The 55964-nt window shown below is 37.7% G+C and carries 51 protein-coding genes and 1 pseudogene (1 of these 52 running past the window's edge); 34 read left to right on the forward strand and 18 right to left on the reverse strand.

The genetic code is table 11. The features are described from left to right. The 6 genes from IC610_RS10330 to IC610_RS10355 all read left to right on the forward strand — a co-directional run. Positions 1 to 264 carry the 3' portion of an alpha/beta fold hydrolase gene (locus IC610_RS10330; protein WP_191736775.1) on the forward strand. The gene continues 624 nt to the left of window position 1, outside the view, so only the last 264 of its 888 coding nucleotides appear in the window; the start codon falls outside the window, past its left edge; its stop codon occupies positions 262 to 264. A 20-nt stretch (positions 265 to 284) separates the two neighbouring features. Next, a complete protein-coding gene (locus tag IC610_RS10335) occupies positions 285 to 632 on the forward strand; it encodes a nuclear transport factor 2 family protein (RefSeq protein WP_191736776.1) in 348 nt (115 codons plus the stop codon). Positions 633 to 680: 48 nt separating this feature from the next. After that, positions 681 to 1244 (forward strand): PPC domain-containing DNA-binding protein, encoded by a 564-nt coding sequence (locus IC610_RS10340; RefSeq protein WP_191736777.1) that lies wholly within the window; start codon positions 681 to 683, stop codon positions 1242 to 1244. A 5-nt stretch (positions 1245 to 1249) separates the two neighbouring features. Then, positions 1250 to 1744, forward strand: coding sequence for a PPC domain-containing DNA-binding protein (locus IC610_RS10345; protein WP_191736778.1), 495 nt, complete (start codon positions 1250 to 1252; stop codon positions 1742 to 1744). A gap of 27 nt (positions 1745 to 1771) precedes the next feature. Then, complete coding sequence (locus tag IC610_RS10350; protein WP_191736779.1) at positions 1772 to 2884, forward strand: NAD(P)-dependent alcohol dehydrogenase; 1113 nt, start codon at positions 1772 to 1774, stop codon at positions 2882 to 2884. Between the two features lie 109 nt (positions 2885 to 2993). Then, positions 2994 to 4016, forward strand: coding sequence for a Gfo/Idh/MocA family oxidoreductase (locus IC610_RS10355; RefSeq protein ID WP_191736780.1), 1023 nt, complete (start codon positions 2994 to 2996; stop codon positions 4014 to 4016). Between the two features lie 5 nt (positions 4017 to 4021). Here IC610_RS10355 and IC610_RS10360 read toward each other — a convergent pair whose 3' ends face one another. After that, complete coding sequence (locus IC610_RS10360) at positions 4022 to 4936, reverse strand: helix-turn-helix domain-containing protein (RefSeq protein ID WP_191736781.1); 915 nt, start codon at positions 4934 to 4936, stop codon at positions 4022 to 4024. Positions 4937 to 5095: 159 nt separating this feature from the next. On the opposite strand from IC610_RS10360, the gene panB reads away from it, so the two are divergent. The 8 genes from panB (at position 5096) to IC610_RS10400 (ending at position 12169) form a co-directional block, all read left to right on the forward strand. Further along, positions 5096 to 5941, forward strand: coding sequence for a 3-methyl-2-oxobutanoate hydroxymethyltransferase (gene panB, locus IC610_RS10365; RefSeq protein ID WP_191736782.1), 846 nt, complete (start codon positions 5096 to 5098; stop codon positions 5939 to 5941). Between the two features lie 109 nt (positions 5942 to 6050). Continuing rightward, positions 6051 to 6722, forward strand: coding sequence for a YceI family protein (locus IC610_RS10370; RefSeq protein WP_191736783.1), 672 nt, complete (start codon positions 6051 to 6053; stop codon positions 6720 to 6722). Positions 6723 to 6854: 132 nt separating this feature from the next. After that, on the forward strand, positions 6855 to 7649 hold the full coding sequence (locus tag IC610_RS10375) for an SDR family NAD(P)-dependent oxidoreductase (protein ID WP_191736784.1): 795 nt from the start codon (positions 6855 to 6857) through the stop codon (positions 7647 to 7649). Positions 7650 to 7783: 134 nt separating this feature from the next. Further along, a complete protein-coding gene (locus tag IC610_RS10380; protein ID WP_228462902.1) occupies positions 7784 to 8392 on the forward strand; it encodes a Crp/Fnr family transcriptional regulator in 609 nt (202 codons plus the stop codon). Positions 8393 to 8425: 33 nt separating this feature from the next. After that, positions 8426 to 9298 (forward strand): helix-turn-helix domain-containing protein, encoded by an 873-nt coding sequence (locus IC610_RS10385; protein ID WP_194698912.1) that lies wholly within the window; start codon positions 8426 to 8428, stop codon positions 9296 to 9298. Between the two features lie 76 nt (positions 9299 to 9374). Next, entirely contained in the window at positions 9375 to 10550 is a 1176-nt protein-coding gene (locus IC610_RS10390) for an iron-containing alcohol dehydrogenase (protein WP_191736785.1), read from the forward strand. Positions 10551 to 10675: 125 nt separating this feature from the next. After that, the gene (locus IC610_RS10395; RefSeq protein ID WP_191736786.1) at positions 10676 to 11353 is read left to right on the forward strand and encodes a LamG domain-containing protein; all 678 of its coding nucleotides are present in this window, start codon (positions 10676 to 10678) and stop codon (positions 11351 to 11353) included. A 36-nt stretch (positions 11354 to 11389) separates the two neighbouring features. Next, a complete protein-coding gene (locus IC610_RS10400) occupies positions 11390 to 12169 on the forward strand; it encodes an alpha/beta fold hydrolase (protein WP_191736787.1) in 780 nt (259 codons plus the stop codon). 54 nt (positions 12170 to 12223) lie between these two features. Here the strand turns inward: IC610_RS10400 and IC610_RS10405 are convergent, their stop codons facing one another. From IC610_RS10405 to IC610_RS10420, 4 genes are all read right to left on the reverse strand, one after another. Then, on the reverse strand, positions 12224 to 12880 hold the full coding sequence (locus tag IC610_RS10405; protein ID WP_191736788.1) for an alpha/beta hydrolase: 657 nt from the start codon (positions 12878 to 12880) through the stop codon (positions 12224 to 12226). A 68-nt stretch (positions 12881 to 12948) separates the two neighbouring features. Further along, positions 12949 to 13782 carry a 4,5-DOPA-extradiol-dioxygenase gene (gene ygiD / locus IC610_RS10410; RefSeq protein ID WP_449506093.1) on the reverse strand — a complete coding sequence of 278 codons (834 nt, stop codon included), beginning with the start codon at positions 13780 to 13782 and terminating at the stop codon, positions 12949 to 12951. A gap of 79 nt (positions 13783 to 13861) precedes the next feature. Further along, positions 13862 to 14428, reverse strand: coding sequence for an ester cyclase (locus IC610_RS10415; RefSeq protein WP_228462904.1), 567 nt, complete (start codon positions 14426 to 14428; stop codon positions 13862 to 13864). Between the two features lie 85 nt (positions 14429 to 14513). Then, positions 14514 to 15344: an AraC family transcriptional regulator gene (locus tag IC610_RS10420; RefSeq protein ID WP_191736790.1), complete on the reverse strand. Its 831-nt coding sequence runs from the start codon at positions 15342 to 15344 to the stop codon at positions 14514 to 14516. A gap of 173 nt (positions 15345 to 15517) precedes the next feature. Here IC610_RS10420 and IC610_RS10425 point away from each other — a divergent pair, with 173 nt between their 5' ends. Further along, positions 15518 to 16306: an SDR family oxidoreductase gene (locus IC610_RS10425; protein ID WP_191736791.1), complete on the forward strand. Its 789-nt coding sequence runs from the start codon at positions 15518 to 15520 to the stop codon at positions 16304 to 16306. A gap of 24 nt (positions 16307 to 16330) precedes the next feature. Here the strand turns inward: IC610_RS10425 and IC610_RS10430 are convergent, their stop codons facing one another. Beyond that, entirely contained in the window at positions 16331 to 17146 is an 816-nt protein-coding gene (locus IC610_RS10430) for an AraC family transcriptional regulator (RefSeq protein ID WP_191736792.1), read from the reverse strand. A 98-nt stretch (positions 17147 to 17244) separates the two neighbouring features. Continuing rightward, positions 17245 to 18279, reverse strand: a complete 1035-nt coding sequence (locus IC610_RS10435; RefSeq protein WP_191736793.1) for an SDR family NAD(P)-dependent oxidoreductase — start codon at positions 18277 to 18279, stop codon at positions 17245 to 17247. Between the two features lie 222 nt (positions 18280 to 18501). Here IC610_RS10435 and IC610_RS10440 point away from each other — a divergent pair, with 222 nt between their 5' ends. Continuing rightward, positions 18502 to 18885, forward strand: a complete 384-nt coding sequence (locus tag IC610_RS10440) for a nuclear transport factor 2 family protein (protein WP_191736794.1) — start codon at positions 18502 to 18504, stop codon at positions 18883 to 18885. An 89-nt stretch (positions 18886 to 18974) separates the two neighbouring features. Here IC610_RS10440 and IC610_RS10445 read toward each other — a convergent pair whose 3' ends face one another. Then, entirely contained in the window at positions 18975 to 19940 is a 966-nt protein-coding gene (locus tag IC610_RS10445; protein WP_191736795.1) for a helix-turn-helix domain-containing protein, read from the reverse strand. Positions 19941 to 20102: 162 nt separating this feature from the next. On the opposite strand from IC610_RS10445, the gene IC610_RS10450 reads away from it, so the two are divergent. Then, on the forward strand, positions 20103 to 21182 hold the full coding sequence (locus tag IC610_RS10450; RefSeq protein ID WP_191736796.1) for a Gfo/Idh/MocA family protein: 1080 nt from the start codon (positions 20103 to 20105) through the stop codon (positions 21180 to 21182). A gap of 82 nt (positions 21183 to 21264) precedes the next feature. Here the strand turns inward: IC610_RS10450 and IC610_RS10455 are convergent, their stop codons facing one another. Then, on the reverse strand, positions 21265 to 23730 hold the full coding sequence (locus tag IC610_RS10455) for a glycoside hydrolase family 95 protein (protein WP_191736797.1): 2466 nt from the start codon (positions 23728 to 23730) through the stop codon (positions 21265 to 21267). A 332-nt stretch (positions 23731 to 24062) separates the two neighbouring features. Here IC610_RS10455 and IC610_RS10460 point away from each other — a divergent pair, with 332 nt between their 5' ends. The 8 genes from IC610_RS10460 (at position 24063) to IC610_RS10495 (ending at position 35308) form a co-directional block, all read left to right on the forward strand. Further along, a complete protein-coding gene (locus tag IC610_RS10460) occupies positions 24063 to 24422 on the forward strand; it encodes a DUF6660 family protein (RefSeq protein WP_228462905.1) in 360 nt (119 codons plus the stop codon). 136 nt (positions 24423 to 24558) lie between these two features. Beyond that, entirely contained in the window at positions 24559 to 28923 is a 4365-nt protein-coding gene (locus IC610_RS10465) for a CusA/CzcA family heavy metal efflux RND transporter (protein WP_191736798.1), read from the forward strand. Between the two features lies 1 nt (position 28924). After that, positions 28925 to 30178 (forward strand): efflux RND transporter periplasmic adaptor subunit, encoded by a 1254-nt coding sequence (locus tag IC610_RS10470; RefSeq protein ID WP_191736799.1) that lies wholly within the window; start codon positions 28925 to 28927, stop codon positions 30176 to 30178. 13 nt (positions 30179 to 30191) lie between these two features. Continuing rightward, positions 30192 to 30791, forward strand: coding sequence for a methyltransferase family protein (locus IC610_RS10475; RefSeq protein ID WP_194698913.1), 600 nt, complete (start codon positions 30192 to 30194; stop codon positions 30789 to 30791). Continuing rightward, complete coding sequence (locus IC610_RS10480; RefSeq protein ID WP_191736800.1) at positions 30791 to 32815, forward strand: heavy metal translocating P-type ATPase; 2025 nt, start codon at positions 30791 to 30793, stop codon at positions 32813 to 32815. The genes IC610_RS10475 and IC610_RS10480 overlap by 1 nt, the downstream gene beginning before the upstream one ends. Positions 32816 to 32931: 116 nt before the next feature. Further along, entirely contained in the window at positions 32932 to 33813 is an 882-nt protein-coding gene (locus IC610_RS10485; protein ID WP_191736801.1) for an AraC family transcriptional regulator, read from the forward strand. A gap of 61 nt (positions 33814 to 33874) precedes the next feature. Continuing rightward, positions 33875 to 34681, forward strand: a complete 807-nt coding sequence (locus IC610_RS10490) for an inositol monophosphatase family protein (protein ID WP_191736802.1) — start codon at positions 33875 to 33877, stop codon at positions 34679 to 34681. Continuing rightward, positions 34682 to 35308 carry an NAD(P)-dependent oxidoreductase gene (locus tag IC610_RS10495; RefSeq protein ID WP_191736803.1) on the forward strand — a complete coding sequence of 209 codons (627 nt, stop codon included), beginning with the start codon at positions 34682 to 34684 and terminating at the stop codon, positions 35306 to 35308. A gap of 162 nt (positions 35309 to 35470) precedes the next feature. On the opposite strand, the pseudogene IC610_RS10500 reads toward IC610_RS10495, so the two are convergent. Continuing rightward, a pseudogene (locus IC610_RS10500) lies at positions 35471 to 36357 on the reverse strand (aldo/keto reductase). Positions 36358 to 36652: 295 nt separating this feature from the next. Here IC610_RS10500 and IC610_RS10505 point away from each other — a divergent pair. Both IC610_RS10505 and IC610_RS10510 read left to right on the forward strand, forming a co-directional pair. Next, positions 36653 to 37828: a PQQ-dependent sugar dehydrogenase gene (locus IC610_RS10505; RefSeq protein ID WP_191736804.1), complete on the forward strand. Its 1176-nt coding sequence runs from the start codon at positions 36653 to 36655 to the stop codon at positions 37826 to 37828. Positions 37829 to 37833: 5 nt separating this feature from the next. After that, entirely contained in the window at positions 37834 to 38799 is a 966-nt protein-coding gene (locus tag IC610_RS10510; protein ID WP_191736805.1) for a gluconolaconase, read from the forward strand. Between the two features lie 141 nt (positions 38800 to 38940). Here IC610_RS10510 and IC610_RS10515 read toward each other — a convergent pair whose 3' ends face one another. Further along, the gene (locus tag IC610_RS10515; protein WP_191736806.1) at positions 38941 to 39537 is read right to left on the reverse strand and encodes a Crp/Fnr family transcriptional regulator; all 597 of its coding nucleotides are present in this window, start codon (positions 39535 to 39537) and stop codon (positions 38941 to 38943) included. Between the two features lie 722 nt (positions 39538 to 40259). On the opposite strand from IC610_RS10515, the gene IC610_RS10520 reads away from it, so the two are divergent. Beyond that, entirely contained in the window at positions 40260 to 41099 is an 840-nt protein-coding gene (locus IC610_RS10520) for a cyanophycinase (RefSeq protein ID WP_191736807.1), read from the forward strand. A 65-nt stretch (positions 41100 to 41164) separates the two neighbouring features. After that, positions 41165 to 41332: a hypothetical protein gene (locus tag IC610_RS10525; RefSeq protein WP_191736808.1), complete on the forward strand. Its 168-nt coding sequence runs from the start codon at positions 41165 to 41167 to the stop codon at positions 41330 to 41332. Positions 41333 to 41431: 99 nt separating this feature from the next. Here IC610_RS10525 and IC610_RS10530 read toward each other — a convergent pair whose 3' ends face one another. Next, positions 41432 to 41665, reverse strand: coding sequence for a glutathione synthase (locus IC610_RS10530; protein ID WP_191736809.1), 234 nt, complete (start codon positions 41663 to 41665; stop codon positions 41432 to 41434). 728 nt (positions 41666 to 42393) lie between these two features. Between IC610_RS10530 and IC610_RS10535 the strand changes: the two genes are divergently transcribed. Beyond that, on the forward strand, positions 42394 to 42990 hold the full coding sequence (locus tag IC610_RS10535; protein ID WP_191736810.1) for a Crp/Fnr family transcriptional regulator: 597 nt from the start codon (positions 42394 to 42396) through the stop codon (positions 42988 to 42990). 129 nt (positions 42991 to 43119) lie between these two features. Here IC610_RS10535 and IC610_RS10540 read toward each other — a convergent pair whose 3' ends face one another. Continuing rightward, a complete protein-coding gene (locus IC610_RS10540; RefSeq protein WP_191736811.1) occupies positions 43120 to 43716 on the reverse strand; it encodes a Crp/Fnr family transcriptional regulator in 597 nt (198 codons plus the stop codon). A 369-nt stretch (positions 43717 to 44085) separates the two neighbouring features. Here IC610_RS10540 and IC610_RS10545 point away from each other — a divergent pair, with 369 nt between their 5' ends. Next, a complete protein-coding gene (locus tag IC610_RS10545) occupies positions 44086 to 45420 on the forward strand; it encodes a Gfo/Idh/MocA family protein (RefSeq protein ID WP_191736812.1) in 1335 nt (444 codons plus the stop codon). Between the two features lie 290 nt (positions 45421 to 45710). Here IC610_RS10545 and IC610_RS10550 read toward each other — a convergent pair whose 3' ends face one another. From IC610_RS10550 to dinB, 3 genes are read right to left on the reverse strand one after another with little or no spacing between them, the layout of a single operon-like run. Beyond that, a complete protein-coding gene (locus IC610_RS10550; protein ID WP_191736813.1) occupies positions 45711 to 45986 on the reverse strand; it encodes a hypothetical protein in 276 nt (91 codons plus the stop codon). 35 nt (positions 45987 to 46021) lie between these two features. Next, positions 46022 to 49075 (reverse strand): DNA polymerase III subunit alpha, encoded by a 3054-nt coding sequence (locus IC610_RS10555; protein WP_191736814.1) that lies wholly within the window; start codon positions 49073 to 49075, stop codon positions 46022 to 46024. Positions 49076 to 49087: 12 nt separating this feature from the next. Then, positions 49088 to 50230 carry a DNA polymerase IV gene (gene dinB, locus IC610_RS10560; RefSeq protein ID WP_191736815.1) on the reverse strand — a complete coding sequence of 381 codons (1143 nt, stop codon included), beginning with the start codon at positions 50228 to 50230 and terminating at the stop codon, positions 49088 to 49090. 61 nt (positions 50231 to 50291) lie between these two features. Here dinB and IC610_RS10565 point away from each other — a divergent pair, with 61 nt between their 5' ends. The 3 genes from IC610_RS10565 to IC610_RS10575 all read left to right on the forward strand — a co-directional run bounded on the left by IC610_RS10565 (position 50292) and on the right by IC610_RS10575 (position 53105). Continuing rightward, entirely contained in the window at positions 50292 to 51068 is a 777-nt protein-coding gene (locus IC610_RS10565) for an XRE family transcriptional regulator (RefSeq protein WP_191736816.1), read from the forward strand. Between the two features lie 64 nt (positions 51069 to 51132). Then, positions 51133 to 51747: an alpha-ketoglutarate-dependent dioxygenase AlkB family protein gene (locus tag IC610_RS10570; protein ID WP_191736817.1), complete on the forward strand. Its 615-nt coding sequence runs from the start codon at positions 51133 to 51135 to the stop codon at positions 51745 to 51747. 11 nt (positions 51748 to 51758) lie between these two features. Continuing rightward, entirely contained in the window at positions 51759 to 53105 is a 1347-nt protein-coding gene (locus tag IC610_RS10575; protein WP_191736818.1) for an exodeoxyribonuclease VII large subunit, read from the forward strand. 629 nt (positions 53106 to 53734) lie between these two features. On the opposite strand, the gene IC610_RS10580 is transcribed toward IC610_RS10575, so the two are convergent. Together IC610_RS10580 and IC610_RS10585 are read right to left on the reverse strand one after the other, a co-directional pair. After that, positions 53735 to 54058 carry a helix-turn-helix domain-containing protein gene (locus IC610_RS10580; protein WP_191736819.1) on the reverse strand — a complete coding sequence of 108 codons (324 nt, stop codon included), beginning with the start codon at positions 54056 to 54058 and terminating at the stop codon, positions 53735 to 53737. A 7-nt stretch (positions 54059 to 54065) separates the two neighbouring features. Then, positions 54066 to 54485 (reverse strand): transposase, encoded by a 420-nt coding sequence (locus tag IC610_RS10585; RefSeq protein WP_191736820.1) that lies wholly within the window; start codon positions 54483 to 54485, stop codon positions 54066 to 54068. Between the last annotated feature and the right edge of the window lie 1479 nt (positions 54486 to 55964).

Here is a 55964-nt window from a genome sequence, read left to right on the forward strand (position 1 = left end):
GTCGACGAATGGTTCAGTACTCTAAGCAATTATTACAGCAATCTGAATATCGATAAATACATTTTGGGACAGATCAAATGTCCGGTCTTGGTAATGGCTGGTGAAAAAGATCAGAATGCACCTTTCGAGACCGTAATTGCAGCTTACAAAATGATTCCCAATGCACAATTAGCAATTATTCCGAATGCACCACATCCTGCATTCTTAGTCAATTTCGCAGCAGTTTGGGCGGATATGAAACCTTTTTTAGATCAGAACAATTAATTTTAAATATATAAATCAAAATGGAAAACAACGTAGAACAGATCCTCGTACACCACTTAACAGCTTTCGGAAACAATGACTTGGACGCGATCTTAGAAGATTATACAGAAACTTCTGTACTTTTTACACCGAAAGGAATTGTAACAGGTTTGGATAATATCCGTCAGTTTTTTGTGGGATTTTTTGCCGTGATCCCAACAGGTTCAGCTTTCGGGATGGATCAGAAACTGATCGAGGGAAATGTCGCGTACATCCTTTGGAACAGTGATTCAGACCTAGCTCAAATTCCTGTGGGAACAGACACTTTCGTGTTTGAAGGTGATAAAATCAAATACCACACTGTAGCAGATCATAGGATTGCAAAATAAATTTAAGACCTGATGATTCGGGTCTTTTTTGTTTCTAAATAATACATTATGAAAAACGTAGTAAAGATTGCTCTGTGCATTTCGACAACAATGGTTTTGTTCAATACCAAAACGTATGCTCAGGAATATGCCGACACGACCAAGACATTAGAAGAAGGTAAAGCACCAGGCTTGAAGGTGAAATTGTTAAGCACTGTTGGCCAGACAAAAACCTATCTCCTCATTTTTGCAAAAGGTGACGAGATTGTAGCCGGACTGACGGAGTTTGTCAAGAAAAACAAGATCAAAAGTGGTCACTACACAGGTTTGGGTGATGCATTGTCTGCAAAAGCAGGTTGGTTTGATTACGATAAAAAGAAATTTAAGGTCATCCCAATCGGAGTTTCAGAGGTTTCTTCTTTTACAGGGGATATTGCCTGGTTTAATGGGAATCCGATCGCTCATACGCACTTTAGTGCTGCGATAGAAGATGGCTCGGTGAAAGGCGGGCATCTGTTGGAATTATTCTGCGGGCCGACAATGGAAATTATTTTGGTTGAGGAGCCCGTTGCACTATACAAAAAATTAGACCCTGAATTTAACGCTGCATTGATCGACCCGGATTTAAAATAAACAATATGGAATCACAATACAAATCTATCGAAACAGAAATAGAATCTGGAAAAGCACCCGGACTGAAAGTGAAACTTCTAAGTGAAGTTGGCGGTGTGAAAACCTATATGCTTGTTTTCTCGAAAGACGATGAAGTAGTTTCCGGACTTTCAGATTTTGCGAAGGAATACGACATTAAAAGTGCCCATTATCAAGGCATCGGAAGTGCATTTGAAACCGAATTGGGTTGGTTTGATTTTGACCGTCAGGAATATCTGGTGAACACTGTCGGTGTTGCTGAAGTGACCTCTATCATTGGAAATATTACCTGGTACGAAGGAAAACCGGTAGCACATACCCACACGACTGTTTCTTTAAAAAATGGAAGCGTCAAAGGTGGACATTTACTCAAAATGATTGTCGGGCCAACCATAGAAATTGTTCTGACCGCAGAACCGTCTTATCTCTATAAAAAATTAAACCCCGAGTTCAATGCAGCAGCCATCGATCCGGAATTATAAATAATAAACAAAATAAAAATCAACAATATGGAAATTACAGCAGCTATCGTAAAATCACAAGGTAGCGAATTCGAATTGGAGAAAGTAACGTTGGACGAGCCGGGTGCTGAGGAAGTGCTTGTAAAGATAGTTGCAACAGGGATCTGTCATACCGATATGGTTGCCCGAGACTTTATTATGGGTTCGCCTAATTTTCCTGTGATATTGGGTCACGAGGGAGCAGGTGTCATTGAAAAAGTTGGGAGTGATGTTCATCACCTGAAAGTTGGTGATCACGTGGTCTTAACTTATGGATTCTGTGGAGAATGTGAGATTTGCAGAACCGGAAATCCGGCGTATTGCTATGAGTTTTTCGACCGTAACTTCTCAGGAGCGGACATCGAAGGACATCACCACCACCACGATCACGAAGGAAAAGACATCAATGATAATTTCTTTTCTCAGTCTTCTTTTGCAACCTATTCTATCGCTCACAAAAACAATGTGATCCCTGTTCCGAAGGATGCGCCATTGGAAATTTTAGGACCACTGGGTTGCGGGATCCAAACTGGTGCTGGTGCTGTGATCAATACACTGAAGATTAAAGTGGGAAGTTCTATCGTGATCTCTGGAACTGGTGCTGTAGGTCTTTCTGCTGTTATGGCGGCAAAAGCGTCTTCTGCAACTGTGATTATTGCTGTAGATATCAATGATGATAGATTGGCTTTTGCAAAAGAATTGGGGGCAACGCACACGATCAATTCATTGAACGAAAATGTAAGAGAAAAAATCCGTGAGATCCTTCCAAATGGTGTGCAGTTTGCGGTGGACACAACCGGCAGAAGTGAGGTGATCAACAATTCATTGAACAGTTTGGCTCCTGTTGGGGAAATGGCGATCATCGGTGTTGCGACCAAACCATTGGAATTGGAAACGAACATTTTCCTTACTAAAGGTTACAAGATCAAATTTGTAAACCAAGGAGATAGCGTATCGGAAGAATTCATTCCTAAATTGATTAAAATGTATCTTCACGGACAGTTTCCGTTTGATAAATTAATTAAAACTTATTCTTTTGAAGACATCAATCAGGCAGTTGAAGATTCCGAAAAAGGTAGAACCATCAAAGCGGTTTTGAAGATCGGAGAATACAGCAAATAAATATAACAATTGAAAAAGCCTTACAACCCAGTAAGGTTTTTCTGTTTGTGATGAATTGTTTGAAGAGATTTCAAAATTTAAATTAGTAGTCATTTTAAATCAAAAAAATATGGATAAAGGTATTATCAAAACAGGAATTCTAACTTTTGGAAAATCAGGAAGTGCTTTTCACGCTCCGTTTTTGGAGGCTCATTCTGGCTTTGAATTAAAGGCAATCGTTGAGCGTACAAACAAAAAAGCAGAAGAAAAATATCCGGAGATCATCAGTTACGATTCTGTCGATGAATTATTCAAAGATGAATCAATCGATATGGTGGTAGTAAATTCCCCAGACCATCTGCATTTTGATCACGCAAGGTCTGCTATTCTTACAGGTAAACACGTCTTGTTGGAAAAACCTGCGACCATCTTAAGTTCAGAGATCAGAGAGCTTTATGATCTTGCTGATGCAAACTCCCGGCATCTGATGCTGTACCAGAACAGAAGATACGATACCGATTTTTTAACAGTGAAAAATGTCTTGGAAAGTGGAAGGTTGGGAACACTGAAGGAAGCTCATTTTCGATATGATTTCAATTTAACTGCCGATCAGATAGGAAAAATGCCAACGCCCGACAAAAAAGGTGGAGATATCGTTTACGGTCTCGGACCACACATTCTCGACCAGATCATCAGTCTTTTTGGCATTCCAGAGTCTAGTTACAAAACAACTTCAAAAGTAAGAAATTCGGATATCATCGATTTTTTCAGTTATATTTTTAAATTTCCAAATGAGCTAACGGTCTTTGCAAGTTCAAATCTCTCAACAGCAGATCAGGAACCAGCATTTAAATTAAGAGGAGCCAATGGAAGTTTTATTAAAAAAAGAAGCGACATTCAGGAGCAACAGCTGATCGAGGGTCTCAGTCCTCTGGATGCGAGCTATGGGGTAGAAAATAAAAGTCAGGGCATCATCGTAACATTGGATGATCAGGGAAATCACAATGAAGAATTTGTTACTACTTCAAAAAGTACATATATGAAGCTTTTTGATGATGTCTATGATCAGATTATGTATTCAAAAAATTATCCTGTAAAAAAGGAAGAGGTGATTTATCAGATCGAACTTTTGGAAAGGGAAAATGATTTTTAAGTTTATTAAACTTCCATATCAAACACTTGCTTGCGATAATTGCTGGGAGACATTCCCGAGTATTGCTTGAAGAACCGGCTGAAATGGAATTGATTTTCAAAATTGAGATGGTCAGAGATATACTTTACCGGCAAAGATCTATTATCCAGCAAAACTTTGGCTTCCAGAACAACCATCTCTGTGATAAATTGCCGAGCCGTTTTCCCTGTCTTTTTCTTAAGCAATTGTGAAAGATATTTTTCGTTAATAGAAAGCTTTTCTGAATAAAAGGTCACTTCTCTGTTGCTGAGATAAAACTCAGATAATAATTTGATAAACCTATAGATGATCGTGTTGGAGTAATCCGGGTCTGTCTCCATCTCATCGTAATAAGGTTTTACTTTTATCAGGATGGATTTGAAGATGTTTTTGATCATTTCGAAATGCAGGTCCTTATCATCGGTCCTTACCTGAAGTTTAGCTATAATCTCTATCAGGTCGAGCAGTAAGACCTGATCTTCCTCATTTATTTTTCTATGAGTAGAAAGGCCTTGCCTCAGGAAGTTGGCAACATTGAAATATTTACCCAAAATCCCAGAGCTTTTCAGAAATTCTGGTGTAAAAAGTAGAGAAATAAATTTGGTATCTTCAAAATCCCAGGTCAGTTGGCGAATGGACGATGGAGGAATGATGATGACACTATTCGCATCCAGAGCATAATCAAGTAAATTGACCTTCAAACTCAAGGTGCCATTGATTAAGAAAACCATCGAGAAATGCTCCGAACGAAATGCTCTATTCCAAAATGCCTCTGAGCTGTCTTTTGATGAATCGTAAATGATAAGATCAGAAGGTGTTGCCTGCAATCCAATGTTTTCACCGATCTCAGAAAGTTCCAGATCTTTCACTTCCAGATCCAGATTTGATTTGCGCGTCGCCAATGTTTAGTTTTTAACAAATATATAGATCTTCATCTTACTTATAGATATATTTTGCTGTCTTTTTTCTATTTGATTGGCAGTGTCGCAAGACGAACTTTGTGAATTCACATTATTCAGAAAAGATGAATAGTTAATAAAAAATAATCATTAAAAGAGAAAATGTCAGTAAATAAAACAGCCGATAAAAATAAGGTGACCGTTCAGATTTTCAGAAAAATGAAGGAAAAAGGACAGAAGATAAGTATGTTGACCGCTTACGATTATACTATGGCAAAATTGGTCGACCAGGCTGGTATTGATGCCATCCTTGTTGGAGATTCTGCTGGTAATGTGATGGCTGGTTATGAAACTACTTTGAGTGTAACACTTGATGAAATTATTTATCACGCCAAGTCTGTAAAAAGAGCGGTGAAAAATTCACTTATTGTTGTCGATATGCCATTTGGAACGTGTTCCGGCGATCCAATAGATTCCCTGCACAACGCCATCAGAATTATGAGAGAAACGGGAGCAGAAGCCCTGAAAATAGAAGGTGGAGAGGAATTGCTGCCTGACATCAGAAAAATCATTTCCGCTGGAATTCCTGTGATGGGACATCTCGGGCTGATGCCTCAGTCGGTGCATCGATATGGCGGATTCGGATTGCGTGCAAAATCTGAAATGGAAGCGCAAAAACTTAAAAATGATGCTGCACTTTTAGAGGAAGCAGGATGTTTTGCGATCACCTTGGAAAAAGTTCCGGCAGCTTTGGCAGAAGAAATCGCTTTGTCCTTAAAGATTCCGGTTATCGGGATTGGTGCAGGTCCGCAGGTTGACGGTCAGGTCTTGGTGGTTCACGATATGCTGGGATTGAATCAGGAATTCTTACCAAAGTTCGTACGCAAATATGCAGAATTGGGAGATACCGTCAAGAAAGCGGTAAATGATTATATTCTTGATGTCAAAAACAGCGATTTTCCTTCTGTCAGTGAGTCCTATGAAAATCCGACCAAAGAAGTTGTCTGATTTTAAGCAGGCCATTACTCAAAATCACAATCATTCTTCCGATAAGTGTAATTTTTGGGATGCCGTTTTTTGGAAATTTGCAGTATAATTAATTTAAAATAATTTCAAAATGAAAAAAATAAGCATTATCGCATTGGCTGGACTAGGTTTACTTCTTGCTTCTTGTAACAAAAATTCTACCCAGACGCCTTCTCAGGAACAGCAGGTTGCTGAAAAACAAGGAGATGTTTTTGCTGTTGATACAACCTCCTCTGTTGTGAACTGGAAAGCATTTCATAAAGGCGGATTTGCGCCAAGATGGGGAACACTTTCTTTATCATCAGGAGAATTGTCTTTAGCTGACGGACAGTTGAGCGCTGGAGAATTTGTCATCGATATGAAATCATTGAAAGTTGACCCGGCGTCTGTGACCGAAAAAGATAAAAACTATGCTGAATTGGAAGGGCATTTGAAAAGTGCAGACTTCTTTGATGTGGAAAAGAATGCGACTGCGGAATTTAAAGTGACCAAAGTTGAAGACTTGGCTGCGGCTACAACCGATGCCGTCGCAGGTGCTAACAAGACCATCAGTGGAAACCTGACTTTGCAAGGCAAAACCTTAAATGTATCTTTTCCTGCCAATGTACAGGTTGCTGACAAAACAGTTTCTGTGAAAGGAAAATTGACGGTGAACCGTACTGACTGGGGAATTAAATTCGGGACAAGTGAAGCAGATCCGGCAGAATGGATGATCAGCAAAGATATTGAGATCGGAGTTGATGTGAAAGCAACGAAACCTTAAAAGAATATTATCAATCTTACACTAGTTTAAGAAAAATTCTTTAACTAGTTTATTCGTACATCTTCTGTTTTTAGTGGAACTTTGAAAATTACACTTCATACAGAACATGTACGCTTTAATAATAAAAATAAAATGGATTTAAAGTTAAAAGGAAAAAAAGCTCTGGTCACAGGATCTACAGGCGGAATAGGTTTTGGGATTGCCCTGGGACTTCTTCGTGAAGGAGCCAGGGTTTATATCAATGGAAGGACAGATGAGAAAATAAATGAAGCGATTGCCAGACTGAAGAAGGAAGTTCCGGATGCAATTGTAAAAGGAATTGCTGCAGATTTCTCCAAGGTGTCTGAAGTTAATGATTTGATCGAAGCTTTGCCTGAAATTGATATTCTGGTCAACAACGTTGGTGTTTACGGCGATCAGCCTTTTGAAACAACGGAGGACGCAGAATGGCTTAACGATTTTGAAGTTAATGTCCTTAGCGGCGTAAGGTTATCACGTCATTATGCTCCTCTAATGAAAGCAAAAAATTGGGGGAGAATTATTTTTATTTCCAGTGAATCTGCCATCAATATTCCTGAAGATATGATTCTTTACGGAGTAACGAAGACGGCTTATTTAGCGTTAAGCAGAGGTCTGGCGAAATTGATGAAAGGTACCAATGTAACAGTTAATGCTATATTACCAGGTCCGACATTAGCAGAAGGAACAGAGAAAATGTTTGAAAAAATTGCCGCAGATAAAGGGATATCTGTTGAAAAGGCTCAGATAGATTTCATCAGAGAAAAAAGACCATCGTCTGTTATTGAGCGTTGGGCTACAACAGAGGAAGTTGCAAATCTTGTCGTTTATGTAGCAAGTCCGTTATCTTCAGCAACATCTGGTTCAGCATTACGCGTGGATGGTGGAGTGGTTGATAGCGCGTTTTAAATTTGGATCAATTTTTTAATTAACGTTTTTATATTTTTAAAAGACATCTGATTTTAGATGTCTTTTGATTTTTCTACTTTCAAATTTGAGTTGATTTTAAAATAATATCTTTACATATATTTAAAATTAACATTTTGGACAGAGACCTTAATTCAGAAAACCCATTGGATATATTGATCAGAAGTTTCAACGATTCATTTCCTTTAAATGAGGTAGAAGAGGCAGAGGTTAGGAGGTTTTTTAAAAAGAAAACAGTTAAAAGAAAAGGTTCTCTCCTGCAGGAAGGTGATGTATGCAGACATATTTCGTTTGTGGTTTCCGGGTGTTTCAAAATGTATGCGGTAGATTCCAGTTTTAAAGAGCACAATCTGCAATTTGCAATCGAAAATGAATGGATCGCAGATATTCAGAGTTTTTATGACGAAAAACCAAGCAGATTAACCATCGAAGCAGTTGAACCATCGGTCGTGCTTCAGATCACTCATGAAGACCTGCTTTATTTGTACGTGAATTACCATAAGTTTGACCGGAATTTCAGGATCATCAACGAAAGAAAGTTTATCAATTTTCAGGACAGGATATTGCAAAGCATCAGTTCTACGGCCGAAGAAAGATATCTCAATTTTCAAAAAGATTTTCCTGAATTAGTCAAAAGATTGCCAAATACACAAATTGCATCTTATCTGGGTATCACCTCAGAGTTTCTCAGTAAAGTGAGAAAAAATATCGTCAAGAAGAAATAAATATTCACAAATATTCATCAGTAAAATTACATCTTGGATCGTTTAGAAATTAAAAAGAATATTCAGAAACCGGAAGATCAGAATTTGTCTTTCCGTGCATTTGACCTTACAGAACACAATCTGAAAGATCATCTCCAGCCAAATAAGAAAGATCACTTTTGTATTTTGTTGGTGGAGTCTGGAGAGATCGGGCTTCAAATCGAGGATCAGAAATTTAAACTCAGTACTGGGAAAATCTCAATCATCTTTCCTGAGCAGATTTCTTTCATTACCTCGGTCTCGTCAAATATATCAGGTAAAATTATCTTGTTTGAGGAAATCCTTTTCTGTTCTGATATTCTGAAAAATGAATTGCTTTCGTATAATGTCGATCTGGCGACTCATCTCAATTGTGTCTTCCTGTCTCCTTCAGAATTTGAACAGTCAAAGAAACTGGTCAATGATATTGAAAGTATTTACCTTGACCCGAGTCTTGTCCGAAAAGAGCAGGCGCGTTTTTATATCAAGATCTTCCTGTTGGGTCTAATTGAATTAGTCCACGGCCAGCATCCTGTGTTACAACACGAAACAGATAAGACGCTTTACATTCGTTTCAAAAAAATGCTGAACGAGCGATACAAAAGTGAGCGGACCGTGCAGTACTACGCATCAAAATTAGCAATCACTACCAAGAAGCTGAACAATCTTACCAAGAAGCATTGTGATGAGACTGCAATTAACGCTATTCATAACCGTATTCTTCAGGAAATCAAAAGATTATTGTTGTTTTCCGATCTTTCTCATAAGCAGATCTCATTGGAACTAGGATTCAGTTCACCTTCGGCACTGAATAAATTCGTAAAAACCAAATTAAAAGAAACGCCGACGGAACTTCAGGAGGAACTGGCTCAAATTTATAACAGATAGACCCAATTATATAACACCTCGCTTTCTACCTGACCTACCTTTGTAATATAATTTTAACGTAAAATATAATACAAAAATGAGTAAGTTATTTATAGCAGGAGAAGTGTTCCACGGAGCAGGAAGTCTTGAAGAATTAAAAAACATCAAAGGTAAAAAAGCCGTTTTGGTAACCGGAGGAAGCTCAATGAAGAAAAGCGGAACTCTGGATAAAGCCATCGCTTATCTGAACGAAGCAGGAATCGAAACCAAAATCTATGAGGGTGTGGAAGAAGACCCATCATCAGAAACCTGTTTCAAAGGAGCAGAATTGATGAAAGAATTCCAGCCGGATTGGATCGTAGGAATTGGTGGTTGTTCAGCCATCGACGCAGCAAAAATGATGTGGGTGTTCTACGAATATCCCGATGCAGATTTCGAAGCGATGATCAAACCGTTTAGTGTTCCTACTTTACGAAATAAGGCAAAATTCATTGCGATCCCATCTACAAGCGGAACAGGAACTGAAACGACAGGTCTTGCCGTGATCACAGACCGTGAAAAAGGCGTAAAATATCCGATCGTTTCTTATGAATTGACTCCTGATGTGGCAATTATCGACGGTGAGATTTGCGCATCGATGCCAGCTCACGTTACCTCAAATACTGGATTGGATGCGTTGACGCATTGTGTGGAAGCCTATGTTTCAAACATCGATAATAATTTTGCAGATGCTTTATCTAAAGGTGGTTTGAAGATCGTTTTTGACAATCTGAAAGAAGCGGTACAAAATCCAGACAACATCACAGCCCGTCAGAATATGCACGATGCTTCTTTTATGGGAGGTTTAGCATTTAATAATGCCTGGTTAGGAATTGTACATTCATTATCTCACCAGGTTGGTGCTTTGTTTGGCGTTCCGCACGGTGCCTGTAACGCAATTTTTTTACCGAATGTCATCCGTTTCAACTCAAAAGAAAGCAGCCGTTTTCCTGATTTAGCAAAAGTGATTGGTAAAGAAACCACTGAAGAATTAGCACAGGCCATCGAAAATCTAAGAGCTGAAGTTAACAACCAATCGGCAGTCAAAGAATTCGGAATATCTCGTGAAGACTGGGATAAAAACCTGGATTTTATGGCAAAAAACGCATTCTTAGACCCTTGCACTGGTTTCAATCCAAGAAAACCAACCGTTGAAGAGTTGAAAGATATTTATAACGCTTGTTATGAAGGTCTTGTTTATTCTGAAGAAAAAGTCGTGAATGCAGCTTTGTAATTTAAGATAATATTTAAATTAATAAAACCCTTAAACTAGTTTAAGGGTTTTTCTTGTGCTAGTTTATGTCAATCCGAAAAATATTAAAACTAATTTTGTAATACTGAATTTTAGATATGATTTTTATGAAATTAAGATTTTTAGTATTAGTAGTTTCTATGATAATGACCACTTCCATTGTTTCCGCTCAAAAAATAAAACTTGAAGAATCAAATTTTAAAGCGGTGCAAACTTCGGTTTCAGTAGAAAAAATTGACGGGAAGAAAGCGGTAAAGGTCATTAAATCAAAATCGGTTGTGAAAGATGATGAAGCGACTTACGCCAGAATCAGCGATTTGAAATTCAAAGATGGAGTAATCGAGGTGGAAGTTCTTTCAAGATTGCTTCCGGATGCGCCCGAGCACGCCAGAGGATTTATCGGTCTGGCTTTCAGGATCAATGATGACAACTCGAAATTCGAGAGCATCTACATCCGACCGACCAACGGAATGGCGGATGACCAACTGAGAAGAAACAGAAGTATCCAATATTTTTCTCACCCGGATTTTAAGTTTACCGATTCCAGAAAGTCAGCGCCGGGCGTTTACGAGACCTATGCTGATATGGCTTTGAACCGCTGGATAAAGCTAAAGATAGAGGTAAAGGGAGAAAAGGCAAAGTTGTACATCGATAATGCGAAACAACCGAACCTCATTGTAAATGACCTTAAAATGGGTGCCGGCCGATCTGGTTATGTCGGTCTTTTCGTAGATATAGGAACCGAAGGATATTTTAGAAACTTAAAAATAACTCCGACAAATTGAACAAGAAAATTATAGTTTGTAAAAACAATTGTCCAGATGGCAGAAAGTTTTGAGAAAAAGATAGATGTGAACGGAAAAATGCTTTACGTAGAATTCTTTCACCAATATAAAAACCGACCAACAATAGTTTTTTTACACGATAGTTTAGGATGTGTTCAGCTTTGGAGAGATTTTCCCGTTAAGCTTTCTCTTGCCACAGAATGTAACATTTTGATCTACGATCGGCTAGGTTATGGTAAGTCTGACCCTATGCTTTCATCTAAGAGAACCCTATATTATTTGGAAGAAGAAGCAGAGATATTGAATGACTTGCTCTCGATTCTAGATATAAGAGAAGCCATACTTTTCGGCCATAGTGACGGAGGCTCAATTGCTTTATTGACGGCTGCGAAATATCCCGATAACATTAAGGCGCTCATATGTGAGGCTGCTCATATATTTGTCGAAGAGGTAACCTTAAAGGGAATTTACGATGCTTTGGATGCCTATGATAATACTGATCTTCCGCAACGTTTAGAGAAATACCACGGTGAAAAGGTCGACACGATTTTCAAAGCCTGGGTGGAAACCTGGATGAGCGATGATTTCAGAAAATGGAATATTGAATCGTATTTGTCAGATATCATTTCCCCGCTGCTTTTCATACAAGGCGAAGCAGATGAGTACGGAACTTTGGCTCAGGTGGATAGAACGGTCTCTCAGGTAGGCGGGATTGCCGAAAAAATAATTCTTCCTGATGTAGGACATACACCTCATAAACAATTATCGGAGAAGACAATCAAGATATCAGCTGATTTCTTGAAAAGCATATTATAAAAAAAGAAGGGATCAATTTCAATGTTGATCCTTTCTTTTTTTATATTATTTTGACTAATTAGAAAGCCACTTTACCACGTCGCTCAACATCTGCTGATTGATGTTATGGTCTGCCGGGTACTGATGAAACTCCGGCTTTAAACCTTTGCTGTGAAGATAGTCTACAGCATCTGTTGCATATCCGAACTTCAAAACCGAATCTTGAGTTCCGTGGGAAATAAAGATGTTCAGTTTTTTCAGTCTTTCGTCTGATACAATCAATGGTTTTACCTCCGAAAGCAATCTTCCGCTCATCACGGCAATTCCTTTTATCTTTTCAGGTTCCGTCAGAGCAACGCTGTAACTCATAATACCACCCTGACTGAAACCCATCAGATAAACCTGCTCTTCATCAAAGTTCTCCACATTTTTTAGATCATCGATGAACTTTATGATCTCCTTTCTTGAATTTTCTGCCTGCTCTTCATTGATGATGGAGCGATCAGGCATAATTTCAGCTTGAAACCACGCATAGCTGTTGGGTCTCAAAGTCAGAGGTCCTCTTGCGGAAACTACTAAAAAGTTGTCTGGAAGTGCATCGGCAAAAGAGAACAAATTTTCCTCGTTGCTTCCAACACCATGCATTAAAATGACCAATGGTGTTTTCTCCGTTTTTATTTTGGGTTGTCTTACCAAATAATGTAAGCCCGGTTTTTTTTCTGTTGTTATCATTTTAAAACTTAAACTGATTAAAATTACGGACGCTAAAAAAGCAAACGCCCAGAGATATTTTGTTTTTATCACGCTTTATCTATTTTTACCGACATCATATTCAGTGAACCTGCCACCAGACCGTCATTGAAGATGGTCGCCTTTTCATCTTTTTCCTGCAAGCCCAAGGTGTAAAGTAGCGGCAAATAATGCTCAGGCGTTGGGATAGACATTTGAACTTCTTTTCCCAGCTGGTCATATCTGATCAAGGATCTGTGGTCGCCGTCTGTGATTAGGTTTTTCAGTTTTTCATTTGCTGTCGTTGCCCAGTCAAAAGCATATCCGGGAACCATCATTTTGTCCCACGCGGCCATTCTCAGATTGTGAACGGTATTTCCGCTTCCGATAATTAAAACGCCTTTTCTTCTCAATGCAGAAAGTTCTTTTCCTAAAGCATAATGATATTCAGGGCCTTTGGTATAATCCATACTCATCTCGATAACAGGGATATCGGCATTGGGATAAAGAAACTTTACAACCGTCCAACATCCGTGGTCTAGTCCCCAGTCTTCATTCAGACCAACTTGTGTCGAAGTAATGAGTTTCTGTGTTTCCAAAGCCAAATCCGGACTTCCCGGCGCCGGATATTGCACATCAAATAATGCCTGAGGAAATCCGCCAAAATCGTGAATAGTCTGTGGCTGCTGCATTGCAGTCACAAATGTTCCTTTGGTTTCCCAGTGTGCAGAGATGCAAAGAATTGCTCTCGGTTTCGGCAATGTTTTTGCGACAGCCTGGAAACCCTGTGTAAAGATGTTGTCATCAATTGCATTCATCGGGTTTCCGTGTCCCAAAAAAAGTACCGGCATTCGTTCTGTGGGAGCCAGATTGTCTGTTAAACTGTGCAATGTATTGAGTTTCATCGCAGCGGCTCCAAGTGGTAAAAGTGCCATAGCTTTTAAAAAATCTTTTCTATTCATAAAAAACCTGTATCCAGATTTGTTATTTGCTCATAATTTGATCCATATAAGACTTGTTGTCCCAGAACAGATACTCTTCGCTCATTGTTCCGTCTGTGTTCCAGATACCAATCGTTGCCATCGGGAGTTTGAATTTTTTTCCTGTTGGCTGGATGAATGTTCCGTCTCCAAGCGGCATCGGTTTGGTGAAAGTTCCTTCCATATATCCCATCACGGCAGTCATATTTCCGCTTCCTAATTTCAACGGGTGCTCTTTGATTCTTGTGTCTGGTGCATACACGAACATTGCATCCAGTGTTTTGATGTGTTGCTCTATTCCTTTTTCAGTGTGCCCGTCTGGGAAATGTACCAGGATATCTTTTGCGTGGCTTTCGTGAAGTCTTGTCCAGTCTCTGTTGCTGAATACGGTGTAATCCAAAGTGTCAAAAGTGGCTAAGTTTTTAGCAATAATTTCGTTGGAAGCAGCCAATTCTTTAATTTGTTTTAAAGCTTTATCAGATTCAGCAGATCTTTTAGTTTGTGCGTTGGCTGAGAACATTGTTACGAATGCTGCAGCGATTAGTCCTTTTGTTAAGAATGATGTTTTCATTTTTTGTTTGTTTAAAAATTATGGTACAAATTTCCGAAACAAACAAGATGAAGAGATAACACAAATCGGCAGAATAGTTGTGATTTTAGGAAATGATTTTTACCATTTCTTTTCGGTATTCCGAAGGCGTGAAGCCTGATTTCTTTTTGAAAGCGTGGGTAAAATAGGTCTTCTCGTTAAAGCCAAGCTCATAACCGATCTCCGCGATCGTTTTGTCAGTCGTAATTAACAAATTTTTGGCTTCGGTCAGTTTTCTGGTTTCAATAATTTCTGAAACGCTCTGGTGCAAAATATCCTGACAGATGAGATTCAAGTTTCTCGTGCTCATAAATAGCTTTTCTGCATAGAAATTGACATCTTTGGCTTCCATGAAATGCTCATCCAGAAGCTTCAGAAAATTCTTAAAAGTATTGCTCTGGATCTTTTTGGATTCATCATTATTCAGGTTGAGCTTTTTGCGTTCCGATTCTATAATGGTGAACAAGCTGCTAAGCAATTGACGGATCACGGACAAATCGGGATTGAGTTGATTGTACTCCTGGAAGATGATCTCACAGATGGTATTCAGACGGTCAAAACATTCATCCGTTTTTAGACAAATGTTCGCCTTGTCGTGATAAGTGGAGTAGAGCTGAAAAACAGTGTCTGCAATGAATTCACTTTTAAAACGGATAGCCCAGATGTCGCATTTACCATCTTTTGCCAGAGGTCTCACGCGATGAACTTTTCCCTGCGCAATGAAGCTGACGAACGGGGCTTCCATCACCTGAGACTTGAAATCAATAAAATGTTCCAACTGACCGGACTTTCCAATTAAGAGTTCTTCAAAATCGTGGTTGTGCGGTTCGTTGTCCAATTGACTGATTCTTTGAGATTCAGCTAAATCAATTTTGAACATTTTAAAAATGTCATTCATTCCGTCAAATTAAACAATAAAAATAGTGAAAATTGGTTTAAACCAATCATTATTTTGAACTGTAGCTATATATAAATTATTGGGTGAGATTGGTCTTTTTAAAATTATCTTTTGGTAACTTTATGTCTTAATACCGTTCGATTAAATCAGTAAAAATTTAAAAATAATCATTTATGAATATTGACCTCAAAAATAAAAATGCGCTCATTGGTGCAGCAACTCAGGGGATAGGAGCCGGAATCGCAACTGAACTGGCAAAATGTGGCGCCAATGTCACTTTAATGGCTAGAAATGAAGAGAAACTTAAAAATTCCGTTGCTGAACTTCCTGTCATTAATGAAAATCAAAAACACCAATACCTCGTTGCTGATTTCTCTGATTTTGTAAGTTTTAAAACAATTATTTCAGATTATTTTAAAAATAATTCTGTAGATATTCTGGTCAACAATACGAATGGTCCGGAACCAGGAATGGCTCGGGAAAAAAATGTGGAAGATTTCCAGACAGCTTTTGACCTGCTCTTTAAAACGGTTTGTGAGACGACTACTTTGGCGTTGCCACATATGACTGAGCAGAAAAACGGACGTATCATCAACGTTTCCTCATTATCAGTTAAAGAGCCTATCAACAATTTGGTACTTTCAAATTCTATCCGTTCTGCGGTTGCAGCCTGGTCGAAATCTTTGTCTAATGAAGTGGCGCAGTACAATATAACAATTAATAACGTTCTTACCGGTTATTTTGATACGGAAAGAATTCAGAAAATCATTAAAGTTGAATCTGACCAAAGTGGAAAATCAATTGAAGAAATTAAAAAGGCAAGAGAAAACAAAATCCCGATGAAGCGTTTGGGCAAGCCTGAAGAATATGGTCATCTGGTTGCATTTTTAGCATCAGATTATGCAGCTTATATTACAGGGACGAGTATCCCATTGGATGGTGGATTGGCGAATGTTTATTAAATTAATGGATAGGTCGTCCACGGTTTAGAGTCTTTGTTCGGAAAGCTTTGTAGGTGCGTAACCAAAATGTTTTTTGAAAGCGTACGAAAAATGCGACAGATTTTCGAATCCTGTTTCATAGTATACATCTACAGGCTTTCTTTTTTTCTCGCTCAGCTCATAATATGCCAGCTCCAAACGTTTTTGCGTCAGCCATTTTTGTGGTGTGGTTTTAAAAGTGATCTTAAAATCCTTTTTAAAGGTCGTCAGGCTTCTTCCGGTGAGATAAGCAAATTTTTCAATCGCCATATTGAACATAAAATTCTTCTCCATAAAATCTGCAATACTGATCTTCCCAGGTTCAGAGAAATCAGACAGAATACCGTCTATATTTTGATCGATGCTGCGAAGGATGGTCAGTATTTCTTCTATTTTTAAGACAGTTATTTTTTCAGGCAGTTCACTTTCCAATTCGAAATATGGTATTATTGAGGAAAAAAAACTATCCAACAAAGGATGTTTTTCAAAGGTGAGGATCTTCTGCTGATGCTGTTCTGATGTTCTGATGGGATTTTTAGTAAAAAAAGTCTTCAGCCTCTCGGTGGTCAGAGTCATAACCACAGATTTGTAGTTTCTGCCGTCCTTTGGATATTTGATCAGCGTACATAATTGGTTTCTGGGAAATAGCAGCATATCTCCGGCTCCAAACGTATGTGTTTTGTCTGCAAGAATGATCTTCATCTCACCTGAGATGATCTTTACAAAAGAATGGTGCTCAAGAACAATTTCATCCTTGAAATATTTTTCCTCTATGCAGGCAAGAACGATCTCAGCATAGTTGTTTTGTTTTTTTTCTGCCATAAACATTAGATTTATCAAATTTACAAAAAACATATCAGAGCATTTTTTTGCCCTGATACGATTTAGTTTCAACTTTTGATTTACGTTTTTAGAATCTATTAGATTATGAATTTTACGCCGGTCAAATCTTCGCTTAATAACCACAGATCCTTTGCCGATGCTTCATCCAGGGCATAATCCAGAACACCTGATAATTTTTTAATATCCGTCATTCTGTCTGCAAAATTTTCTGGGCTCTCATCTATAGTGTGGTCAACATCAGCGATATTATTATTTTCGCAGTACACACCGCCTATTTCATTCAAATCCGGGCTGGTGGACACCCATACGGTTGTAGAAGCACCTTGAGAAATTGTTTTTAATCCTTTCAACGCATCTCTTATCACATCACCGTTTTCATCATAAACACCTAAACCGGAAAGTTGTTCGTCTGTAAGATGTCTTTTTAGGTCAGTTTCTACAATGGCTCCGGGATGTAATGAATAAGCTCTTACACCATAATCTTTACCTCTGTTATCTAATTCTACTGAGAATAAGATATTGGCAGTTTTGGACTGACCATAGCCCAGCAAGCTTTCATATTCACGTTTTTCGAAGTTTGGATCTTCAAAATTGAACTTTGAATAATGGTGTCCCCAGGAAGAAACATTGATCACTCTTGCGCCCTCTGCTTTAACCAAAGCTTTCCATAGTCGGGAAGTCAATTGGAAATGGCCGAGATGATTTGTCGATAGTTGGGATTCATAACCACGACTGTCCCTTTGCAAAGGTACCCACATAATGCCGGCGTTGTTGATCAGAAGATGCAATGGTCTTTCAGATGACATAAATTTTTCTGCAAATGAATCTATTGAGACAGGATCCATCAGATCCATTGTTTCCAACTCGACATTGGAAATGCCTTCTAAATTTTTCTTAGCTTTTTCTACATCTCTTGCAGGAACTATTACTGTTGCTCCGGCAGATGTCAATGCTTTAACGGTTTCTAGTCCTATCCCTGCGTAACCACCAGTGACGATAGCGATTTTCCCGGTAAGATCAATTCCTTTGATAACTTCCATTGAAGTTGAAGATCCATTAAACCCTGAGTTGATTGGTTGCTGTAATGCACCCTGATAATTGCTGTTTGACATATAAATCTTTTTTTGTTAGTACAAATTTAGAGTCATCTGGAAAGATTCACTTTGTTTATAAGTCGTGTTTTGCTTTGTTTATAAGTCGCTATTATTTTGATGATGAACGCATGGTGAACGTTGTAGATCGGAAGTTGATACCAAATTTCTCCATTTTGGAATCGATATAATTGAAGTTGCAATATGTTTTTCTTAACTTTATATACAGATAAAGAAGCTTCTATGGACAACGAAAATAATAATAAGAAAAACGTGGTGGCCTTCTATGACCTGATGTTTAACCAGTGTAAACCTGAAGAGGCAATCGCTGCCTATGCCGGGGAAACTTACATACAGCACAATCCACACGTTGGTGATGGTAAGCAAGCATTCATCGACTATTTCAAAAGGATGGCTACAGAATATCCGGGGAAGAGTGTCATTTTCCAAAAGGTCATTGCCGAAGATGATCTTGTCGTGCTACACTGCCATCAGATCTGGCCAGGAGATCACGAGTATGCAGGCATGGATATTTTCCGTCTTGATGATCAAGGCAAAATAGTGGAACATTGGGATGTTTTGCAGGTAATTCCGGATATTTCTGCGAATGATAATTCAATGTTCTAGAATATTCTTACAAAAAAATCCTGATATTGATATCAGGATTTTTTTGTAAGAATATTTTTAAATTGTATACTAATGAAATTGCTCCTTAATCAATCAAAACTCACAGAATATTTTTTCGGTTTCATCCCAATATATTGTTTAAAAACCCTTGAAAAGTGACTCAGATTGGAAAATCCGAGTTGATAACCGACTTCAGAAACAGTCAGTCTTTCATCTCTTAGTAAGCGTGCGGCTTCCTGCATCCGGTTGTACTGGAAAAAATCAAAAACACCTTGGCCAAAAGTCTGCTTGAACAATTTTCTCATTTTGGGCTCGCTCATTCCGATCTTTTTAGAGAGCAAACCAATATTGGGAGGTTCATTCAGATTATTTTGCAATTGGAATTTGAGCGAGTAAATAGATTTTATATCATTAATATTCAACTTCTTGGAACGAATAGCATCTCTCTGTACAAGCAGACTGAAAATATTACAAAGAAGTTCCTGCCATTTTAATTTACAGTAATAGATTTCTATACTCTCAGGGACAGAAGGATGCATCATTTCACTGGCAGTTTTTATCATTTCGGCATTGACAGCTGTTTCATATGCAAAATTATCTTTGGCGCTGAGAATGTCTTTGACCAATGGATGGCTGATATTTCCGAATAACTGCTGCAGATATTGCCTGGATACTGCCATCACAATACTGCGGTAGGACGTATTGGAAGGTATTTCCAGAATCGAAGTTAGAGATTGTTTACAGATTGTGACGCTCGATCGTTCGGATAGCAGTTTTTTTTCGCTATTATTAAGTTCGGGGAATATACCATTTAAAATAAAAATAATGTCATCCGTTCCTTCAACAAATTGATTGTTCCCGTCCATGACCATTTCTTCGTGCAGATGATAATTTCTCAACATCACTCGCAACTGGTTATGTTCCCAAGTAAATCCTTTGATAAATCCTCCACCTTTGGTTTTAGGAATGTACAGAAAACGCCCGTCAACGTTTGTTGTAAGTTCTTTAGATTTCACATCGGTCCCAGCATCTTGCTTACTTGCTAAAATTTTCATTTAAGACTTTTTTAATATTATAAATGACTATTTTATCCACAAAAGTATACATAATTTTGTGATACAGAATCAAAATAAATTCTAGAGGTAAAACTGATTTAATTGATACTGAAATAATTGGTCACAAAGGGTGACCTTAGATTAGATACTTAAAATTAAGCGATGAAAGAAAAAATACGAATAGGCTTTATCGGCCTTAATCCGGAAGGACATTGGGCAGCTAACGCTCATCTGCCTGCCTTAGCATATTTAAAAGAAGACTTTGAAGTGACAGGTGTCGCTAACACGACCTATGAAAGTGCCAAAAGATCAGCAGAAGCATTTGGAATTCCTTATGCGTTCGAAAATGCAGAGGCATTGATCCTATCCGAGCATATAGACCTTGTTGTAGTCACCGTAAAAGTTCCTTACCACTTTGCATTGGTTAAAGCAGCTCTCGAAGCGGGAAAACACGTATACTGTGAGCACCCATTGGGAAATGGTCTTGACGAATCTACTCAATTGGCAGAATTGGCAGAGCGCAAGGGAGTTGTTGCGGTAACCGGTTTACAGATGACAGTTTCTCCTGAGGTTCGACATTTAAAACAACTTATCAATGATGGATACGTTGGTGATGTTCTTTCAACGACTTTAATCGGCTCTGGCGGCAATTGGCGTAATGAAACGATTGCAGAAAATTATTATCTTAATGATAAAAGCAATGGTGCCACAATGTTGACGATCCCTTTAGCACATACGTTGGCAGGTGTTATAAAAGTATTGGGAGGCTTTAGGGAATTTTCTTCCCATCTTGTTAATCATTTTAAAAAAGTGACCGTTACAGATTCAGGTGATGTTAAGGAAAAAACTGCGGAAGATCAGATTATGATCATTGGAACTTTAGAAAATGACGTTGCCATTTCTGTTCATTACAGAGGTGGAATGTCAAGAGGAACTAATTTGCTTTGGGAAATTAACGGTACAAATGGCGATCTGCAAATTACGGGAGCGATAGGACACGGGCAATTGACTGAGTTGACGATTAAAGGTGCTACAGGTAGCGAAAATGAACTTGTAACTCTCACTCCTGCTGCAGAATTATATGATGATCTGCCATCAGATGCTGTGAGCGGCAATGTAGCGAGAATGTATAAATTGCTAGCAGCAGACATTAGAAACAATAGGAGAACTGCACCAACATTTGAAGATGGTGCAGAGCTCTATAGATTATTGGACTCTATTGACACATCTGCTAAAAGATAATTTTATTTTTTTTACATTTATGATATTAAAAAACTCCTGATAATTATTTTTATCAGGAGTTTTTTATCGATTTAGAACAAAATTATTTCATGTCAAAAACATAAGTTTTTCCTTTCTGTGTAGCAAAGTCAAAAAGTTGAGTTTCTTTAACAGCGAACCCTTTTATTTCAGCCTTATCAGATTTTAAAGGTGTTTTAATAGCATTAACCTGATAAAATTCGTTTTGGTTGTCACCTTTTGCAGGACTAAAATCCGTTTTTGATTTTAACTGAATATCTTTTGCCAGTCTGATCCGTGCATTCCCACCTAAGGTAGATTTTATGGTCAGTTTGGTCAGCTTCGAATTTTTCCAGTCCATATCGATCTCAAAACCACCTCTGGCTTTCAACCCTTTTACAGAACCGTCTGGTAAAGCATCGGGAAGTGCAGGCAACAGATAAATATAGCCGTCATAACTTTGCAACAACATTTCAGCAATCCCTGATGTACAGCCAAAATTTCCATCGATTTGAAACGGCGGATGCGCATCCAGAAGATTAGGATAAGTTCCTCCGGATTGTCCTTTGGTTTCCATCGGCGCAGGCGTCAACTGGTCTGAGATCAATTTAAAAGCACGGTTCCCATCCAGTAATCTTGCCCACCAGTTCACTTTCCAGCCCATCGACCAACCTGTAGATTTGTCGCCACGGTAGCCCATCGAATTTTTTGCTGCTTCAGCCAACTCCGCATTTCTGAAGGGCGAAATCTGACCTGAAGGAAAAAGTCCGTACAGGTGAGAAATATGTCTGTGTTTATCATCAGTTCTGTCCATATCGGTAAGCCATTCCTGCAACTGGGCGTGCTGTCCAATCTGCATTGGTGGAAGTTTGCTTAACGCCGATTTTATCTCATCCGAAAGACCTTTGTCCTGATTTAAGGCTTTAGAAGCATTGATGAAATTATTAAACACATCAAACACCAACTGATTGTCCATCGTAGTTCCCGCGGTAATACTTACATTTTTAAAGTACTTGTTTTCGGGAGACATTGATGGCGATACCACGAGATATTTTTTCGACGGGTCTTGTTGAAGAACGTCCAAATAGAATAAAGCACAGCCTTTCAAAGCTTCGTAGTTTTTCTTCAGAAATTCTTTGTCACCGGTGTAGAGATAATGATTCCAGACGTGTTGGATCAGCCACGCGCCACCCATCGGCCACATTCCGTAGAAACCGCCGTCCACAACGCCTGTGATTCTCCAAAGATCCGTGTTGTGGTGCATATTCCAGCCTCTTGCGTGATACATGTCCCTGGCAGATTCCTGTCCGGTAATGGATAAATCCTGAATCATATCGAACAAAGGCTCGTGCATTTCGGAAAGGTTGGTATTTTCCGCAGGCCAGTAGTTCATTTCCGTGTTGATGTTCACAGTATATTTGCTGTCCCAGGCCGGATTCAACTGATAATTCCAGATTCCCTGAAGGTTGGCAGGCTGTGTTCCGGGTCGTGAAGACGAGATCAAAAGATATCTTCCAAACTGAAAATACAAAGCCACCAAATCCGGGTCATTAGAATTTCCAAACTCTTTGATTCGGACGTCGGTTGTCTTTTTAGCCTGTTCACTTGTTCCCAGATCTAGACTTACCCGTCTGAAATATTTTTGATATTTATCAATGTGAGCCTTGAGTTCAGCATCGTATTTTTTACTTAATGCTGATTTTAAATACTCTGAAACCCTCGCATCAGGATTTCCGCTCAGGTCATTATACTTTTTAAAATTAGTAGCAATGGAAACATAGATCACCACTTCGTCTGCAGCTGAAATAGTGAGTTGCTCACTTGTGGAACTTAATTTCCCCCCTTTTACAACAGGAAGGGCTACGGTTTTAAAATTAACTTTTCCTGTTTTATTGTCTACAGAGCCACTTGTTCCATTAATCACCAATTGGTTTTTCTCTGTGAAAATTGATTTTGTAAGATGTGAAGTAGAAGCATTGATATTGAAATTCAGACTTCCTTTTTTGCTGGAAGTTAATTTAATCATAATGACATTATCTGCAAATGACGAGAAGATTTCACGTTTGAAAGTCACGCCTTTAACGTCGTAGGAGACCGTGCTGATGGCTTTTTCAATATCTAAAGTCCGGTTGTAATTTTTAAAATTTTCGTGTCCCTTAAAATCCAAAAACAAATCGCCCATTGTTTGATAGGGCATTCCGTAATTTAAATCTTTCGGAGCAGTTCTTGGGTAAGTATTGTTGGTCAGATCCTGGGCTTTTTCGAACTGCCCTTCGTTGATCAGTTTTCTTACTTTCTGAATGCTGTCAAAGGTATTTTTAGGAACATTATTTCCCGGCTCGCCTGCCCAAATGGTCTCTTCATTCAACTGCAGATGTTCCTGCACAGCGCCGCCAAAAACCATTGCGCCCAATCTTCCGTTTCCGATGGGCAAAGCCTCGTTCCAGTTTTCTGCCGGCTTGTTATAATTTAATTTTAAATTTTGCTGTGCCTGAACGGATATTGTCAGCACTGTTCCGACGATAAAATATGCTATTTTACTTCTGACCATTTTTTATAGATTAAAGTTTCAGTCTGTCGCTTTTTGAAGTAACAGGATATGATTTTAAAACTAATGATTTTAGACGATATCAGCACATATCCTTAATTATATGATAAGCTTATAATTTTAATTAATTTATATATTGATTATCAGGTTGTTATATTTGTTTTATGCGATTTTAATATTGATTGTTTTTAATGATTTGACCTTTTTTTAAATTCATTATAGTGACCAAAAACCCTAAGTATTTCCTTAAAAGTAATCGATTACGCAAATTTTGTAGTTCTGCGGCAAAGAAGATCATAGCAGTAAGTTATTTAATTTGAATTAGAAGACGTAGAATGTATGCAAACTATTTTTTATACATTTGTGAAGTGAAACATTTAAGACTCATATTAACCATTTACTTCTTTGCATTATCAGTGATGCCTTGCAGTGATGTTAGTGCACAGTCTTTTGCAGGTGATCAGTCACAAACATCAATGAGCGCAGAGCGTTCTCACTCAGATGAGACGGATGATTCATGTTCTCCATTCTGTTTCTGCAGCTGCTGTCAGATTACCGTCACAGCATTTAAGATTGAGCCTTTATTACAGGTTCCGTCGCAGGTTTCATTCTATTTTAGCCAAAAGATTCTTTTTCACAAGAATAATATTGCCTTTCAGGTTTACGACCATATCTGGCAACCTCCCAAAATTTAATTTTGTATCGATTTTTTGAAGACTTTGCAGTTGATGCACTGTCTCGAACATTATGTTGCTGTATTCTGATCGATGATTCGGACTTGTTCTAGTCATTATTCATTAGCAATTTCTATAAAAAATTAAATAAAATTCTGTGTTAGATAATATTATAAAATTTAGTATCAGGAACAAGATCGTCATTGGCGTGATGACCTTGTTCCTGATTATTTGGGGCGTCTGGAGCGCCACCAGGTTACCGATAGATGCTGTTCCTGATATTACCAACAATCAGGTTCAGATCATTACCGTTTGTCCCACTTTGGCCGGACAGGAAGTTGAACAGTTGGTCACTTTCCCCATTGAACAAAGCATTGCCAATATTCCAGATATTGAAGAGACAAGAAGCATCTCAAGATTTGGATTATCTGTAATTACTGTTGTTTTTAAAGAAAAGGTGGACGTTTATTTTGCACGTCAGCTGATTTCTGAAAAATTAAAAGAAGCGTCCGAAGAAATCCCGAAAGGAGTTGGCACCCCGGAACTTTCACCGGTCAGTACAGGTTTGGGAGAAGTCTATCAATATATCCTCCATCCGAAAAAAGGAAGCGAAAAGAAATATTCATCCAAAGAACTGCGCACAATGCAGGACTGGATTGTCAGAAGACAGCTGAACGGAACGCCCGGCGTTGCCGAAGTCAACAGTTTTGGAGGCGAACTGAAACAGTATGAAGTAGCCGTCGACCCCAATCGCCTGAGGGCAATGGGAATCAGTGTAACAGACCTTTTCACAGCTTTGGAAAAGAACAATCAGAATACGGGTGGTGCCTACATCGATAAGAAACCCAATGCCTATTTCATCCGTGGAATCGGTGTTGTGACTTCTCTGGATGATATTAAAAATATTGCCATAGATACTAAAACAGGCAGCGTCCCTATCTTTATAAAAGATGTCGCCGATGTTCGTCTTGGAAGCGCTATCCGTTATGGTGCGATGACTTACAATGGTCAGGTAGATGCAGTTGGAGGGATTGTTATGATGCTGAAAGGTGCTAACAGCAATGAGGTAGTGAATTTAATAAAAGATAAAATTCCCACTATTCAAAAGTCTCTGCCTAATGATGTGGTCATCGAACCTTTTCTTGACCGGACTGATCTTGTTGGACGGGCCATCAACACGGTTGAGAAAAACCTTATCGAAGGTGCTTTAATTGTCATTTTCGTTCTCGTGATTTTTCTTGGAAATTTCAGAGCTGGGTTAATTGTTGCTTCTGCAATTCCTCTGGCTTTGCTTTTTGCTTTGGGAATGATGAACGTCTTTGGCGTAAGTGCCAATTTAATGAGTTTGGGAGCCATAGATTTTGGACTGATCGTGGATGGTGCGGTAATCATCGTGGAAGCTACACTTCATCATTTGGGATTAAGAAAATCCACTCAGAGACTGACGCAGTCTGAGATGGATGAAGAAGTTTTTCTATCTGCATCGAAAATCAGAAACAGTGCGGCTTTTGGAGAAATAATCATTCTCATTGTTTATATTCCAATCTTAACCTTAGTCGGTGTCGAAGGGAAAATGTTCACGCCAATGGCAAAAACAGTTGGTTTTGCGATTTTGGGAGCTTTGATTTTATCACTGACTTACATTCCTATGATGAGCGCGTTATTTTTATCTAAAACTGTTTCGGCGAAAGAAACCTTTTCGGATAAAATGATGAATAAGGTGCAAAGTATTTATCAGCCGTTATTAAGAAAAGCCTTACAGGTAAAATACATTATTGTTTCTGCCACAGTTATTTTATTTGCAATTTGTATCGTGCTATTTTCAAGAATGGGCGGCGAGTTTATTCCGCAGTTACAGGAAGGCGATTTTGCATTTCACTGTATTTTACCACAGGGAAGTTCGCTGACTCAGAGTGTGGAAACATCAATGCAGGCTTCAAGAATTATCAAACAGTTTGATGAAGTAAAAATGGTCGTCGGCAAAACAGGTTCAGCCGAAGTTCCTACCGACCCGATGCCTCCGGAAGCTACTGATTTAATTATCGTTCTTAAACCACAAAGCGATTGGAAAACCAAAAAATCTTATGATGAACTGGCGGATGAAATTTCAGAAAAACTGGAACTGATTCCCGGTGTTTTCTTTGAGAAAAACCAACCGATACAGATGCGTTTTAATGAACTGATGACAGGAATCCGGCAAGATGTAGCCGTGAAGATTTTTGGCGAAAATTTGGATTCTCTTGCCATTTATGCTGAAAAAGTAAATAAAGTGATTCAAACTGTTGATGGTACGACTGCGCCGCAAATTGAGCGGATCAGCGGACTTCCGCAAATCAATGTGGAATATGACCGGACAAGAATGGCCAATTACGGACTGAACATTGAAGACGTAAATAATACTTTAAGCACTGCTTTCGCAGGGAAATCTGCAGGTCAGGTCTTTGAGAATGAAAGACGTTTTGATCTGGTCGTTCGTTTAGACAGCCTTCACAGAACCAATATTGATGATGTCAACAACCTGATGATTTCCACCAGCACAGGAAACCAGATTCCTCTTTCTCAGGTCGCAAATATCAGCTACAAACTTGGTCCGTCACAGATAAGCCGTGAAGAAGGGAAGCGCAGAATTGTAATCGGATTTAATGTGAAAGATCGTGATGTTGAAAGTGTGGTGAATGATATTCAGGTAAAATTAGATAAACAAATCAAGTTGCCTTCGGGATATTACTTTACCTATGGCGGACAGTTCGAGAATCTTCAGGCAGCAAGCAAAAGGTTGATGATTGCTGTTCCGGTTTCGTTGCTTCTGATTTTTATGCTGCTTTATTTTACATTTAAATCGTTCAAACAGGCTGCACTGATTTTTACGGCCATTCCAATGAGTGCGATTGGTGGAATTTTCGCTTTGCTGATAAGAGATATGCCGTTCAGCATCAGTGCCGGAATTGGGTTTATTGCCTTATTCGGCGTTGCAGTTTTGAACGGAATAGTACTGATTGGAACTTTCAACCAACTGGAGAAAGATGGCGAAACCGATATTCTGAAACGTGTTTTTGAAGGAACTAAAACAAGACTCCGTCCTGTTCTGATGACCGCAGCCGTGGCTTCATTAGGGTTTTTACCAATGGCCATTTCAACAGGAGCCGGAGCAGAAGTGCAGAAACCTTTGGCAACCGTCGTGATTGGCGGATTGATCACAGCAACCTTCCTGACGTTATTTGTTTTACCAATGTTATACATTATTTTTAATACAAAATTCAGAAAGAATCATTTTAAAATGAAACCTTTGACAACGATTGTCGTGTTAGGATTTTTATTGGTTGGAAATATATATAGCGCTCAAACCACGAAAACGCTTTCATTGGATAAGGCTACAGAAATGGCTTTGAATAAAAATTATTCTATCCAGTCCAAAAATCTAGATATTAAAGTTTCTGAGGCTTTGAAAGCTACAGCCAACGAACTTCCGAAAATGAATTTCAATGCGCAGCTTGGGCAGTACAACAGTCCGAAGTTTGACCAGTCATTCTCCATTTCCCAGAGTATTCCTTTTCCGACTTTATTTAAGGCAAGAAAAGATTTAATTATTGAAGAAATTAAAGCCAAACAAATTAAGAGAGACATCACTGCCAATGAAGTGGCGAAACAGGTAAGGACTTACTTTTATCAGATTGAATATTTACAGTACAACCAGACAAAACTGATGAAACTCGACAGTCTGTATCAGGATTTTATACGGATTGCAACGGTGAGATTTAATGCCGGTGACATCAAAAAGATTGAGATCAGTACTGCCGAAACGCAGAAGGGAGAAATCAGTCTTTTATTAAATCAGAATAAAATTTATCTAAAAAATGCCTATAAAAATCTGAAAACGGTACTTAATTATGATGATGAATTCGAGATTCCAGTCGGTAAAAATTATCAGCCACTGAAAGCGGAATACGTTCTCGACAGCATCACGATTGCCAACCATCCGACGGTGAAGGCTTTTTATCAGGAAATGGAAATTGCCGAGAAAAATAAAAACGTAGAGAGATCACAAGGTTTACCGGAGTTTACTTTAGGATATGTGAATCAGTCGTTGATTGGTTTTCATACTGTGAACGGCCAGGAAAAATACTATAATGCCGGAGACCGTTTTAATGTTGCCAACATTGGTGTTTCGATTCCTCTCACGTTTGGAGCTACCAAGGCCAGAATCCAGTCTTTGGATTATCAGAAACAGATCGCAGAATCCAATGCAAAGCTCCAGCAAAAACAACTGACTGCTCAATTGGAAAATGCTTTAAGTCAATATCAGCAGGACGTTCAGCAGTACGAATATTACATGAATCAGGCTTTACCCAACGCTGAAAAAATTGTGAAAGCAGGACAACTCGGATATAGAACCGGAGAGATTTCCTATGTCGAATATCTTTTCGCCCTTCAGACCGCAACCAATATTCAGCTGAAATATCTGGAATCTATTCAGCAGGTCAATCAGTCTGTCATTACCATCAATTCTTTAATCAATCAATAAAATGAAACAACATATTATCTACACCGCTTTTACCTTTCTGTTTCTCATAAGCTGCGGAAAAAAGGACACTCCTGCAGAGTCCGAAAGCGAAGTGAAAACGGAACAAACTGAAGAGCATGGCGAAGAAGCACCAAAAACCATTGCAGGACTCACGGAAGAGCAGATGAAAGCGGTCGGGATCACTTTGGGGAAAATCGAAATGAAAGAACTGACTTCAACAATTAAAGCAAATGGCGCATTGAGAGTTCCCAATAATAACAAAGCGACCATCACATCAATGTATGGCGGTATTATCAAAACTTTAAATGTTCAAATTGGGGATTTTGTAAGAAAAGGACAGGTGATTGCCTCTATTTCAAATCCGGAATACATCCAGTTGCAGGAGCAATATTTAACCGTAAAAAGCAGAATTGCGTTTGCCGAGCAGGAATATAGAAGACAGAAAGAACTGTTCGACAACGATGCCGGCGCAAAGAAAAACCTTCAAAGTTCTGATGCCGAACTGAAAACCCTTCGAACACAACTTTCATCTTTGCAGAGACAGCTTCAGATTATGGGTATTAATCCTTCGAATATCAGCAATGGAAATCTGAGATCAGGTTTGGTGATCACATCGCCAATCAGCGGGACGGTCAGCACTATTTCTGCGCAGATCGGTAGCTATGTTGATATTTCATCGCCTGTTGCAGAAGTGATCGATAATGGTTCTTTACATTTGGATCTTCAGGTTTTTGAAAAGGATCTGCCTAAAATGTTGGTCGGACAGACCGTACATTTTAAACTCACCAATAACCCGGAAACCGAGTACGATGCCAAAATCTACAGCATCGGTTCGTCTTTTGAAAATGACAGCAAAACCATCTCAGTACACTGTTCAGTAATCGGAAATAAAACCGGATTGATCGACGGAATGAATATTACAGGAATCGTAAGTCTTGATAAGAGTACTACTCCTGCAGTTCCGAATGAAGCGATCGTAGAGGCAGACAGCAAATACTACATTTTCATCAAAACAGACAAGAAAGCAGAAGAGCATCACGAAGAAGAAAGCGAACATCAAGACGAAAAGAAAGCACCAGAAAAAGAATCAAAAACCATTAATTTTGAAAAGATAGAAGTGGTAAAAGGTTCTTCGGATATGGGCTATACGGCGATTACGACCGTTAATGAAATTTCAAAAGATGCAGAAGTGGTGGTAAAAGGTGCATTTTTTGTGAATGCGAAACTGAGTAATTCCGGAGAACACGAACATTAAAAAACTGGAAATTATGATTTTACTGAAATTTTATTTACCTGTGTATCTGCTATTGTACATCATGGTGGCTTTTTTGCTGCCATCCTACCGAACCTACAGAAAAACAGGCTTAAACCCGATCACTTTTGGAAAAACTGATAATGCCCACGACTATATAGGTTTTGTTATGAAGGTATTAGTAGTATTACTTTTTGTGGTGGTATTTGTTTATTCTTTGAGTGATACAATTTATCAATATCTGACACCGGTTTCCTATCTGGTGACTAATACATTTTTGACATGCGGATTGTTGCTGATCCATGTTTCATTACTTTGGATTGCAGTTGCACAATACCAAATGAGCAACAGCTGGCGTATTGGTATTGACGAAAATAATAAAACAGAATTGATTACGAAAGGTCTTTTCTCCTACAGCCGTAATCCGATATTTTTAGGAATGACCGTCAGTGTTGCAGGAATCTTTTTTATTCTTCCCAATGCACTGACATTTTTTCTGATGCTGGCCACTTATATCGTTATCCAGATCCAGATAAGGCTGGAAGAAGAATTTTTGGAAAGGCAGCACGGCGAAAAATATTTAATTTACAAAAACACCACTAAAAGACTACTTTAATGGAACACCAACATCAATACGATGCACAAGGCAGACAGCTCTGCTGCACACCGCAGGAAGGAAAAATCTACAAAGACGCCGGCGCAAAAAAATTACTTGAGGAGCACGATCATGATCATAACGATGATGATGGTCACAACCATGATCATGATAATTCTGATAAAACGACATTTCAAATGTTTTTACCCGCAATTATTTCTCTGGCTGTACTTTTATCAGGTATAATACTGGATAATTTCATCGCACAGAAATGGTTTGCGAGTTGGGTGAGAATTGTTTGGTATTTCGCGGCTTATCTTCCAGTAGGTTTACCCGTTTTAAAAGAAGCCTTTGAGAGTATCAGGAAAGGTGATGTTTTTTCGGAATTTTTGCTGATGGGAATTGCTACAACAGGAGCTTTTTCTATTGGAGAATACCCCGAAGGTGTTGCGGTGATGCTGTTTTACAGCGTCGGCGAAGTATTTCAGACGCTTGCAGTTTCAAGAGCAAAAAGTAATATCAAAGCTTTGCTGGATCAGCGTCCCGATGAAGTGACCATTCTTGAAAACAACCAACCCAAAACCATCCCTGCAGATCAGGCAAAAATTGGTGATATCATCCAATTAAAGTCAGGTGAAAAATTAGCTTTGGACGGAGAACTAATAAGCGATTCGGCATCGTTCAATACGGCTGCTTTGACTGGAGAAAGTAAACCTGACACAAAAAGCAAAGGCGAATCTGTATTAGCCGGAATGATTAATCTTCAAACCATTGTTCAGGTAAAAGTGACAACTGCTTACGAGGACAGTAAGTTGAGTAAAATTCTGGAAATGGTACAGAACGCAACAGCTCAGAAAGCACCGACAGAGCTTTTTATCCGAAAATTTGCAAGAATTTATACACCAATTGTTGTCGGATTAGCACTTCTGATATGCTTAGTGCCTTACTTTTTTACAGACAATTATGTTTTCCGGGACTGGCTTTACCGAGCCTTGGTCTTCCTGGTTATTTCTTGTCCGTGTGCTTTGGTCATCAGCATTCCTTTAGGTTATTTCGGCGGAATTGGTGCGGCTTCCAAAAATGGTATTTTGTTTAAAGGGAGTAATTTTTTAGACATTATTGCCAATATTCAGAATGTTGTGATGGACAAAACGGGAACGATGACTGAGGGTGTCTTTAAGGTTCAGGAAATCAACATCAAACCCGAATTTGATAAGAATGAACTGTTGAAAATGGTAAATGCCTTGGAAAGCAAAAGTACACACCCAATTGCCACGGCAATTCACGACTATGTGGGAGAAATAGACCAGTCGTTAGAACTTCAGAATACGGAAGAGATTGCAGGACACGGACTGAAAGCAATTGTTAAAGGAAAAGAACTGCTGATCGGGAATTTTAAATTGATGGATAAGTTCAGTATCAGATATGACATTGATCCATCAAAGATCATCTATACGGTAATTGCGATCGCATACGACGGGAAATTCGCTGGCTACATCACGATTGCAGACAGCATCAAGGAAGATGCAAAACAGACTGTGGAAAAATTACACAATTTGAATGTAAAAGCTACAATGCTGAGCGGCGATAAAAGTACAGTGGTGAAATTTGTAGCCCAACAGTTAGGAATCGATAATGCTTTTGGAGACTTACTTCCGGAAGATAAGGTCAATAAAGTGAAAGAGATCAAATCAAAAAATGAGACCGTTGCTTTTGTGGGCGATGGTGTGAACGATGCGCCCGTTGTTGCTTTAAGTGATGTCGGGATTGCAATGGGTGGACTTGGAAGCGACGCAACCATTGAGACGGCTGATGTAGTAATTCAGGATGACAAACCTTCTAAAATACCGATGGCAATCAATATCGGAAAGCAAACCAGAAAAATCGTCTTGCAGAATATCATTCTTGCTTTTGCCGTAAAGGGCGTGGTTCTCATTCTTGGAGCAGGCGGACTAGCGACAATGTGGGAAGCTGTTTTTGCGGATGTGGGTGTAGCGTTACTGGCAATTTTAAATGCTGTGAGAATTCAGAAAATGAAATTTTAATAAAGATTTAAATTTATGCAATTTCTTAGAAACTCAGATTTTATTTAAAGTCTGCTTTACTGATAAAGAAACAATTTATTTTGAACTTTCAGATCTTAGATTTAAATTTATAATCATTGAAAAATAAGAACCATCATATTCAACAATTCGAACTTTCGCCTTTAGCAAAGGCCGGGATCATTATTGCAAATATGGAAGGTCGTGAGATCGAGGAACACGATGTTTCTACACCCTATCGTGATGATCATTGCCAGTTGATGTTGGCTGTAAGTGGGGAATTTAAATTAAATATCGATTTTGAAACCATTACGTTTACCGCACCGGCATTACTGTTTGTATTTCCGGAGCAGGTTCATCAGACGATAGAGGTAAAAGATCCAAAAGGTTGGATGATAAGCTTTGATCCTTCTTTGGTGAATCAGGATGTTCTGCAACTTTTTGGAAACAAGTTTAACAATCCTTTTTTACTTCATTCTGGATCAGCTTTTTATCAGCACATCCATATTCTTGTTGATCTGATTGAAAAAATGCAGTCAGAAAAACCGAATAACTATCTTCAGAACAGTATAGGCCTCATACTGAACGGACTTTTAAACCTTATTGCAGGAGAACTTGTTTCTGATATCTTCATTAATAAAGAAAAAGAAAACCGAAGCATTATTCTCAAGGAGAAATTCATAAAACTTACAAAGGAAAATTTCAAAACCTGGAAGCAAGCTTCACAATATGCATCTGCACTATCGATCTCCACCTCACATTTGAATGATACTGTAAAATCATTGACGGGAAGTTCAGTATCTGCACATATTCAGGAAGTATCCATTATTGAGGCCAAGCGATTGCTCTATTTCACAGAGATGACCGTCAAGGAGATCGCTTATGAAGTAGGCTATAATGAGCCAGTGTATTTTGGAAAATTGTTTAAAAAAATAACCAAACTGACACCTTTGGAATTTAGAAATAAATTCCGTGATAAGGACCATCTTTCCCTTCATTAGAACTATCATCAAGGATAATTGACGGAGTAGATTTGCAATGTAATTAATACAACAATTGAAAATGCAAAACGAAATCAATATCCCGATCGTACTGGATGCAGTAAAGAAAATTGGCGATATCTTTCTAAGAGACTATAAACAAGATTCCATCCCGCAAAGTATGGAGGAGCTTATAAAACAATTAGAAAAGATCGACGACTTATGTCTGACCTCGATGAAGCAAGACCTGTCTCCTGAATTTCCCAATATTCCGTGGCTCCTTGGCGACGAGTTCGATACCGATTCACAAAGAGATCCTTCTTCAAAAGAAGAATATTGGCTTTGTGACGCAATGGATGGAGCCATACAGTATCTTCAGCATATTCCGGGATGGACGATTAATCTAACACTTATCAGTAATGGAAAACCAGTCTTTTCTGTGATTTATGATCCGTTGTCCAACGAAATGTTTTGGGCAAAAGATGGTGTGGGTGCTTTTATGAATGATGTAGCGATGAATGTCAGTAATAAAAAGGATCTGGCTGTAATGCTAGCCGTTTTTGAGTATGGTCATCAGGATAAGTCCGACACTCATTTGAATGAAAAAATCGGTTCTACAGTTATAAAGCTACTTGATAATTTCGGAATAGTGAGAAACTATGGTCCTCACGGATTGCAGCTAGCTTACGTTGGTGCCGGAAGGATTGATCTTTTCATCCAGGAAGATCTGGATACGTATAATTGGATCGCAGGATCACTTATCGCCAAAGAAGCCGGAGCTGAGATTTTAACCACCGAGGGTCGACCTTGGAAATGGGGAAGCGAAAGCCTTTTGGTCGCAGGTAAAAGTACTATTGAAAAATATCTTTCAAATAAATCTAAAAAATAAATGAATATAGCAATCATAGGAGCAGGAGCCGGAATTGGATTGGAATCTGTCATTCAAGCACTGGAAAAAGGACATAACGTAACGGCATTATCAACAAAGAGCGACCATATTCCTGACCATCCCAATCTGATCAAAATAAACGGAAATGCAACATCATCGATTGATATGACGAAAACAATCAAAAACGCTGATGTGATTTTGATAACTGTCGGGACAAAAAATAAAAAAGCAACGACTCTTTTTTCTGATATTGCCGAAACATTGATAAAAGTGGGTCGTGAACTTAATTTCTCTTCACCTGTTCTTATTATCACAGGTTTTGGAGCGGGAGAAAGTAAAAATTATGTAAACTTCTTTATGCGGACTGTCATCTCCCTGTTCCTGAAAGATCAGTACATCAATAAAACGGAAATGGAAGAACTCATCACAAAAAGTAATTTGAGATGGGAGATCATACGACCCGGAATGCTAACCAACGGAAGTGCAACCTCAACTTACAAAGTACTATCCAGACTTCAAAGAGGAATTAAAGTGGGGAAGATATCACGAGCTGATGTGGCCAATTTCTTGATTGATGAAGCAGAAAATCAAAGATTTATTCATCAATATGTGGCGTTATCTAATTAATAAAAAAATAGTGAACGATTTACTTCGATCACTATTTTGTATCTAAAAATAATGTTTTAATTTCGATTGAAAGCATAATTTAAAAGTCTTTCCGACCAATTAGGATAAGTTAAATGTGTATTGATTAACAGTATTTTTTTCAATGATTCAATTATATTATACCTACTCGCAGACTGCCATTTCTTTAGCGTTCATTCTGCTTACATTCACCTTTAATTTGGAAAAACCTGCTTCTAATTCCTGTAGACCTGATGCGTTCAGTTGGATATCTGTGGTACCTCGATTTTCTTTAAAGTGAGGAATGTTACGGGTTCCAGGTATCGGAACAATGAATGGCTTTTGAGCCAACAGCCAGGCTAATGCGACTTGAGAAGCAGTTGTATTCTTTTTGGAAGCAAAATCGTTGAGTAAATTGACAATTAGCATATTGGCAGCCAGATTTTGAGGTGTAAAACGCTCAACGTTTGGACTACCTTCATATTTTAGATCGAAAGCTGTATTTGCATTGAGCTGTCCTGTTAAATATCCCATTCCCACGGGCCCCCAAGGAATAAAACCAATTCCCAGTTCTTCACAGATCGCAAATACACCATTTTTCTCGACACTTCTTTCCATAAAGGAATATTCGGTCTGTATCGCAGAAAGTGGCTGTACCGCGTGAGCTTTTCCAATGGTTGACACATTGGCTTCCGATAATCCGAAATGTAAAACTTTACCTTCTTTAATGAGATCTTTGACAGTTCCTGCCACGTCTTCAATCGGAAAATTGGGATCAGCCCTGTGTTGGTATAAAAGGTCTCTCCTGTCTGTTTTCAGACGAACCAATGATTCTTCAACTACTTTTCTGATATGTGCCGGATGGCTGTTCAAACCTCCCGATTTCGAACTTCCCTTAATATCAAATCCGAATTTTGGTGCGATAGAAACTTTATCTCTAAACGGGCCAAAGCTTCACCAACCAACTTTTCATTAGTAAATGGATCATATACTTCAGCAGTATCGAAAAAAGTGATCCCATTTTCATAGGCTGTACGGATTGTCTTAAAAATGCAGTTTCATAACAAATTTGTAAGCTAAAGATGAGTAAAGAAGTATCTCAATGGGAAAAGGTGACCTTTTCGTAATTGATGATAAATTGTGTATTTGAAAATGTTTTAAAATACTATTTGATTTTTAGATAGGTGTGATCAAGATCATAACATTACCACTAATTTGTTCGGTAAATTTACTAAACACCAAAGCAGAAATATTTTTTATAATACATATTCTCCACGGAATTTGCTTATGAAATACAGATTTATGGATTTACTGCATGGCTTAGTTTGATTACTTAAATCTAAAAATATGAACAGTAAAACTATTTTAAAAATTATTCCTCTTGTCGCAGCTTTATCATATTCGCATGTGACGGCACAGCGTGGAATTCCTCCTAAAGACGTTGTGACCATTACCCACACAACAAATTATCCTGAACATCTCGATTTTCTTCCCGAGATGGTTAACCTTTTAAAAGTTCCGGAAGGCTGGACGGTTTCGATAGCCGCTTCAGGACTGGGGAAGCCCAGAATGCTTTACCATACGCCTGATGGAATCTATATTACCAGGCGAGATACCGGGGATGTACTTCTTTTACAGGACATTAATGGTGATGGTAAATTTGAGCAGATCAAAACCGTAGCTGCTGAATTCAAAGGAGTTCACGGCATCACTGTGAAAGATGGATTAATGTATTTGTGTAATAATAATGAATTACGCAGATACAAGATTAATCAGGGCGGAACACTTTCAGACAAAGAAATGCTTTTTGATGATATGCCAAGCGCAGGACAGCATCCGAACAGAACCATGGACTTCGGACCTGATGGAAAACTGTATATTTCAATCGGAACGCTTTGTAATGATTGTAAAGAGTCAGACCGAGAGGCTGCTACCATGATACAGGTAGATATTTCAACAGGAAAAAGAATAATTTTCGCTTCGGGACTTCGAAACACCATAGGTTTTGACTGGCAGCCTCAAACGAATGAACTCTGGGGCATGGATAACGGAGGAGATGCAAAGGGAGATGACTGGCCACCTGAAGAATTAAATAATATTAAAGAGGGGAAAAATTATGGATATCCTTTTGCCTATGCTAAAAAAGAAGTTGACAAAACCCGTGAAGACCCTGCCGGAAACAGCAAAGAAAAATGGGTAGAAACTACTGAGCCGTCCTCAGCTGAATACCAGGCGCATATGGCCCCTATAGGATTTCAGTTTTTCCCGGCAGAATCCGTTTTCAGTGGTGATGCATTGGTTAGTTGGCACGGATCGTGGAACAGAAGCAAGCCTGTAGGTTTTAAAGTACAGCGCATTAGATTTCTGAATGGTAAACCAACAGGTGCAGAAGAATTTCTGACCGGTTTTCTAAAAGGCAAAACAAGATTCGGAAGGCCTGCGGGTGTAGCAATCACAAAAGCCGGTATTGTTTATATTTCTGATGATGCCAATGGAGTTCTTTACAGTATTAAGCAAAAATAAACCATATGAAAAAAATAATAGCATGTATATTAATGGTGGGTTGTGCATCTGCAATTCCTGATCAGCCAACCGCACGAATTGAATTCAATGCTCCTGAATCTTATCCCGAAGGAATTACCTATGATAATGCGTCTGATGTGTTTTTTGTTTCGTCAGCAAGGCTAGGCAGTGTAGGAAAAGTTACTCCTGCAGGAGTTTACAGTCCGCTGATTAATGATCCTTCCTTCAAATCAACCTACGGCATGAAAATTCACCCCGATGGAAAACGATTATTTTTTTGTGTAAGTGATGCAAATTACAGCAAGTTTACTTCTCCTGATACCAGAAAAAAGATGGCCAGGCTTATCGGTATTGATATGGTGACGGGAAAGAAAACTGATGATATTGATCTGTCAAAGTTAACTTCCGGAAACCATTTTGCAAACGATTTGACATTTGACGATCAAAAAAATGCTTATGTAACCGATAGTTTTTCGAATGTGATTTATAAAGTTAGCTCAGGAGGTCAGGCATCGGTTTTTGCTGAAAGTCCGTTGTTCAAAACGGAAGGGGTAGGACTTAACGGAATTGTTTATCATCCCTCTGGGTATTTGCTGACAGTGAGCAGCGGGACAGGGGCAATTTATAAGATTGATGTAAAAAACCCTAAAAATGTCGTCAGGGTTGCTACCGACCAGTTTTTTATGAACGGAGATGGCCTTTTACTGGTGGGAAATCAGAAGCTTATCGTAGTGCAAAATGGAGGAAGCGATAAAATATATGAACTTACTTCAGAAGATAATTTCACTTCAGCAAAACTATCAGCATCCACCTTGGCTGCTGACAGATTTACATATCCTTCTACAGCGGCACTGGCAAAAGATAAAGTGTGGGTTATGAATGCAAAATTTTCTGAACTTACAGACAGTACCAACGTACCTTCAAAAAGATTCGAAATTCAGCATGCGAGATTTATCCCTCTGCCAAAATAAGTGTTTGATAATGATTATCGTGCAGTTAGATTGAGATCAGAAATCAATTCAGATCAATTTTTATTTTAAAATAAGTACTCCTGACAATTTCCATTGCCAGGAGTTTTCATTAGAGTTCCTAAAAATTAAACTTTCGTAGGTTTAATATAAAATCTTCCGGTTTTCAATCCGCACTATTTTTTCCCGCTCCATTTTTTTTATTGTTCTGATGGTTGTTTCTACACATAAGCCGGTGAGTGATGCTAATTGCTGTCTTGTAAGAGGTATTACAAACGAAAACGGCGACTGATCGATATGTTCGTCTTTCATCAGCTGCATTACCTCTTTTAATCTTTCAGCTGCACTGCGACATGAGATCTTTCGCATTAAAACAACTTTTTTATACAGTCGCTCTGATAACGATTTAAAAACCTCATTGTACAGACTGGGAAATTCTTCCAGAAGTCTGAAAAAACTATCCTTCTGCAATTTGATAATAACACATTTGGATATTGCAATTGCATTTACGGGATATGTCTTATGAATACATAGCATTGATGTCCCGAATGAATCATCATTTCCCAAGATGTTTTGAATAAATTCTTTACCGTCTTCATCATAGTTATTTAGTTTTACTTCACCAGTTAACACCTGATAGTAGAAATGAGGAATGCCCCTCTCGCTGAATATATATTCACTAGCATTGTAATTTTCTAGTGTTGCGCCGGCGGATTGTAATAGATTTTCTTTAATAGACATAAGTATTTTTTTAATGGTTTTGCTTGAAGTGATTTCTGTACCAGTTGCTGTCAAAGAATCGTCAGAGTATTACGGAGATCGTAACGTACTTTTTGTTACCGTGTATAAATGATGGCAATCCTATTGAAACTAGTGGAAAAGGTGCATAGAGAATCGAGCAGGGTCTCTTTACTGATGCTTATGAGACGACTTTTTGCTGAAGCGGACTGTTGTTCCCTATTAAAATGGAGACGGTATTTATTCGTGGTCTGCTGTAGGGCAAATATAGATGCAATTAAACAGTTAAGAGTATGATTGCAGAAAAATTGTGATAGTATTAATCTGTTACCAATAATAATTTACTCTATAATCTTCAGTACTGCATTTGCTGACAGGTTTTAATATAAGATAATAGTGATGATATCTAAAGTGATATTAAGTTATTATGGCATATAATAAAATTATGCGATGTGATCATCGTCATAACATTGACCGTTTTTGAGTTGTAAGTTTGAAATACTCAAAAATGTTGATATGAGATACCCTGTGGAAGAAATATTATTAGTTTGACAGGTTATATAGAATCCCAACCTCAGTAATGAGTGATAAAAGGTTTTGAAAGAAATATGCACAGACCGAAAATCCTACACCTTCATATCTGCCCTCAAACGTTCAGATATACTTTATGGTAGAATTCTAAAGGAAAGTGATATCCTGGTTAAAACAATTATAAAAAATTTAAGATGAATATTCCAAAGGGAAAATTATTGATCATAGGAGGAAATGAAGACCGTAGCGATTCTGATAATGAAATGGAAAAGATTAATCAGAATTTTGTCAGTCATGAAATTTTAAAACTTTTGATAAATCATGAAAATGACCGTATTGAAGTTATCACCACTGCCAGCTCTGAGCCGGAGAGTATGCGGCAAACATATACCGAAACCTTCAATCAGATCGGATTTACCAATTTTGATTTTCTTCATTTTGATGAGGAGCAATTGCATTCTGATTTTTATATCGAACGGATTAAGGCGGCTAAAACAATATTTATAACAGGAGGTGACCAGAATAAGATATGTAATAAATTAAATGAAACAGAGATCAGTGGAATTTTACACGAAAAATATAAAAATGAGGAAGGTTTTCTCATTGCAGGAACGAGTGCAGGAGCGATGTGTATGCCGAAAATTATCATTGGAGAAGCTGTGAACGGCGAAGCTATGCTCAAAGATGATATTAAAATGGTTTCTGGTCTCGGTCTAATTGATAGCTGTATCGTTGATACGCACTTCGTTCACAGAGGGAGGTTCAGCAGATTGGCACACGCAATTATTCTTCATGAAAATCATTTAGGAATTGGTTTAGGAGAAGATACTGCATTACTGATAGAAAAAGGTGATCAGGCGATGTGTATAGGTTCGGGCAATGTTGTCATTATATCGGGGAAAGAAATTTTGCAGACCAATACCAATACAGCCGTTAAGGGTAAGCCGATTTATGCAGAAAATCTTAAAGTACATATGCTTACAGATGGCTGTTGTATACACCTGACGAATGGAGCTGTGAAGCCCCCACTATAAAAAAGTGATAGCCTTAAATATGCAATACCGAATAGGTGATAACAAACAATATATAATATAACATTATGGAATCAAAATCGCAAAAGAAAAACAATCCTAATATCTGGATTATTGTTTTAATTTCATTAATACCGCTTACGATCGTGGTGTATTTTATTTTACAAATGGTATTTCCGAATTTATTTCAGACGATGCCGACAGGAGAAGTTCAGCCATTGCGCCCCGATCAATAAATCTGATTATAATAAATAAAATACCGAAAAAAAGAGAGCTAACATATGTTTGCTCTCTTTTTCAATAAAACGGTTAATATAAAACAATAACGACTCAGATTAAACCTCTTTTTCAAAAATCAATCTTCCGTTCTCAGGTTCTGAAAAACATATAAAAATAGAATCATGTGAACGTCTTATGGGCGTATGTACCACTTCATATGTTCCATCATCCTGTAAAGTTTCGACAATAAGATTGCTTCCATTTCCAATCTCACTCATTTGATATTCAATGTGGAATTTATCAAAATCATCTTCTGAAAAATCTTCTTTCTTAAATTCAACTGTTGCCATACTATATTTTTTAAATTGTTTCAGCAAAACCAACAGGGAAGCATGATGCCGCCTGTCATTCTGATAGTGATAAAATTAATTGTAATATGTTCTATAATATATGACTCTCCTCATAGCAATGTAATTAATTTTGTTAATCTTATTACGGAGTTTACGTTAAGATAAGAAGTCATCTCGATTTGTTTTTTCCAGGTCTCCAGTAGTTGCAAATATTATAAGACGGATCTGGTGTTAGCATAAATCCGACACATATTCTGAACGATCAAAATGCAGAAAAATACTGGAATAACGATTTTTGTGTATCAAGCCAATGCGCACAACAAATTTCTTGTGAACGGTTTTTTTTGCGGATTAGCAAGTTATATTAGGCTACTAAAAAATTATCCTGATAAGAATCGTAATGCAGTAAGGGTCTGTTAGTCCATAGTCCTTCAGTAAAAGAAAATAATTTTTATTAGTATGTTTCGATATTGATATGATTCCGGCAAAATTTTGATTTACAGAAAATACTAGGTTGTTGATCACCCTTGTTCTGAAATGTGTTAAATTAATCTGCTGAATATGTGATATTTCGAATTTGCATTAATTTGGAATGATCTAAATCATACATGAAGAATAAGCTATACTTCTATATTTACATCAGCAGGAATGTATGCAGATTATCTATATAAGGTTCTGTGATATCAACTCCAGAGTTTGGTCAATTTTTTTCATAATCTTTTTACAGTATGTTAGTCGATGAAGATTTGCTCTATCAATATGGTGGACAATTGGTATTTTATATCAAAAAAGATATTATATTCAGAGAGTCCGAAATACCGAAATATTACTATCAGATAAAACGGGGCAACGTTAAAATCAACAGTTACCATCACGAGGGTAAGGAATTTGTTCACAGTCTCCTTGCAGAAGGTCAGTGCCTCGGAGAGACATTTATATTTTCCGATATTCCATATCCGGTCAACGCAGTAGCGATGTCTCAAACGGAAATTATAAGGCTTAATATCCGAAGCTTTTTAGAGTTGATTGAAGATCACAAGAATATTTTACATAAGCTTCATCTGTTTACCTCTCAGAAAATGCATTATCAATATGTAATGCTCAATATTATATCGTCTGCGAACCCTTTCGATAAAGTACTCTTTATTATGGATTCTCTGAAGAACCATCATAAGATGACAGACCAGTACTCTTACCAAATTCCTCATACTCGTCTGGAAGTAGCATCACTGACAGGGTTAAGAGTTGAAACGGTGATCAGAGTAATCAAGCGCATGGAACGTGAAAATATTGTAAAAATTCTGAATGGAAAAATCTTTTACTGAATCTCAATCAGGTTAATCAGAGTTTAGATTAAAAAATTCAGTTATTACAAAGATGATACAGAATGTGCCATGCCATGAATTCGTCAGTATTTTGCGTATTTGTATCAGCAAATTACAGTAAATGAATTACTAATAGTAAACCTTTCCTCCTTCAATTTTTACAAAACCACTTTTCTCAAGCTTTTTTAGACATCTTATAACTGTCTCGACCCGTAATCCGCTAATGGAAGCAAATTGTTGTCTTGTAAGTTTAATTTCAAGAGAATAAGGCGATTTGTCTGCACTGAAACTTTTGAAATATTTTAGTGTTCCCTTAATTCTTATTTCAGCAGAGGGAGATGCCAGATTCTGCATCATGATAAATTTTTGATATAATGTTTTTGAAATGTATTGAAGAACATCGGACTTTGCCTGAGGATAGGCACTCAACAATTCCATAAATTTATCTTTAGGCAATTTCAAAATCTCGCACTTTGACATTGCCACTGCATTGACAGGATATTTTTCATCAATAAACAGCAGTAATTCACAAACACTTTCGCCATTTGTCAAAAGACTTTGAATAAGCTCTCTGCCATCCTCATCATTGTAATTAAGTTTGATATCCCCTGAAATCAGTTGATAATAGAATTTTGGAGTTTCATCGGAATGAAAAATATATTCGTTTGTGTCAAAATTTTGCAGAATCCCGCCGTATTCAAGAAGTAATTGAGTATCAATAAGCATTTATAAGTTTTGTTTGGTGATATAAAAATAAAAATAAAATTAACAGTAGCCAATAAGAGCCTTACAGTTTTCAGTAATACAGCTAATGCGTAAGGCTGTATAGAAAACTTCAGAGCGAAACTCATCAAAAACAGTAATTCTTTAATACCAATACAACATTACATTATCCCTGCCAGACTTTAACGGTTATAGTACGTTTGAACTGTGAGCTTGATTAATTGGTACAAAGCAATATTCTACATTTAACTATAAGTTTTTAGCTGTAACTCTGGCATTTATATTGAATTGTTGATAACGCTTGTACCGTATCATATGTCTTTGGTATAGTTTTCATATCTGGTATAATTCACCAAACCAAAAATAAATTCTATGGAATCAACTGAAAAACTTCATGATACATCAAAGTTGTCACGTAAGGAATTTTTGAATTTGACCGGCAGGTCGCTGGCAGGAGCAGCAGGCAGTATAGCCATTGCACCATTGTTGTCCACATCTGCATACGGTCAGGAACGCAAAGCCGCACTTTCGCCACCGTCCCAGATTCCATCCGATGTAGATAAGCCAATTGTTCTCGAAGAATGGAAATCGGATGCTGATCAACAGGCAAATCCTACACCGACTCCTTTACCCCCGTCCCGCCGTATCGGCTATGCCGTTGTAGGACTCGGTCATTTAGCTCTGGAAGAAATACTGCCGGCTCTCAGCAATTGTAAAAAATCCAGGCTCGCTGCATTGGTAAGCGGTAGTCCTGAGAAATTAAAGAAAGTAGCGGCTCAATATGGTATTGGAGCAGAAAGTTGTTACACTTACCAGACTTTTGATCAGATTAAAAATAATAAGGAGGTAGATGTAATCTATATCGTTTTACCCAACGGTCTTCATAAAGAGTATGTTATCAGGGGTGCAAAAACCGGTAAACACATCCTTTGCGAAAAGCCTTTAGCTAATACGTCGGAGGAATGCCGCGAAATGATTTCTGAATGTTTTAAAGCACAGGTTAAACTTATGGTTGCTTACCGGATTCATTATCAACCACACAACCGTAAGCTAAGAGAAATACTTCAGAAAAAAGAATTTGATATTCCAAAGTTTTTGGAGGCCCACAATTCTCAAAGCACTGCCAATGCAGATCATTGGCGTCATAAAAAAGCACTCGCAGGTGGAGGTGCACTCCCGGATATCGGCCTCTATTGTCTGAATACAACCAGATTTGTGCTAGGTGAGGAACCAGTGGAAGTATTCGCATATCAATACAGTACACCCGGTAATCCACTGTTCAGGGAAGTTGAAGAACTGGTTAGCTGGCAAATGCGTTTCCCAAGCGGAGTCATTGCCAGTTGTGCTACCGATTATGATGTGCATGAAAGTCGTCGATACAGAGTTAACTGCCGAAAAGGCTGGATTAATATTGAGCAGGCTTATGCTTACAAAGGTCAACGACTGACCACGTCAAAAGCTGATGGTAAAATGAAACGCAGCGAAGAAATTATGTTAGCTGAAAACAATCAATTCGGTGAGGAAATGGATCATTTTTCAGATTGCATCATAAACAATAAAAAACCGTTTACCCCTGGTGAGGAAGGTCTTCAGGATCATATTATTATGGAGGCCATCTACCAATCAGCAAAAGAAGGTAGACCGGTGAAGATTAACGGTATTGCCTCTGTTAACAACTGGAAAGGCCCGGAGCCGGAATTCTTATAGACTTAATAACAGTAATCGTGGAATCGAATATTAACAGATATAATTTATATTTTATTACATGTTGACCTGTAATATGTAGACATTAAACAGCATCTCAAAGATGCTGTTTATTTCATTATAAGTTTTTCTTACCCTTTATGTAAAGTGATATCTGATAAAAATATTTTTTATTTCATCATAAGACCATATATCCTGCAGATAAGTGTAAGAGCAAAAGCGATGAAGCAGCAGTGACACGATTATTACCTGAAGCTTGAAAAGAATGCTGTAAATAAAAAAATATTTGAATTTTAATCTTTTTTGCCGTAAGGTGAGTTTATTTCTACCGCCTTATCGCAGAGAAGATAGGTGAAATACGATTTCTCACCAGTCTTATCATCTTCATAAACCTCACTATCCCATCTGATTGTCAGTTCCCAGCTGTCCCACTTTCTCATTTTATATACAAAGGGATTAAAAGAACATTTGATCTCAAAATGCTTTTTGTTTTTGTCACCTTCGAAACATACGATGACAGAATTGTGATCGGGACTTGTTTCATCAACAATGGTAGCTTTGAGTTTCATGTAAGAGATTGTATATTGTTATTAAGTTTTATATTCTAAATCATTTTTTGTCTTGGCAGCCCAATTTCGTGTTCCTGCGGATAAGGTTTTCTCTGTGTCATGCTGACATCTTCATGCAAAGTTCTGGCTGCTTCCAGCGACTTTTCTTTATCCATAGAATATCTGGGATCCGGAATGAAGGGCATTTTGGCCATTTTGTGGATCGTGATCGTAGGAAAATGAAAATCCACTTCAACCGTTCCCAACAATAAATAGCAGCCTCCACCCTGAAAGGGATATTCTTCAAGACAATTTGGGAAATGGGCTGTATCAAAATATTCTCCTTCAGCATCAATCCATGTTCCGAAAAACATTGCTCCTCTTTTCGTAGGGACATGTTTTCTGGAAATGAGGTAAGCGAGCATTTTGATCTGCTTTTTATGATGTTTTACAAGATCTTTAGCCATAACAGTTCCCCGGTATTTTGTCTGCAACAGATCAAAAGGACTGTATGATACAGAAAATCCTAAGATCTCAATTTCATCAAAAGCATCTTCGAAAGGATTTCTGATAATAGTTGGAAGCTGATATTCTTTTTGAGGTTCATCCAGTAAAGTTGGATGCCTGAATGCTGACTGGTCATTTCCAAACAGGAATCTTGCCTGAATCAAAAGCTCATGCTTCTGTTTTCCTGTAAACCTTAAACCACCAATAAAAATAAGAATCTGCAGGGTTTCAATTCCAATTGGTATTCTTTTAACAAAATTTTCCAAAGAAGTATATTCCCCGTTATTTCTTCTCTCTTCAGGAATCATCATAGCGATTTTACCTTCAACTTTCTCAATATGCATCAGCCCTAAATAAACATCAGTTCCATAGACAGTCGTCTGATATTCGCTGAGATTGACACATGGATTTTTGATCGCTGCTCCCGACATCTTCGCTTCGTGGACATATACTTCAGTCCTGTAAAATCCACCACCATTGTTGATTGCACAGACCATAAACTCAATAGGGTAGTAGACTTTCAGATATAAGCTCTGATAACTTTCTACCGCATAAGAAGCTGAGTGTGCTTTGCAGAATGAATATCCTGCAAAGGATTCAATCTGGCGGTAGACTTCTTTCGATAATTGTTCGGGGTGCCCCAGTTCTTTACAGGATTCAAAGAAATGGTCTTTAACCTTTTGCAATGCGGATAGGGAGCGTCCTTTACCACTCATCGCTCTTCGAAGAACATCCCCATCAGCAGCTGACAAACCTCCGAAGTGCAAGGCAATTTTGATTACGTCTTCCTGATAGACCATAATCCCGTACGTTTCACCCAGTTCTTCTTTAAATACATCATGGAAGTATTCGAACTTCGTAGGGTTATTATGTCTGAAGATGTACTCTTTCATCATTCCGCTTTGCGCCACTCCCGGCCGGATAATGGAAGATGCAGCAACCAGAACTTTATAATCTTCACATTTTAATCTTCTCAACAAGCCCCGCATGGCAGGACTCTCAATATAAAAACAGCCGATGGTTTTACCGATACTGAGGTAATTATTGCATTTTGCTTCATTTTTTGAAATCGTGGTATCTTTGATGTCCACCGTAATCCCTCTTTTCTCTTTAATAAGTTCAACGGTATCCTTGATGGTTCCCAGTCCTCTCTGGGAAAGAATATCGAACTTTTCGAATCCAATGTCTTCAGCCGTATGCATATCAAACTGAACTATAGGAAAACCTTTGGGAGGCATTTCGAGTGCTGTGAAATTTGTTATAGGCTCTTCCGAAATTAAAATACCGCAGGAATGCATGCTTCTCTGATTCGGAAACTTTTCCAAAAGTTTGCCATACTTGTGAACGAGTTTAAACACCGAATTGCTGTCATGTTCCGACATCGGCTTAGTCGCTAAAGCATCCAATTCTTCTTTCGGTAAGCCGAAAGCTTTTCCGACTTCTCTGAAAATGGATCGATACTTAAATTCGACATTGGTTCCGCAAAATGCAACGTGTTCTTTACCGTATTTGGTAAAAATATATTCCAGGATGATATCTCTGGTCTGCCAGCTCCAGTCAATATCAAAATCAGGCGGGGTTTTCCTGTTGAGGTTGAGGAATCTTTCAAAATACAAATCCAATTCTAATGGACAAATATCGGTAATTCCCAAACAGTAACTTACAATGGAGTTGGCACCACTTCCTCTCCCCACATGCATAAACCCCATGCGGTTGCTGTATTGAATAACATCCCAGGTGATCAGAAAATAACCGCTGAATTTTAACTGGTCTATGACTCCCAGTTCTTTTTCAACTCTGGCCTTAGCTTCGGAATGATCCTTTCCATATCTCGTTTCCAAACCTTCGTAGGCGAGTTGGGTTAACAGCTTAAAATCATTTTCACGGCTTTCTGTGAAATGTTGCTTGTTTTTCGGAGTTGAAAAATCATAATCAAAACTGCATTGTTCAATAACTGTAGCCGTATTTTGAATGATTTGAGGGTAATGTCGATAGTAATCCAGCAGTTCTTTTTTACTGACAAATGTTTCAGTGTCTCTGCAACAATCGTCATCACCTAATTTACTGATCAAGGTGTTGTTATCAATTGCTCTTAATATCTTATGGAGATTATAATCCAGTTTGGTTGTGAAAGTAACAGGCTTTAAGATCACCATTTTATCAATCAGCTTTTTCAAATCGGGTTTTACGAGATGATTCAATTCCTCAGGTCGTATTCCGATATACTCGTTTTCCTGCAAAACTTCAGGAATGTTATGCAAAGGATAAATAACAATGGTACTTTCAAAGATTGGGTTGTGTTTTGGAATTTCGATTCCATCACAATTATAATGCGTCAACAAGCGGTTAATCTCTCCGACACTTTTCTGGTTTTTTGCAAGACAGATATAGTAGAGTCCATTTTTGACTCTAATCTCCACTCCGACAATAGGTTTAATGTCATGGTCAGTACAAAGTTTAAAAAAATCGTAAATTCCTGTAACGGTATTGATATCCGTAAGTGCTAAAGTTTTTAGCTGGTGATCCACACCTTGCTGAACCAGATCATGAATAGAAATGGTTCCGTACTGAAGGCTGTGATAGGAATGGCAATTGAGAAACATAATTTTGTGTTTTTATCTTAATAGTCCGGACGCTCTGCCTACACTTGAGGTTCCAAACCTGTTTTTGATCTTATCCATGGTTTGATATAAAGAAATTAATTCTTCGGTATCTTCAAAAAGATCCATCTGATGACATCCATGAACCAGACCGGTGAATTTAACCCCAATAAGCCGGATTCGCATTCTCCGGGTATAGACTTTTTTAAAAAGTTCCAGTACGTATTTGAGAAGGGTATGGTCTGCTGAGGTGTAGGGAATTCTGCACTGCTTGGTCTCTGTATCAAAATTGGAATATCTGATCTTAACCGATATGGTGGAGGTGAGCCACTTTTCCTGACGGAGCTGAAAAGCCAATTGCTCTACCATCCCAGATAAGACGCTTCTCAAATTCTGAACATCAATTGTATCTTGAGAAAACGTGTTTTCTGTAGATATTGATTTTCGTTCTGAATAGGGTACAATGGGAGTGTTATCAATTCCATTTGCTTTTTTCCAAAGCTCACTACCATTTTTACCAATGAGTTGCTGTAAAATTTCAACCGGAGTTTCAGATAAAGTTTCAATGGTTCTGACGCCCAATCTTGACAGGAGCTGAATAGTTACATTTCCAACCATTGGAATTTTTTTGATGGAAAGAGGATTTAAGAACGGTTTGATATTCTGTTCCTGTATTTCAAATCTACCGGTAGGTTTGGATTCTCCAGTTCCTATTTTCGCTACTGTTTTATTGGTGGATAACGCGAAGCTTATCGGTAAGCCGGTATTCTTGGTGACCGAATCTACGATTTCATTGGTCCACTGATAACAACCAAAAAATTTGTCCATTCCCGAAAGATCCAGATAAAATTCATCAATGCTTGCTTTTTCCAGCACAGGAACCTTTTCCTGAATAACATCCGTTACCAAATGGGACATTTTGGAATACATTTCCATATCACCTTTGATAACTCTTGCTTCAGGACATAATCTTAAAGCCATCTTGATAGGCATTGCACTTCTTACCCCGAAAAACCGTGTTTCGTAAGAGCATGATGCCACTACGCCACGGTCTCCGCCTCCAATGATAATCGGCTTTTTCTCCAGTTCGGAGTTTTTAAGCCTTTCACAGGAAACAAAAAACGTATCCAAATCCATATGTACAATTGCTCTTTCCATGGTGTAAATTTAGTCACGTTTTAAAACAAATTTCGTATTTTTGTTGTCTAAAATTGTAACAATGTCAAAATTCTCTGATAACATCGTGTTCCTGAGAGGTAAGAAAAATATTACTCAACAGGAATTGGCAGATATTTTAATGCTCACCCGATCAAGATATGTAGCTTACGAATATGGAAGGTCAGAACCACCCATTGAAATATTGGTTAGAATTTCCAAATACTATGATATCAGTATTGACCTTCTGGTCAATATCGATGTCAGGAAATTTTCAATCGATGAGATTATTGAACTTCCTGACAACAGAATTGTTTTGCCTGTAAGGGTCGATAATGAAGGAAACGATCAGATTGAGATTGTTCAGCAAAAGGCTTCTATGGGTTACCTGAACGGTTACAGTGATCCGGAATATATAGAAGGTCTTGATACCATTTCATTACCTTTTTTGAAAGGTGGGAAGTTCAGGGCATTTCCGGCCGACGGAGATTCGATGCCTCCATACAAGAACGGAACTTATATTGTGGGAAAATATGTGGAAAATCTTTCGGACTTAAAGACCGACAGAACTTATGTTTTCATTACAACCAACGATGGTATCAGTTATAAAAGGTTTCAGTTTCATGAAGCAGATGGAATTTGGGTTAGAGCTGACAATCAATTTTATGAGCCATATAAAATTCCGTTAACTGAAATCAAGGAGATATGGGAATTTGCCTGCAGTATAAATACAAAAGAATATGGGCCTGATGAATTTGCAGAGCATCATATTCAAAATTTTATCTCGGAGATCAAGACTGATATAAAACAGATCAAAGAAAAAGTAGGTGCTAGGAACTGAACTTTTTTAGAATGAAATAGAGGTGACTTATTATCAGGAAAAATATTTTTAAAAGAAAAAAAACATGGGACAGCTTAGCTTATTTGATGCTGATGAATTTTACGAGTTTCCGAAAGATCTGTTGGAATACAGAGAGAATTTTATTGACATGGATGAAGCAGATCTATTGAAAAACCATCTGTTTCAAACGGTAAAATGGGAGCAGCGAACACAGAAAATGTATGATAAGGAGGTGATAACACCACGACTGACCGCATGGTACGGAGATGACAGAAAATCTCATGGAACCGCAGACAGTAATGCATCAGTAAACAACAGCTGGACTCCGGAGCTTTTGTTATTGAAGGAAAGAATTGAAAAAGAGTTTGGATATCGTTTTAATGGTGTTCTGCTTAATCTGTACCGAAATAATAATGATTCAGTAGCCTGGCATAGAGATAAAGAAAGCAGTTACGGTAAGCGACCGGTAATTGCATCAGTCAGTCTCGGGCAAACGAGAAATTTTGATTTCAGAAAAAAAGATCATCACCAAAGCAAATACAGCTTACCACTTCCGAATGGTTCTCTGCTTATCATGAAAGGTGATTTACAGGAAAACTGGGAGCATAGGATTGCTAAATCTCTTCTTCCGATGAAAGAAAGAATCAATCTGACATTTCGGTTAATCCGGGAATTGTAATGTAAATCGACATGGAGGATCAAAACTTAAACCATCCTGTTTACTCACCCACAGCAATTATAGGAATTTTTAGTAATGCCCTGAAGTTAAGTGTCACAGTCAATCTGATTTATTTAAAAGGCAGATATTCTTATGGCGGTGGTAAATCTTACGGTAACCATTACTACGACCATCTGTTTTCCGAAGGTGATAATACTTCTGTCGGCGTTCGAATTTCTGCATTGCTCAGAAGTAAAATCAGCAACAATGATGTCTATACGCTAAGAGGTTTTATTGAAAAGAGTATAAAAAATTCTTCCATTGAACTTCGTTTTGTCGTTGATGAGATCTATCGGCAAGAGGAAAAATCAATATCAGAGGAGGAATTGGAAAGATATGAAGTTATTCAAAGGAAGCTAGAGATCGGATCAAAGAATCTTGACACTCTTATAAGGGATAAGATTCTAAAGAACGAAAAAATCAAAGTGGCCAATATTTACGGTAATAATGCCATCGTACAAAAGGATTTTTTAGCAGGGTTGGATGTCTCGTTGACGAATTTTGACATTGATGACCACAACTGTAATATTACTTCATCTACTGCTATCATTTCAAAACTGAACGAAGTTTCTGCGCTGAATTATGATATTATTGCTATTGTACGAGGTGGGGGAGATCGTCAGAGTATGGAGACCTTTAATGATCTTGTACTGGCAAAACTTTTTATTAGCCTTAAATCCGTCGCGGTAACAGCTATCGGTCATACCGTTGATGAAACACTGCTGGACAAACTTGCTGACAAACGATTTCACTTACCGCACGATTATGGTGCAGGACTCCATTCTATAGTTGAGAAGCTTTCCCATGAGCGATCCAATTCTAGGTCATTACTGATTGATGAAGTGAAGAAGGATGTGACCAGGCAATTTTCCGAAAAAGTTGAAACTCTTGAAAAGCAGCTTAAAAAAAAGAATGACGAATTTTCTGAAGCTCAAAAAACCTATAAGGAACAGAGCGAAGCACACAACAAGGCTTATACAGATCAGCTAAAAATAAGAAATGAAGAATTTGAAAAGTTTCAGTCGTCTTCATCGAAACAACTTGAAGATCTTCGCAGTAATTTTCAGGAACAGCAGAAAAAACGAGACTTAGAAATGGAAAGCTATAAAAAAGAGATTACAATTCTGCACGAAAGGAATGTCCATTCTGCAATCCACGAAAAGACTGCCTCATTAAATGTTAGTGTGGAAACATTGAAGCACGATAATGCCAAGTTACGTCAGGAGGTCCAAAATAGCAAAACTAATTATGTCAAAATCATCATCACAGTTATAGTGGCATTGATTATCGTATTTGCATCAGCGAAAGTGTTTAAATAATTAATCTATCGGGTTCTCATTTATTTGACACCTATTCCACAAAGTATGTATGTTAAAAACTTAAAGCTTGGATTTTATAACCTGAGCCTTTCTTCAAAAATAAGTTTAAATTGTATGAGATTGGTTACACAGTTTAGGATGTATTCCGGTAGTAAGATTGAAATTAATAAGTTCTTCACTCGTGAACAATAAGATTAGCTATCTGCTGATCAATTTATTGTTTCCGGAAGGTGCAGTTTATTACCTTCAATTTTTAAATGAGAGATTCCAATTATTTTGTATCGATCAGAAATGCCACTAATCGCTTTTATCTTATTTCTTTAAATATAAAAATCCGCTGTTACCAGCAAAATTAGAGGGTAAAGCATTGGATTCTATAAATACGTTTTCTTTAAACGTTAAAATTGTAGATGTATTACTGAGCTCCGTGATTATCTCATAGTTTTTGTCTGAGCGTTCATTACGCAGTTTCCACAAAAAAATATCAAGATAAACACTGACAGTTTATTTATTTTTTTTTAGTATCATCTAAAGAATTTGTTTTTTAATATTTAATTTTAGACTGCGAAATTTGAGATTCAGAATATTTTGCTAAAAGGTGCGATCTAAAAATTTTTATTTATCTTTAATTAGTCATATTCCGGAAATTGCTTTTTCCACCTTGCAATGCTGTTCCTTGTGATCTTAAAATGTTTTGACAGTTGATTATTACTAAGCTTATGATCAACCTGATACTGTAAATAAATCTTAACAGTCTTTTCATCGTATGCCCTGTGATACTGGTTGAAAATATCTACATCCTTTTTGGAACCTTCAGATAATATATTGTGGATGGATATAACATCCAGTACACCAAAATTCTTTTTTTTCAAAATCTTAATGCACTCGTTCATTTTTTCCGGATATTTTTCTTCTATAAGATCAGAGTATATTTTTTTATAATCAGGAATCATTTTCTTCTTAGTTTTCTTTTTTGTATTTTGTCATCCATCTAAAAAGAGTTGATTTTGGAATTCTGTAATCTTCAACTATTTCAGGCATTGATTTACGTTCAGTCTGAATCAGCTCAACTACATAGTCAATGATTTCTTTGGTGTAAATATTTTTTTTAAACTGTGGTAAAGCTGAAGATTTCTCACTTTTGCTGGATGGAGAATACAAAAGCAAATGCTGGGAGTAGATTCTGAAAAAATCATATTTAAGAAATTTACTCAGTTTCAGCATAAGCTCAGCGTGGATATTGATGGAAGAATAAATTTTTTCAACCTCATCTTCTGAAATGTTTAATATTTTTGAAAGCCGTTCAGAATCCAAATTAAGTTCATCAACTCTTTTTTTAATAAAAGTACCTATGTGGATTGTTTTAAAGTTTGATATCATTGTCGTTATTATGGGTAGTGACTCAAAATTATCAGAGATATTTTTTTAATCTGTCGTACAGATACCAATTTCGAGCCATTAGTTACTTTCACATACTAATGATATTTTGTCTGTTTTTTTGTCATTAAAATTTTGTCAGCAGATTAGTGAATCTCAAAATTAAATTCTACTGATAATGCAACGCCTTACACGTTAGTTTTTTAAAAAGAAGAATTTCTATTCGTAGTTAAGTCAAATATTACTCTAATATACTTTAGTGAGAAATTTCGCTTTTTCCTGTTTTATAACGAATATTTTTCCTGTAATTTTTCTCTTTTGATATATAATACTTAAATGCAAAATATTTGCTTAATTATAATTACTTTTTTAAATAATTTTATAATTTATGTTAATGTACTGTGTATTGGATAATAGTATTTGTTTATATTTATAAAATATAAATAAATAATTTTTCTTTTTTTAAGCTATTATGTATCAAATTATTAAATGAAAATTTCAAATAAAAAATCTGTAAAAAAAATTGCGTGGATTACGCTTATACTTATTATTGTGTCTGTCTTGATACTCATTTTATCAACGTTCACGACAATCATTCTTTATCACAAAACTGTATCTTTTGTAATTATTCCTTGTCTCGTTATTTTGTTCTTGCGAATCAGGTTTACTGAAATAGATGTTTCAGGTGGATGCTTCACTATAAGAAAAATCCATCCTTTCGCTAAAAAAGGATATGTGTCTCCAAGGTTTGAATTTCCTGCATGTGCTATTCGTCAAATGGAAATCAGCAATGGTTTTGTGAGTCGACGAGTAAAAATTCTTATGGTCTCCCGAACAGTTAGGAAGAGATGTCAATTGAATTTATTTTTCTTTAATAGGAAACAGTTAGCGCGAATTGAAATGTTGTTACAAAAAAACACTTAATTATGTAAAGAAAGAACGTTTTGTAATTACTACCAAGTGTTAAAATATGGTCTGAAAGTTTTATAACTGTTGAATGATGAATTGTTGCTGCAGGTTTTCTACAGAAAATATATTTAATTGTAAGGGGAAAATCTTTTCGGGTGTCTGTAAAGCCAAATTGTCCGAACCTTCCACAAAACGTTTCAAGCTTTATCAACGTTTTCCTAATGTTTAAATTGATTTGATTTCAGTTTTCCTGATGCTTGGCTGAGAGGTTATTTCCAATAAAAATCAGAATCCTCAAAACATACAAATACAGTTTATTGAAATTTTGACTCTTGTCAAACTCAAAATTAAAATTATCTTGTGACACGTGTTCATAGCTAATTTGTCAAGAGGCAGATCGGGTTGAAGAATAGAAAAGGTAGCAATTTCCTGCACCTGCAATTTACAGAGTCAATAGATTTTTAATATCGGCTTTGGGTAGAAAAGGTCTCGGCCGTACAAGCAGCAAGTAGAGATTATGTGCTAAAAATATTGATGTATTTAAATCTCAATATATCAGTAATTATTTAAATT

This window comes from Chryseobacterium caseinilyticum, from assembly GCF_014837145.1.
Lineage (GTDB): Bacteria > Bacteroidota > Bacteroidia > Flavobacteriales > Weeksellaceae > Chryseobacterium > Chryseobacterium caseinilyticum.

What these genes read in the sequence shown, in the direction of transcription:
- IC610_RS10335 (WP_191736776.1), top strand. Translation starts at nt 285, where the DNA reads ATGGAAAACAACGTAGAACAGATCCTCGTACACCACTTAACAGCTTTC.
- IC610_RS10340 (WP_191736777.1), top strand. Translation starts at nt 681, where the DNA reads ATGAAAAACGTAGTAAAGATTGCTCTGTGCATTTCGACAACAATGGTT.
- IC610_RS10345 (WP_191736778.1), top strand. Translation starts at nt 1,250, where the DNA reads ATGGAATCACAATACAAATCTATCGAAACAGAAATAGAATCTGGAAAA.
- IC610_RS10350 (WP_191736779.1), top strand. Translation starts at nt 1,772, where the DNA reads ATGGAAATTACAGCAGCTATCGTAAAATCACAAGGTAGCGAATTCGAA.
- IC610_RS10355 (WP_191736780.1), top strand. Translation starts at nt 2,994, where the DNA reads ATGGATAAAGGTATTATCAAAACAGGAATTCTAACTTTTGGAAAATCA.
- panB (WP_191736782.1), top strand. Translation starts at nt 5,096, where the DNA reads ATGTCAGTAAATAAAACAGCCGATAAAAATAAGGTGACCGTTCAGATT.
- IC610_RS10370 (WP_191736783.1), top strand. Translation starts at nt 6,051, where the DNA reads ATGAAAAAAATAAGCATTATCGCATTGGCTGGACTAGGTTTACTTCTT.
- IC610_RS10375 (WP_191736784.1), top strand. Translation starts at nt 6,855, where the DNA reads ATGGATTTAAAGTTAAAAGGAAAAAAAGCTCTGGTCACAGGATCTACA.
- IC610_RS10390 (WP_191736785.1), top strand. Translation starts at nt 9,375, where the DNA reads ATGAGTAAGTTATTTATAGCAGGAGAAGTGTTCCACGGAGCAGGAAGT.
- IC610_RS10395 (WP_191736786.1), top strand. Translation starts at nt 10,676, where the DNA reads ATGAAATTAAGATTTTTAGTATTAGTAGTTTCTATGATAATGACCACT.
- IC610_RS10400 (WP_191736787.1), top strand. Translation starts at nt 11,390, where the DNA reads ATGGCAGAAAGTTTTGAGAAAAAGATAGATGTGAACGGAAAAATGCTT.
- IC610_RS10405 (WP_191736788.1), bottom strand. Translation starts at nt 12,880, where the DNA reads ATGATAACAACAGAAAAAAAACCGGGCTTACATTATTTGGTAAGACAA.
- ygiD (WP_449506093.1), bottom strand. Translation starts at nt 13,782, where the DNA reads ATGAAACTCAATACATTGCACAGTTTAACAGACAATCTGGCTCCCACA.
- IC610_RS10415 (WP_228462904.1), bottom strand. Translation starts at nt 14,428, where the DNA reads ATGAAAACATCATTCTTAACAAAAGGACTAATCGCTGCAGCATTCGTA.
- IC610_RS10420 (WP_191736790.1), bottom strand. Translation starts at nt 15,344, where the DNA reads ATGAATGACATTTTTAAAATGTTCAAAATTGATTTAGCTGAATCTCAA.
- IC610_RS10425 (WP_191736791.1), top strand. Translation starts at nt 15,518, where the DNA reads ATGAATATTGACCTCAAAAATAAAAATGCGCTCATTGGTGCAGCAACT.
- IC610_RS10430 (WP_191736792.1), bottom strand. Translation starts at nt 17,146, where the DNA reads ATGGCAGAAAAAAAACAAAACAACTATGCTGAGATCGTTCTTGCCTGC.
- IC610_RS10435 (WP_191736793.1), bottom strand. Translation starts at nt 18,279, where the DNA reads ATGTCAAACAGCAATTATCAGGGTGCATTACAGCAACCAATCAACTCA.
- IC610_RS10440 (WP_191736794.1), top strand. Translation starts at nt 18,502, where the DNA reads ATGGACAACGAAAATAATAATAAGAAAAACGTGGTGGCCTTCTATGAC.
- IC610_RS10445 (WP_191736795.1), bottom strand. Translation starts at nt 19,940, where the DNA reads ATGAAAATTTTAGCAAGTAAGCAAGATGCTGGGACCGATGTGAAATCT.
- IC610_RS10450 (WP_191736796.1), top strand. Translation starts at nt 20,103, where the DNA reads ATGAAAGAAAAAATACGAATAGGCTTTATCGGCCTTAATCCGGAAGGA.
- IC610_RS10455 (WP_191736797.1), bottom strand. Translation starts at nt 23,730, where the DNA reads ATGGTCAGAAGTAAAATAGCATATTTTATCGTCGGAACAGTGCTGACA.
- IC610_RS10460 (WP_228462905.1), top strand. Translation starts at nt 24,063, where the DNA reads ATGTATGCAAACTATTTTTTATACATTTGTGAAGTGAAACATTTAAGA.
- IC610_RS10470 (WP_191736799.1), top strand. Translation starts at nt 28,925, where the DNA reads ATGAAACAACATATTATCTACACCGCTTTTACCTTTCTGTTTCTCATA.
- IC610_RS10475 (WP_194698913.1), top strand. Translation starts at nt 30,192, where the DNA reads ATGATTTTACTGAAATTTTATTTACCTGTGTATCTGCTATTGTACATC.
- IC610_RS10480 (WP_191736800.1), top strand. Translation starts at nt 30,791, where the DNA reads ATGGAACACCAACATCAATACGATGCACAAGGCAGACAGCTCTGCTGC.
- IC610_RS10490 (WP_191736802.1), top strand. Translation starts at nt 33,875, where the DNA reads ATGCAAAACGAAATCAATATCCCGATCGTACTGGATGCAGTAAAGAAA.
- IC610_RS10495 (WP_191736803.1), top strand. Translation starts at nt 34,682, where the DNA reads ATGAATATAGCAATCATAGGAGCAGGAGCCGGAATTGGATTGGAATCT.
- IC610_RS10505 (WP_191736804.1), top strand. Translation starts at nt 36,653, where the DNA reads ATGAACAGTAAAACTATTTTAAAAATTATTCCTCTTGTCGCAGCTTTA.
- IC610_RS10510 (WP_191736805.1), top strand. Translation starts at nt 37,834, where the DNA reads ATGAAAAAAATAATAGCATGTATATTAATGGTGGGTTGTGCATCTGCA.
- IC610_RS10515 (WP_191736806.1), bottom strand. Translation starts at nt 39,537, where the DNA reads ATGTCTATTAAAGAAAATCTATTACAATCCGCCGGCGCAACACTAGAA.
- IC610_RS10520 (WP_191736807.1), top strand. Translation starts at nt 40,260, where the DNA reads ATGAATATTCCAAAGGGAAAATTATTGATCATAGGAGGAAATGAAGAC.
- IC610_RS10525 (WP_191736808.1), top strand. Translation starts at nt 41,165, where the DNA reads ATGGAATCAAAATCGCAAAAGAAAAACAATCCTAATATCTGGATTATT.
- IC610_RS10530 (WP_191736809.1), bottom strand. Translation starts at nt 41,665, where the DNA reads ATGGCAACAGTTGAATTTAAGAAAGAAGATTTTTCAGAAGATGATTTT.
- IC610_RS10535 (WP_191736810.1), top strand. Translation starts at nt 42,394, where the DNA reads ATGTTAGTCGATGAAGATTTGCTCTATCAATATGGTGGACAATTGGTA.
- IC610_RS10540 (WP_191736811.1), bottom strand. Translation starts at nt 43,716, where the DNA reads ATGCTTATTGATACTCAATTACTTCTTGAATACGGCGGGATTCTGCAA.
- IC610_RS10545 (WP_191736812.1), top strand. Translation starts at nt 44,086, where the DNA reads ATGGAATCAACTGAAAAACTTCATGATACATCAAAGTTGTCACGTAAG.
- IC610_RS10550 (WP_191736813.1), bottom strand. Translation starts at nt 45,986, where the DNA reads ATGAAACTCAAAGCTACCATTGTTGATGAAACAAGTCCCGATCACAAT.
- IC610_RS10555 (WP_191736814.1), bottom strand. Translation starts at nt 49,075, where the DNA reads ATGTTTCTCAATTGCCATTCCTATCACAGCCTTCAGTACGGAACCATT.
- dinB (WP_191736815.1), bottom strand. Translation starts at nt 50,230, where the DNA reads ATGGAAAGAGCAATTGTACATATGGATTTGGATACGTTTTTTGTTTCC.
- IC610_RS10565 (WP_191736816.1), top strand. Translation starts at nt 50,292, where the DNA reads ATGTCAAAATTCTCTGATAACATCGTGTTCCTGAGAGGTAAGAAAAAT.
- IC610_RS10570 (WP_191736817.1), top strand. Translation starts at nt 51,133, where the DNA reads ATGGGACAGCTTAGCTTATTTGATGCTGATGAATTTTACGAGTTTCCG.
- IC610_RS10575 (WP_191736818.1), top strand. Translation starts at nt 51,759, where the DNA reads ATGGAGGATCAAAACTTAAACCATCCTGTTTACTCACCCACAGCAATT.
- IC610_RS10580 (WP_191736819.1), bottom strand. Translation starts at nt 54,058, where the DNA reads ATGATTCCTGATTATAAAAAAATATACTCTGATCTTATAGAAGAAAAA.
- IC610_RS10585 (WP_191736820.1), bottom strand. Translation starts at nt 54,485, where the DNA reads ATGATATCAAACTTTAAAACAATCCACATAGGTACTTTTATTAAAAAA.